Source organism: Propioniciclava flava (assembly GCF_004126535.1).
Lineage (GTDB): Bacteria > Actinomycetota > Actinomycetes > Propionibacteriales > Propionibacteriaceae > Propioniciclava > Propioniciclava flava.
In genome coordinates this window covers 1-57,671 of the sequence record NZ_PPCV01000007.1, presented here as the reverse complement: position 1 = coordinate 57,671, position 57,671 = coordinate 1, and the positions used below count along the sequence as shown (strand labels likewise).

Genomic DNA, 57,671 nt, shown 5'->3' with positions numbered 1-57,671 from the left:
CGAACGCCCCATGACCGAAGAGGAACGCTACGCGTTGAGTGGCCGTCGCAAGCCGTCCGCGTGGCTCAAAATCGGTCTGGGCGTCCTCATCCCGGTCTTGGCCCTCGTGGGCGGCGGGACGGCCTGGTACCAGTACACGCAAACCCAGCTCTTCATCGGCCCCGCCCAGGAGTACGTGGGCCTTTATCGGGGTGTCCCTGACCGGATCCTCGGCCAGAACCTCGCCACGCTCCTCCAGCGAGACCCCCAGACGCGCGTCGCCGATCTGCCGCCCTACTACGCCGAACGGGTCAAGTCGACCATTACGGTCGCGGACTCTGCCGCCGCCACCTCCACGATGGCGGAGCTACGCGAGAAGGCTGCCCGCTGCGTGGCACAACGCGAGGAGCGGGCACGGGCCACCCCGACCCCGACCCCGACCCCCACGACGGAACCCGGCGTCCCCGCTCCCGAGCCAGCAGCCTCGGGCTCTGCGACACCGGGGGTGAGCGTCACCGCCACCCCGTCGCCGAGCGCCACCTCGATCACCCCGCCCGAGGACTGCTGATGGCCGACACGGTGGTGTACCGACGACGGACTGTCGTCTCTGCGCTGATGATGGTGTTCGCGCTCGGTCTGGGCTGCGCGGGCTATCTCCTCGTCGGCCTGAACCAAAACGGGGCCCTTCCCGCTGATTGGGTGACGGCCCTGGCAGCCTGGGTGGTTCTGGGTGGAGTCGCGTGGGGTGTCGTGCGCTGGCGCCTGCCCTATGCCGATCCGCTCCTCCTCCCGCTGGTGTTCCTGCTCAACGGGCTGGGCCTGTCGATGATCTACCGCCTCGACCAAGCTGATCGGCTCGCCAGCGCCAACCTGCAGATGATGTGGCTGGGTGCCTCTGTCGTCGTGTTCTGCGGGGTCGTCGTGCTGTTGCGCGACCACCGCGTCCTGCAGCGCTACACCTACCTGTGGTTCCTGGCTGGCTTCCTTCTACTCCTCACCCCGCTCGTGCCGGGGCTGGGGAAGGAAAGCCACGGCGCCCGCATCTGGATCCGGTTGGGCAGTTTCAGCTTCCAGCCCGCCGAGATCGCCAAGATCGTCTTGTCGATTGCCTTCGCCTCCTACCTGGTGGAGAAGCGCGACGTCCTCGCAACGGCGGGGCGTCGCTTCCTCGGCATCGACTTCCCCCGTGCCCGCGACCTCGGGCCAATCGGCGTCGTGTGGGTCTTCAGCCTCATCATCTTGGTGTTCGAGAAGGATTTGGGCACCACGTTGCTCTTCTTCGGGCTGTTCGTGGCCATGCTGTACGTCGCCACCGAGCGACCCAGTTGGGCGATCCTCGGCGTCGTCATGGTGGGGGCCCTCGGCGTCGTCGGCTACTCGATGTTCGACCACGTCCAAACCCGGTTCTCCTCCTGGCTCAACCCGTTCACGGACTACGACAAGAACCTGCAGGTGATCAGCGCACAGTTCGGGTTCGCCTGGGGTGGCCTGTTCGGCACGGGTTGGGGCCTGGGGCGCCCCTACCTGACGCCCCTGTCCAAGAACGACTTCATCGGCGCGGCGCTGGGCGAGGAACTCGGACTCTTCGGGCTGTGCGCCGTCGTCATGCTGTTCGGCATCATCGTCGCGCGGGTCCTGCGCGCGGCCCTCGGCTCGAACGAACCGTTCGGCAAGCTGCTGGCCACCGGCCTGGCGTTCGCCTTCGCCCTCCAAGTGTTCGTCATCACCGGCGGCATCACCCGGCTGTTGCCGCTGACGGGTCTGACGACACCGTTCGTCTCCCAAGGCGGCAGTTCGCTGATCTCGAACTACATCATGCTGGCGCTCATGCTCGCCATCACCCACCAGGTCAGGCGTCCGCAAGCCGAAGCCCCCGCAGGCGAGTTCGCCTCGCTTTCCGCAGAGGCCACCCAGGCCATCCCCGCGATACGAGCTGCAGCCCCGGAGCCCCGCGCCGACACGCCACGCCCCGACCCCGCCGCGTTCGGCGCCACCCAGCCGGTGGGAATGGACGACCCCACCGTGCCCCATCCGATCGCCTCGCCCGACCCCCGCTCCCGGGAGGAGGACCTCACATGAACGGCCCCATCCGCAAAGTCTCCATCGTCGTCATGGTCATGTTCTTGGCCCTGATGCTCAACTCGACCTACGCCTACCTCTTCCGCAGTGACTCCCTCAACGCGAACCCGGCCAACCGCCGCGTCCGGGATTCCCAATTCGGAACAGACCGGGGCGACATCATGGTCGGCAACACCGCCATCGTCACCTCCAATCCCGTGGAGGACCAGTACAAGTTCCAGCGCACCTACACCCAGGGCGCGCTGTACGCACCCGTGACCGGCTACTACTCGTTCCTGTTCGGCGGGTCCGGGCTCGAAAAGTCCTACAGCGCTCAACTGTCGGGCACTTCGGACGCACAATTCCTGCAGAACCTGGTCAACGCCGCAACCGGCAAGCGTCCCAAGGGCGCGACGCTGGAAACCACTCTCGACGCTCGCGCCCAGCAGGCCGCCGCGAAGGCGCTCGGTGATCGTCCCGGCGCGGTCGTGGTGCTCGACTACACCACTGGCGCGGTCAAGGCGATGGTCTCCTCGCCCACGTTCGACCCCAACGCCTTGGCCAGTCATGACCTGTCCGCCACCCAGGACGCCTGGACGAAACTCAACGCCGCGGAAGGTACCCCGCTGACGAATCGGGCGGTCCGCGAAATCTATCCGCCAGGATCGACCTTCAAGCTCGTCGTGAGCGCCGCTGCCCTCGAGTCGGGGATGACGCCGGACACCGCGGTGCCCTCTCCCGCCAAGCTGACTCTCACCGGGTCCACCTATCAGATGTCGAACTCGGCGGGATGCTCCTCGGATCCCACCTCGCTGCGCGCGGCCTTGCAGAACTCCTGCAACACCGCCTTCGCCAGCGTCGGGGGCCAACTGGGTGCCGACAAGCTGCGCGATCAGGCACAGAAGTTCGGGTTCGGAACCAAGCTGCTTCCTGAACTCGACGGCGTGGCCAGCCGCTTCCCGGCCAATCCGGACGCCGCCCAGACGCAGCTCAGCTCCATCGGCGGCTACGACGTGGCCGCCAGCCCGATGCAGATGGCGATGGTCGCTGCCGGGATCGCGAACAACGGCGTCGTCATGGAGCCGTACCTGGTCAGCCGCGTGCGTGGCGCCGACCTCAACGTGATCAGCACCCGCAGCCCCCGGCCCCTGTCGACTGCCATGTCGAGTGCCAACGCGAAAGCGCTGCAGGACATGATGGTCAACGTGGTTCAAAACGGCACCGGTCGCCGCGCCCAGATCAGCGGCGTCCGTGTGGGCGGCAAGACGGGGACGGCGAACACCGACGGTGCGCGCGCACCTTACGCTTGGTTCGTGGCGTTTGCCGACGACCCGGCCATCGCTGTCGCAGCATTCGTGCAGGATGCCGGAGTTGATGGAAGCGAAATCTCGGGGGGTCGCTATGCTGCCCCGATCGCCCAAGCAGTGATCGAGTCGATGCGATGAGTGAGCAGCACGTACCGCGCCGGGCCAGATTGGAGCCGGACGCCACCAGGGAGGACAGCATGACCGACCAGCCGAGGATCCTCGGCGGGCGCTATGAGATCGGCCGCGTCATCGGCCGTGGGGGCATGGCTTTGGTGAGCCGAGCCCGTGACCTGCGCCTGGGCCGAGATGTCGCCGTCAAGGAGCTTCGGATCGACCTCGCCGGCGATCCGACCTTCCAGGAGCGATTCCGCCGAGAAGCGCAAGCCGCGGCCGGGCTGAACCATCCCAACATCGTGGCCGTCTACGACACGGGTGAAGAACTCGACCCGCAGACGCGGACTCACGTCCCCTACATCGTGATGGAACTCGTGGAGGGCCGTACCCTGCGCGACATCCTGCGCGAAGGCCGCCCGATCCTGCCGCAGCGCGCCTTGGAGTTCACCGCGGGCGTGCTGGATGCCCTGGCCTACAGCCACAAGGCGGGCATCATCCACCGCGACATCAAACCGGCGAACGTCATGCTGACGACGACCGGCACCGTCAAGGTTATGGATTTCGGCATCGCCCGCGCGGTGTCCGACACGTCCTCGACGATGACGCAGACCGCCGCCGTCATCGGCACCGCGCAATACCTGTCCCCGGAACAGGCACGCGGCGAGTCCGTCGATGCCCGCTCCGACATCTACTCCACGGGCTGCCTGCTCTACGAACTCCTGGTGGGGCGTCCCCCCTTCCAGGGCGATTCTCCCGTCTCGGTGGCCTACCAGCACGTCCGTGAGCGTCCCGTTCCGCCCAGCCAACTCGACCCCGAAGTGACCTCCGCGATGGACGCGGTGGTCTTGAAGGCGCTGGCGAAGAACCCCGACGATCGTTATGCGACCGCTGAGGACATGCGCGACGACGTCACCCGGATTTTGGAGGGTCGCCCGGTCATGGCGACGCCGCCGCTGGCCGGGGTCGGCGGCACGACGGTCAACCAACCCACCGAGGTCCTGGCGACGGTGAGTTCTCCACTGCCCCCGGCATCGGAGGTCGCACCCGAGGAGGATGCGGCTGCGATCGCCGAGGAGGAGAACCCGAAGAGCCGGGCTCGCCTGTGGTGGACGATCGCCATCGTGGCCCTAGTGGTCATCGGCGCCATTGCCACCTTCCTGCTGATGCAGCAGCGCGACGCGGGCCCCAAGCAGATTCAGGTTCCGCCGCTGACCAATCAGACGCAGGCCCAGGCCGAGTCGAGCCTCCAGGCCCTTGGTCTGATGCCGGTGGTGGAGAACTTCAACGGCTCCAACGATGCGACGGTCGGGCGGGTCACCCAAACCGATCCTGTCGCGGGCACCACGGTGAGCGAGGGCAGCAAGGTGACGTTGCGCGTCAACGTCGGCCCGAAGATGATCCAGATCCCCACCGGCCTCACCGGGTTGGCCTTTGACGACGCCAAACAACGCCTCGTGAGCGCCGGATTCAACGCAGCCTCCATCACCCCAGTGGAAGCCCAGGATGAGCCCAGCACCGCCAAGGCGGGCTCCGTGGTCAAGGTGAGCCCCGCCGAGGGCTCGCAGGCGGCCGCCACTGACATCATCACCGTGTCCGTCGCGACGGGCCGCGCCTCGGTCCCCTACGTCCGCGGCATGACCTACGACAAGGCGGTCGCCGAACTGAAGACGGCGGGCTTCACCAAGATCACGCGCGAAGATCAGGTGTCTTCTGATCCCGACCTCAGCCCCGGGCAAGTGATCACCACGCGTCCGGGTGCGGATACGCGACTCGACAAGACGGCCACCGTGACGATCATCGTCGCCAAGGCTGCCTCGTCCCCGTCCCCGTCTCCTACATCCAGTTCGCCCAGCGCGAGCCCGACCTCCTCTCCGACGTCCACCACCCCGTAGGTGAGCGTGAGCGCTGCTGGACGCCTCCCTGGGGGCGTTGCGCCGCTGCGGGACAATGGGGGCATGGCAAGGATCCTGGTCGTCGACAACTACGACTCGTTCGTGTGGAACATCGTCAGCTACCTGGCGCAGATCGGCGCCGAGGTCGACGTGTGGCGCAACGACGACCCGCGCTTCGAGGCCGACGACTTCGCCGATGCGTATGACGGGATCCTGCTCTCCCCCGGCCCCGGAACCCCCGAGGCCGCAGGGGTGTGCATCGACCTCGTCCGCGGGCGTGCTGGAACCATCCCGATCTTCGGGGTGTGCCTGGGCCTGCAATCGATCGCCGTGGCTTACGGCGGCGTGGTGGGGCGCGCCCCCGAACTGCTGCACGGTAAGACGTCGCTGGTCTTCCACGACGGCCGTGGCGTGTTCGACGGCCTCCCCTCGCCCTTCACGGCCACGCGCTACCACTCCTTGGCGCTGGATCCGCAGACCGTCCCCGACGTCGTGGAGGTGTCGGCCTGGACCGAATCCGGGGTCATCATGGCGATCCGGCATCGCGAGCTGCCCGTGGAAAGCGTCCAGTTCCATCCCGAATCGGTGCTCACCGAGGGCGGCTATCAGATGCTGGCGAACTGGCTGGCCGTGTGCGGGGACGCCGACGCCCCCGAGCGGGCCCGCGGCTTGGCGCCCCTGATGGCGGTCCCGGAGGCCTAACGCAGCGCGGTGGCCTTGGTGAAGGTGGCCGGTCCCGTGTAGGCGGGCATTTCCGTGCGCGCCTGACGGGTGACGTCGTAGCCGAGGCGGTAGGCGTCCACGTACTGCCGGTACACGCGCAGGTAGTCGCTGTCGCGCAGGCCTTGCTCAAGGCGCGCGTGATCGCCGATGGCGGAGATCACGTACGGCGGCGCGTAGGGCACCCCGTGGACGACGACAGTGTTGCCGACACACTTGATCCCGGTGCGGGCCCCGATGCGCTGTCCCTGCACCGTGACTGCTTCGGCGCCGGACGCCCACAGCGCGTTGATGACGGCCTGAATGTCTTGCTGGTGCACCACGAGAAGATCCTCGTCCACCCCAGCGGGCTGGACGGTCGCCGGCGCATCGGTCAAGGTGACGGTCACCGACGGCCCCGCCACCGGGGTGGAGGCCGCAAGCTCGGCGGCGGCCTGGAGTTCGGTGGCCGCTGGCCCTTGGGCAGCACCGGCCCGGGCCTGGGTCAGGTGGTCAACCTCGTCCTGCAGGGCCGCTGCCCGCTTGCGCAACGCGTCGGCCCGATCCGTCTCGGCCCGCACGAGACCGACGAGTTCGGTCGTCCGCGCGGGGCGCAAGTCGTTGCCCCGGGACGCCGTCGCGCCGATCGCCATCATGAGCCCGGCCAGCACGCAGACCGCGATGGTCGCGATCCGCTTCGGTGACGCGGACTTCAGCGCGGCGTCACGTGCCCGTTGCAGGACCTCGCGCGCGCTCATGGCCCCCACCCTATGCGGCCAACGCCGTTCCCCGCCGGGGACGCGTCCAGCCGACGCCCCGCGTCTGTGCCCGTGGGTGAGGGACCCGGACGGGCGTTGCTAGGCTTGGTCTGTTCACGCATTGTCGACGAGTGGAGTAGTTCGGTGGCCGAGGAGAAGAGCCCGGAAGATGCCGCAAGGTCCGGCAACCCTCAGGTAGCTGCCGAGGGCCGCGCCGCGAAAACGAAGAAGACCCGCTCCCGCGACGCCAAGAAGAAGAACTCGCTCGCGACGACGCGCAGCTGGGTGGTTCCGACCTTCTTGACGCTGCTGTTGCTGGGTGTCGCCTGGCTCGTCGTGTGGTACCTGACGACCTCGACCGGCAACCGCGTCCCGTTCATGACCGATCTGGGCAACTGGAACATGCTGATCGCCATGGTGCTGATGGGCGCCTCGTTCGGCGTGGCCACGCTCTGGAAGTAGGCCTCCCGTCCGCCGGGTCAGGGCGGACGCCCTGCTGACGCCGATGCGGCGCACCCCGTGACGGGTGCGCCGCATCGGCGTGTCGGACTGCGGTGTGCGCTCAGCCCTGGGGCTTGAGCAGCGGGAACAGGATCGTCTCGCGGATCCCCTTGTTCGTGAACAGCATGACGACACGGTCGATGCCCATGCCCATGCCGCCCATCGGCGGGGCGCCGAACTCCAAGGCGTTGAGGAAGTCCTCGTCCAACTGCATGGCCTCCGGATCCCCCTTGGCGGCCAGCAGGGACTGCTCGGTGAAGCGTTCACGCTGGATGACGGGATCGATCAGTTCGCTGAAGCCCGTGCCGCGTTCCATACCGCCCACGATGAGATCCCACGCTTCGATCAGGCCAGGCTTGTCGCGGTGCGGGCGCGCGAGCGGCTGAGCGATGGCCGGGTAGTCGCACACGAAGGTCGGTTGAAGCAGGTGCGGTTCCACGATCTCCCCGAACAGTTCGACCGCGAGCTTGTCGGCTCCCCACGCGGGGTCGATGTCGATGTCGCGTTCCTCGGCGATGGCCTGCAACCGCGCCAGGGGCGTGTCCAACGAGATCGTCTCGCCCACGGCCTCGCTCAGGCCGTCGTAGAGGGGCAGCCAGCGCCATTCACCGTCGAGGTCGATGACGCCCGCTTCGGTGTCGATCTGGCGAGAGCCGAGCGCGTCGGCAATGTCGAGGATGATCTGCTTGGTCGTCTCGGCGATGCCGTACTGGTCCGTCCACGCCTGGTAGGACTCCAGCATCGTGAACTCGGCCGAGTGCGAACTGTCGATGCCCTCGTTGCGGAAGATGCGCCCCATCTCGTAGACGCGATCCACCCCGCCGACCATGGCGCGCTTGAGGTAGAGCTCCAGCGCGATCCGCAGCGTCATGTCGATGTCGAACGCGTTGAGGTGCGTCCCGAACGGGCGCGCCGCCGCACCACCGTGGATCAACTGCAGCGTCGGCGTCTCGACCTCCAAGAAGCCCAGCCGGTGCAGGGTCTCCCGGATCGAGCGGGTGATCGTCCCCCGCGTCCGGACCATCGCGCGGGCCTCGTCACGGACGACGAGATCGGCGTACCGCTGCCGGACGCGGGCCTCCTCCGAGAGGTCCTTGTGCAAGGTGGGCAGCGGACGCAGCGACTTCGACGCCAGTGCCCAGTCTGTCGCCATGATGGACAACTCGCCCCGCTTGGAGGCGATGACCCGACCCGTCACGGAGACGTAGTCGCCCAGGTCGATGTCGGCCTTCCACCGATCCAGCGACTCCTGGCCGACCTCGGCGAGGCTGAGCATCACCTGGAGGCGGCCGCCATCCGCGTCGGGCGTGAACTGGTCGGCCAGGGTGGCAAAGCACAGCTTGCCGGTGTTGCGCAGGAACATGATCCGACCGCTGACCGAGACGACGACGTCGGTCTCCTCTCCGGCGCTCAGATGACCCCACTGCGCGCGCACGTCGGCGAGCGCGTGGGTGCGCGGCACGGAGACCGGATAGGCCTGCCCCCCTTCGGACAGGATGCGACTGCGCTTGTCCCGGCGCACCTGCATCTGCTCGGAGACGGAAGGCTGATCGGGACGCGGCGCGGCGCTGGTATCACTCACCGCTCCAGCCTATCGAGATTCGCTCCTCTCCCCCGCTGTGCCCGCTCACGCGTCCCGCGGGCCAGCACGCGCCGACGGCCCTAGGGCCTGGCCTGGACGCCTCGATGACTAGGGTGGTGCCGAACCGCCGAAAAAGAGCAGCATGCCGACACAGTCCGTCACCCTCGTCATCCTGGGAGCCTCGGGCGACCTCACCCATCGGCTCCTGCTCCCGGGCCTGGGGACACTCCCGCGCACCAAACCCGACTACGACATTCGCCTCATCGGCGCGTCGTCGGACGACCTCACCGAATCCGAGTGGCGCGACCGTGTCCGCAGCGCCCTCACCGAAGGCGGCTGCCGCACCGAGCGCGCGGACGCGATGGCGGCGGCGACCCGGTTCGTGTCCCTGAACGTGACCGACCCGGGCCAAATGCAGGCGTTCCTCGACGAACTGACCGAGCCCGGACGGCCCATCGTGTTGTACTTCGCCCTGCCGCCCGCCGTGACGGAGCAATCGGTTCACGTCCTCAGCACACTGCGCCTGCCCGACGACCTGCGCCTGGCACTGGAAAAGCTCTTCGGTACCAACCTGGCCACGGCCAAGGCGCTCAACGCGCTGCTGGCGTCCTTCATCCCCGAGGAGCGCATCTTCCGCGTCGACCACTACCTCGGTAAGGCGACCGTTTTGAACCTACTCGGCCTGCGTTTCGGCAACCGCGTGTTCGAACCCGTGTGGAATGCCGCCAACATCGAGCGCGTCGAGATCATCGCCGATGAGACCTTGGCGCTGGAAGGCCGGGCGGGCTACTACGACCATGCGGGTGCGCTGAAGGACATGATCCAAAGCCACCTCATGCTGGTGATGGCCATCTTCGCGATGGAGCAACCCGCCCGCATCGACGCGATCGAGTTGCGGGATCTGATCGTGCACACCCTGCGCTCGACGAGCCTGTGGAGCGATCCCCACGAGCCATCCTCACGCCGCGCCCGCTACACCGCTGGCGAGATCGACGGTCGGCAGGTCGTCGACTACACCGCCGAGCCCGGCGTGGATCCGGCCCGCAACACCGAGACGCTGGCGCAGGTCACCGTCGAGATCCGCAATGCGCGCTGGGCGGGCGTCCCGTTCCGGCTGCGGTCAGGCAAGGCTTTGGGGGACGGCTTCCGTGGCATCGTCGTCCAGTTCCGGCCTGTCGCCCACCAGCCCGAGGGGTTCCACAATGCGGCCGCCCCGAACGTCATGGTGATCGGTTTCACCCCCGAGACGCTCGCCTTGCGGGTCACCACGAACGCCGAAGGCAACCGGTAGGATCTGGACACGACGACGCTGTCGGCGGAACTGGGCGAGTCGCCCGTGCGGCCCTACGGCGAGATCCTCGACGAGATCTTGTCGGGCACCATGCTCTTGGGGGTGCGCGGCGACATGGCCGAGGAGAGTTGGCGCATCCTGGAGCCGGTGCTGGAGGCCTGGGCGGACGGATCGGTGCCCCTGGACACGTACACGGCGGGCTCGTGTGGCCCCACCTCGTGGAACCACACCGCGTCCTGACGCCCGGCGGTCGTCGCTGTCAGGACGCGAGCGCACCCTCATGCGTCAGCAGCCACACCTTGCGTTCCACACCACCCGCGTAGCCCGTCATGGCACCTGAGGCCCCCACCAGCCGGTGGCACGGCACGATGATGCTGATCGGGTTGCGTCCCGTCGCCGCACCCACGGCACGTGAGGCGCCGGGGGCACCCAACTCTTGGGCCACTTGACCGTAGGTGCGGGTCGTCCCGGGCGGGATCGCCGCCAGGCCCTCCCACACGCGATGCTGGAACGCTGTCCCGACGGCGGCCGTGGGCACGGTGAAGGCGCTCCGCGTCCCCGCGAAGTACTCCCGCAGTTGAGCGACGGCGTCCTCGGCGACCGTGTCGTCGCGCTTTCCGAGCGCAGCCGCCTCGGGAAAGTACCGCTGGCCCTCGTTGTAGAGCGCACACAACACGCCGTCGGCGTCCACGACGAGCGTGAGCGGGCCGAGCGGCGAGTCGATGATCCGATGCTTCATGAGTGCTCCTTCGGGACAGTGTTGATGGGGTGGTCGTCGACCGCCCACAGGTACTGGGTGGCGTAGGCCCGCCACGGCCGCCACGCTGACGCCACACCCGCCAGGTCGCTGAGGCCGAGTTCTTCGGCTGCGCGACGCACCCCAAGATCGGTGATCGGGAAGGCGTCCGGGTCACCGAGCGAGCGCATGGCGACCATCTCGACGGTCCACGGCCCGATGCCCCGCAGTGCCGCCAGCCGGACGCGCGCCTCCTCCCGGTCGGCGCCCGGGCTCAGATCCACTCGCCCCGACGCCAGCGCGTCCGCCAGCCCGGTGAGGGTGGCCTGCCGCGACGCGGGGAAGGCGAGCGTGCCCGCAGGCAGATCGACCAGCGACTCCGCCGTCGGGAACAGGTGCGTCAGGCCGCCGCCCATCGGGTCGGTGACGGGCTCGCCGTACTGCGCGACCAGACGCGCCGCGTGTGTGCGGGCGGCGGCTGTGGAGACCTGCTGCCCCAGCACGGCACGCAGGGCGAACTCGTCCCCTTCGACGGTGCGCGGCACCCGGCGCCCCGGCGCGTGGGCCACCAGGGGCGCCAGGATGGGGTCCGCGGCGAGGGCGGCGTCCACTGCCACCGGGTCGGCGTCCAGGTCCAGCAGGCGGCGGCAGCGTCCGATGGCGGGGGTCAGGTCGCGGGGGTCGCTGAGGTAGAGCCGCGCCGCCACGTGATCGGGCCGCGGCGCCAACGCGACGAAGCCGGGGCCGTGCGGGAGGCGCAGCGTCCGACGGTAGGCACCCTCCCGCCACTCTTCGACGCCGGGGACGGCCGTCGCGGCGAGGTGGCCAAACACGTTCGAGGGGTTGAAGGGACGCCGGAAAGCGAGCCGCAGGGCCAACTCCACGACCGCCGACGACGCTCCCTCATGCCGGGAGGCGCGACCGCGGATCGCCGAGGGGGTCAAGCCGTAGACCTGCCCGAGCGTCTCGTTGAACGTGCGTAGTGAGCCGAATCCCGCCGCGAACGCGACATCGACCAAGGCCATGTCGGTGGTCGTCAGCAAGACGCGGGCGGTGTGGGCTCGCTGGGCGCGCGCCAGGCTCAGCGGGGAGGCCCCGAGTTCTTCGCGGGTCAGCCGCTGCACCTGCCGGATCGAATACCCCAGCCGCGAGGCGAGCCCTTCGACACCCTCCCGATCCACCACGCCGTCCCCGATGAGGCGCATGATGCGCGCCGTCGCGTCCGCACGGACGTCCCACTCGGGCGAGCCGGGGACGGCATCGGGCCGGCATCGGCGGCAAGCCCGGAACCCGGCGGCCTGCGCCGCCGCCGCGCTGGGGTGGAAGCGCATGTTCTCGGGTCGCGGCGTCCGCGCGGGGCAGGACGGCCGACAGTAGATCCCGGTGGAGGTGACGGCCGTGAAGAAGGCGCCGTCGAACCGGGCGTCGCGGCTCGCCACGGCAGCCAGGCAGGTCTCTCGATCGGGCATCACCCCACCATCGTGCGTGACGCCGGGCAAGGTTTCTAGCGAGAATGCGACATCGCGGTGGGGATCCTAGCCCAGGACGATCAACAGGGCAGGCATGGCGACGACCGCCACGAGCAGCGTGACGGTCGTCATGAACGTGGAGACCCCCACGTCGAGCCCTGCTTCGTCGGTGAATCCCGGCGCCATCGCCGCCATCGGAGCCACCAGGATCGCGGTGATGACGACCTTGACGCTCGGCTCGAAGGGGATGACGAGCCACAGCAGTACGGCGGCGACAAGGTAGAACAAGTAGCGGGTCGAGAGATAGCGCACCGCCATGGCGTACGAGCGGCGATCGAGCACGATTTCCAGCCCGACCCCGATCATGAACATGGCAATGAAGGTGTTGGCGGCCCCCACGGTCGTGGCGAAGCCGATCACGGGTCGAGGCAGGTGCCACTTCAGGAGGCCGAGGACCAGCAACGTGACGTAGGTGATGAACACGGGCGAGTGCGCCAGCGTCCGCACGAACGCCAGCAGCGAGGCCCGCTTCTCGGTGGCCAGCCCGAGCCCCCAGGCGTACCCCACTCCCGCCGAGGCCAGCGCATTGCCCACGTCGAACATGGACGCGATCACCACGGCTTCTGGCCCGACGAAGGCACCCAGGTAGGGGATCACGAACAGGCCGATGTTGAACGAGGACACATTCAAGACGCCGAACGCCTGCGCGCGAGGGCCGCCCCCGCGATTCAGGGCCCAGGCGACCACCTGCCCGCCGATGATGATGACGAAGGCGAACAGCGACACCCACAGCAGGGAGGTCGTGATCTCAAAGGAGTCGAAGCTGACGATGAGCGCGCACGGCAGCGTGATGCGTAGCGCGATGGTCGCCAAGACCCTGAAATCTTCGCGTCGCAGCCAGCCGATGCGTTTGACGAGGTAGCCGAGGGCGATGATCGCGACCAGCGTCGCGGCCTTTCCAAGCAGATCCATGCACCCTCCTTAGGCAGGCTATCGGGCGTTAGCGTCCTGTCATCGGGTTTCCGTGGATTGCGCTTCCCCGGCTTCGCGGCGTGTCACGGCGTGACGGCGTCGGGCTGCGAGGAGGAAAGCAGGCCTGGGTTTGCTTGTGAGTGAGCACTCACTCACCTAGCATCGGACGACATGAGCCGAGCCAAACCGATGCCTGCGCACGAGCGTCGCCAGGCGCTCATCGAGGCGACCATCCCACTTCTGGCCGCGCACGGCGCCAACATCTCCACCCGCCAGGTGGCCGAGGCGGCAGGCGTCGCCGAGGGCACCATCTTCCGCGTTTTCCGCTCCAAAGGCGACCTCATCCACGCGGCAGCCGCCGCGTCCATCGACGACGGACGCCTCGAGGCGGCCCTGGCGGCCATCCCGCCCGACACCGACCTCCACGGCACCCTCGTGGCCATCGCCGCCGCACTGGAAGACCGCGTCGCGCGCCTGCGCGCCGTCGTTACCCTCTTCCAGCAGGCCCACCCCGAAGGTCACCAAGGCCCCCCGAACCGACCGCCGTTCCCCCCACCGGCACCCCCGGCACCTCCCCGCCCGGGTGAACCCGCCGAACCGGCGGAGTTCCCCCGCCCCGATCCCCAGGCCGCGCACTTGATGGTCGCCCAGGCGGTCACTAACGCCCTGGCCCCGCACGCCGACCACCTGACGGTGCCGACCGACGTCGCAGCCATCGCGATCATCGGGCTCACCTTCGGGACCCTCCACCTGACCGCAGGAAACCCTGCCCTGACCGCACCCGACACACTCGCTGACCTCCTTCTCCACGGAATCGCAAAGGACGCCTGATGCTCCTGTCCACCCTGAAGACCTACCTCAAGCCGTATTGGGGCAGCGTCGGATTGATCGTGCTGTTCCAGCTGATCTCCACCGGCGCCTCCTTGTACCTTCCCTCCCTCAATGCCCGGATCATCGACGAGGGCGTCGCCAAGGGCGACACCGCCACCATCTGGTCGCTGGGGGCGATCATGCTGGGCGTCTCGGCGATCCAGATCCTCTGCCAGATCACCGCCATCTACTTCGGCGCTCGCACGGCGATGGGCTTCGGACGCGACCTGCGTGCGGCCATCTTCGATCGCGTGCTGAGCTTCAGCGCCCGCGAGGTGAACCAGTTCGGCGCCCCGTCGCTGATCACCCGGACCACCAACGACGTCCAGCAGGTGCAGCAACTCGTCATGATGACGGCCTTCCTGATCGTTCAGGCCCCCATCATGATGGTCGGCGGCCTGGTGATGGCGCTGCGTGAAGATCTGGGCCTCTCCTGGCTGATCGGCGCCGCCGTGTTGGTCATGGGCAGCATCATCGGCGTCATCCTGCTCCAGGCACTGCCCCTGTTCCGCTCCATGCAGACCCGCATCGACACTCTCAACCGGGTGCTGCGCGAACAGATCAGCGGCCTGCGCGTCATCCGCGCCTTCGTCCGCGAGCCGTACGAGTCGCAACGCTTCGCGCGGGCGAACCGTGACCTGACCGACACCTCCCTTCGGGTCGGTCGTCGGATGCTGACGCTGTTCCCCGTCGTCCAACTCGTCATGTCGGCCTCCTCGGTGGGCGTCATGTGGTTCGGCGGCCTTCGCGTCGACGCGGGCGAGATGCAGATCGGCCAGCTCACCGCCTTCCTCACCTACCTCATCCAGATCCTGATGAGCGTGATGATGTCGACGATGATGCTGATGATCGCCCCCCGCGCCCAGGTGTGTGCCCAGCGCATCCAGGAGGTGCTGCGCACCCACTCCAGCGTCGTTCCGCCGAAGCAGGGCATCACCCAGACCCCGCACCCGGGACAGGTCGCCTTCGACGAGGTCTCCTTCAGCTACCCCGGTGCGGAAGCCCCCGTCCTGCAAGACATCAGCTTCTCGGTGCGGCCCGGCACGACCACGGCGATCATCGGTTCCACCGGCGCAGGCAAGACGACGCTGGTCAGCTTGATCCCTCGCCTGTTCGACGCCACCGCGGGCACCGTGAGCGTGGACGGCGTCGACGTGACCCAACTCGACCCGCAAGCGCTGTGGGGTTCCATCGGGCTGGTGCCACAAAAGCCCTACTTGTTCACCGGGACGGTGGCCTCCAACCTCCGCTACGGCAACCCGGATGCCACCGATGACGAGTTGTGGCACGCCCTCGAGGTCGCCCAGGCACGCGACTTCGTCGAGGACATGCCTGAACAACTCGACGCACCGATCGCGCAAGGCGGGACGAACGTCTCCGGCGGCCAGCGGCAGCGGCTCTCCATCGCCCGGGCCCTGGTCCGGCGCCCCACCGTCTACATCTTCGACGACAGCTTCTCCGCCCTCGACGTGACCACGGACGCCCGCCTGCGGGCCGCCCTGGCCGGCGAGACGCAGGACGCCGCCGTCGTCATCGTCGGTCAGCGCGTGGCCACCATCGCCGGCGCCGACCAGATCATCGTCCTCGACGACGGCCGGATCGAGGGGATCGGGACGCACGAGCATCTGCTCGCGACCTGCCCCACCTACGTCGAGATCGTCGAGTCCCAGTTCACCGCCGAGGAGGCAGCATGAGCGACACCACCGCCCAGACGACGCACCGCGTCGTCGACGCGCCCGAGCGACCCAAGGACGGTCCTCGTCAGCGCGGGCACGGGCCCATGGGGAACCAGGGCCCGGCCGAAAAGGCCATCAACTTTGGTCCGTCGCTGCGGCGGCTGCTGGGCAACCTTCGCCCAGAACGGACCCGGATCATCATCGTGGCGATCCTCACCGCGGCAGCCGTGGTCGCCAACGTCCTCAACCCGAAGATTCTCGGCGAGATGACGAACCTGCTGTTTGCGGGCCTGCTGGGCAAGAACCTGCCCGCGGGCGTCCCGCTGGCGACGATTCTGGAGCAGTTGCGCGCCCAAGGTCAGGGAACCTTCGCCGACATGCTGGCGGGCATGAACGTCACCCCGGGCGCGGGCGTCGACTGGGACGCGGTGGCACGCATCGGCCTCCTCGCCCTCGGCTTGGCCCTCGTCGCGGGCCTGCTGTCGTGGGGCGCCGGTTGGATGCTCAACGACGCGGTGCAGAACTCGGTCTATCGCCTGCGTCAGGAGGTTGAGGCCAAGCTGGGACGCCTCCCGCTCGCCTTCTTCGACCGGCAGCCGCGCGGTGAACTCCTCAGCCGGGTCACCAACGACATCGACAACATCGCCCAGTCCTTGCAGCAGACGCTCAGCCAGTTGCTGTCGAACCTGCTCACCCTGGTCGGGGTGTTGTTCATGATGTTCTGGGTCTCCCCCGTGCTGGCGGTCATCGCCATCATCGCGGTCCCGATCTCCTTGGCCGCCGCCGTTCTCATCGGCCGCAAGTCCCAGGGACGGTTTGCGGCCATGTGGAAGTCCACCGGCGACGTGAATGCCCAGGTGGAGGAGGCCTACACCGGCCACACGCTGGTTAAGGTGTTTGGCCGCTCGAAGGAGGTTGAGGCCCGCTTCGCCCGCGACAACGACCTCATGTACAGCGCCTCCTTCGGCGCGCAGTTCCTCTCGGGCCTCATGATGCCGGTGATGATGTTCATCGGAAACCTGAGCTATGTCGCAGTGGCCGTCGTCGGCGGCCTGCGTGTCGCCTCGGGTCAGATGACCTTGGGTGACGTCCAGGCGTTCATCCAGTACAGCCGCATGTTCACCCAGCCGATCACCCAGGTGGCGTCCATGTCGAACCTGCTCCAGTCGGGTGTCGCCTCCGCAGAGCGTGTGTTCCAGGTGCTGGATGCCGAAGAGCAGATCGCCGAGCAGGACAACCACCTGCCCGTCCCGACGCGCGGCAAGGTCGAGTTCTCGCACGTCGAGTTCTCCTACACCCCCGACAAACCGCTGATCGAGGATCTGGACCTGACCGTCGAGCCGGGTTCCACGGTGGCCATCGTCGGGCCTACCGGCGCGGGCAAGACGACTCTGGTCAACCTCCTGATGCGCTTCTACGAGCTCAACGGGGGCCACATCAGCCTCGACGGCGTCGACATCGCCACCGTCCCGCGCGCGGAACTGCGCTCGAAGGTCGGCATGGTGCTGCAGGACACGTGGCTGTTCGAGGGCACGATCCGCGACAACATCGCCTACGGCCGCCCCGATGCCACGGACGAGGAGATCCGGGCAGCGGCGACGGCGACCTACGTGGATCGGTTCGTCCACTCGCTGCCGGAGGGCTACGACACCCTGATCGACGATGAGGGTTCCAACATCTCGGTCGGCGAGCGGCAGCTCATCACGATCGCCCGGGCTTTCCTGGCCGATCCCGCGATCCTGATCCTGGACGAGGCGACCTCCTCGGTCGACACGCGCACCGAGTTGCTGCTGCAGCGCGCCATGAACGCGCTGCGGGAGAACCGGACATCGTTCGTCATTGCTCACCGCCTCTCCACCATCCGGGATGCCGACACCATCTTGGTGATGCGCGAGGGCAGCATCGTCGAGCAGGGCAACCATGAGGCTCTGATGGCCGCCGAGGGCGCCTATTACGACCTGTACCAGTCGCAGTTCAGCGGGCCCGAGGTGACCGACGACGCGGCCTAGTTTCCCGGTGACGGCCAGCCCGGGCGGCTGGCCGTCACCGCCCCCCCTCGTCGCCCGACGGGTCCGGGGTGTTGTTTTTCTCCCACATGTGGCGCTTCCGCCCGGTGCGCGGTGCGCACGTGGAGGCGTCTCGGCCCTTTCCCCGGCTAGGAGATCACCCCATGGCTGAGCTGCGTTCCCCTGAACAAATCGACGGAAGTCCCGACCAACTCAAGCGGGTGATGGGCCCAGGCTTGCTGTTGTTGTTCATCATTGGCGACATTCTCGGAACGGGCATTTATGCCCTGACCGGAACGGTCGCCAAGGAGGTGGGCGGGGCGGTGTGGCTCCCCTTCCTCCTGGCGTTCGTCGTCGCCGTCATGACGGCCTTCGCTTATCTGGAACTGGTGACGAAGTATCCGCATGCGGGCGGCGCTGCCGTCTACACCAATCGCGCCTTCAAGAACGGTTTCTTCACGTTCATGGTGGCCTTCACCGTCACCGCGTCCGGCATCACGTCCTCGGCCACGGCATCGCGCGCCTTCGCCGAGAACATCATGAAGGGCTTCGGGCTAGGCGACCAAGCCGGTCTCGTCACGCTCATCGCCGTCGGTTTCATCGCGCTGGTGATGGCGGTCAACCTGTGGGGCGTCGGCGAATCGGTCAAGGCCAACATTGTGCTGACCGTGATCGAATTGTCCGGCCTGTTGCTGGTCATCTTCGTCGGTTTCCTCGCCATGGTGAACGGCACGGCCGACTTCAGCCGCACGCTCGTGTTCGAGACTCCGCACGACAAGGGCATGTTCTTGGCGGTCTCGGCGGCGACCTCGGTGGCCTTCTTCGCCATGGTCGGTTTCGAGGACTCGGTCAATATGGCCGAGGAGACCAAGAACCCCTCCCAGATCTTCCCTAAGATCATGTTGACCGGGCTCGGCATCACGGGCGTCATCTATGTCCTGGTGTCGCTGACGGCGGTCGCTATTGTGCCGGTGGGCGAGTTGACCCAAACCGGAGCAACCCCGTTGTTGACCGTGGTTCAGATGGGCGCACCCGGCCTGCCCTTTGGAGCGATCTTCCCCTTCATCTCGATGTTCGCCGTCGCCAACACGGCCCTGATCAACATGCTGATGGCGTCGCGCCTGCTCTACGGCATGGCCAAGCAGGGCATCTTGCCACCGGTGTTCGGAGCCATTATGAAGAGCCGCCAAACCCCGTGGTTCTCGATCGTGTTCACCTCCGTGCTGGCCGCCGTGCTCATCACCTTCGTCGGGCAGGTCTCCCAACTGGGCGGGACGACCGCGCTGCTCCTGCTGGGCGTCTTCACGATCACGAACGTGGCGGTACTGGTCCTCCGCAAGGACACGGTGGAGCACGACCACTTCACGGCGCCAACCTGGATTCCGATCGTCGCCGGACTGTGCACCTTCTACCTGGTCGGCCCGTGGACGGGCCGTCCCCTGGAGCAGTTCCAGATCGCGCTGGTGCTCTTGGGGATCGGCGCCGTGCTGGGCGTGATCACCTACGTCATCAACAAGATGATCCGCCACCAGCCGGTCGAGATCAGCCACGTGGAATACCTGGGCGGCGACGGCCCGCGCAACTGAGACACCCCGCGCCATCCTCGGCGCTCCCCCGTGCCACTAAGGCCAGGAGGAGCGCCGAGGGCAGAGCATCGCCTAGACGCTGCGGCCGTACTCGGCCAGCACCGCGTCGACGTCCTCGGCGGTCAGGACGCCTCCGGGGAACATCGCAAACCGGCGCAGCGGTTGGCCCGCCACCACCGTGTACATCTGCTCGCTCAAGGCGAAGCGCTCACCGGTGCGCGCCACCGCCCGGGCTTGCAGCGCCTCCATCGCCTCGGTATCGGCGAACCACTCGGCGATCGTCGATTCGTCGTGCAATGCCGAGGGCAAGCGAGGCACATCGAGGCGCAACCCGCCCGACAGCGGGAGATCCCGACTGTGGGGACCCGCCTCGATCGCGTAGACGCCACTCTCGACGACGAACCGCTCGTGCGGGGTCGACCAGAACGCGAAGGCGTCGATGCCCAGCCCGACGATGACCGTGCGGGTCTCGCCAGGCTCCAGCCACACCTTGGTGTAGCCGCGGAGTTCCCGCACGGGGCGGCTCACCGACGCGGGCGCGTTGCGCACGTACACCTGGACGACCTCGGCACCCGCGCGCTCCCCCGTGTTGGTGAGCGTCACAGACACCGCGACGCGCAGATCTCGCGTCACCACCGATCCGGTATCGGTCAGGGTGAGGCTGTCGTAGCGGAACGTGGTGTAACCCAGCCCGAACCCGAACGGGAAGGCGACCTCGCGTTCGAGCGCGTCGAACCCGCGATAGCCGACGAGGACGCCCTCCCCGTACATCACCTGGCCGCTCTCGCCGGGGAACATCAGCGCGCTGGGGTAGTCCTCCAGACGCAAGCCGAGAGTCTCGGTGAGTCGACCGGACGGCTCTGCCTCGCCGGTGAGGACCTGAGCCAGCGCGAGCGCCCCCGCCTCGCCGCCCAGCCAGGCCTCCAGGAGCGCGCTGGTCTCCTCAACCCAGTCCGCGACCTCCACGGCGGCACCGTTGGACAGCACGACGACCACGGGCTTTCCCGCCTCCGACAGGCTCGCCACGAGGGCGCGCTGGTTCTCGGGGATCCGCATGTGGGTTCGGTCGAAGCCTTCGGCTTCCTCAGCATCGGGCAGCCCGAGGCAGGCCACGATCACCTCGGCATCCTCTGCGGCGAGCAGGGCCTCGTCGATCAGGTCATCGTCGAGTTCCCCACTCAACCGGAAGCCGGGCGCATAGGTGACGTCACAGCGAGCCGACAGCGTGTCCAGGAGGCGATCCAGTTCCCGAGGATTCACCTTCGAGCTACCGCTGCCCTGATAGCGCGGCGTCGCGGCGAACGCGCCGATCAACGCCACCTTCGCCTGGGGTGCCAGCGGCAGCACACCGTCATTGCGGAGCAGCACCATCGACTCCAGGGCCGCTTGCCGCGCCAGGTCGTGATGACCGATCTTGCCCGCGGGACGCACAGCGGACGCCGCCTTGTCGGTGAGCGCGAGGAGGCGCTCTGCGGCCACCTCCAGCACCTCACGGCTCAACTCACCCGCCTCAACGGCGGCCGCGACGGCCTCGGCCCGGCCCTGTGCCTGGGGCATCTCCAGATCGAGGCCCGCGATCAACGCGGCGATCCGGTCGTAAACGGCACCCCAGTCAGACACCACCACTCCCGAGTAGTCCCAGTCACCGCGCAGCACGTCGGTCAGCAGCCAGGAGTTCTGCGACGCCAGCGTCCCGTTGACGCGGTTGTAGGAGCACATCACCATCCACGGCGCCGCCGCGGTCACCGCCCGCTGGAACCCTGCCAGGTAGATCTCACGCAGCGTCCGTTCGGCGACGACTGCGTCCACGCGCATCCGGTCGGTCTCTTGATTGTTGACGGCAAAGTGCTTCAGGCAGCCGCCCACACCGTTGCTTTGCAAGCCGTAGACCAGCGCAGCAGACAGGGTCCCTGACAGCAGCGGATCCTCGCTGAAGTATTCGAAGTTGCGTCCGCACAGTGGCGAGCGCTTGATGTTGAGGCCGGGGCCCAGCACCACGTCGACACCCAACGCGATGGCTTCATGGGCCAAGGCTTCACCGACCCGCTTGAGTAGCGCCGGATTCCAGGACGAGCCGAGCCCCGCGGCCGTCGGGAAGCACGTGGCAGGCACGGCCTGCGTGAGGAGTTGCTCCGTGACCCGGAGCCCATGGGGGCCGTCCGCCAACCGGAGAGGAGGCACCCCCAACCGTGGGATACCGGTGGTGTGCCAGGATCCGCTCCCGCAGACCAGGGCAGCCAACTCCTCAGTGGTGGCCTCGGCCAGGACATGGTCGACGTCGAACGCCATCGTTCCTCCTTCGTGGGTAAACGTCATCCTCCCACGCGGAGGCGGGGGAATCAGCCGAGTTGCGTGCCCACCAGAGTGCCGATGCCGAACGTGACCGCCATCGCCAAGAACCCACCCAGGATGTTGCGCACAATGGCGGGAAGGACTGGGGCGCCGCCGACGCGCGCGGACACGAAGCCGGTCACGAACAAGGCGAGCAACACCGACGCGACGGTGGCGCCGACCCGGATATCGGCGGGCGCCAAGAGCATCGCGAGAAGGGGGATCAGGGCGCCGATCGAGAACGAGAACAGCGAGGAGATCGCCGCCGCCCACGGGGACACCAGATCGTGCTGGTCGATGCCCAGCTCCAGGTCGGCGTGCGCGCCCAGCGCGTCGTGGTCCATCAACTGCTGCGCCGCCGTCTTGGCGACGTCCTCACTGATGCCTTTACGTTGCAGGAGATCGGCAAGCTCGGCCAATTCCTCCTCCGGCATGGTGGCGAGTTCGTGCGATTCCTTAGCCAGGAGGGCCCGCTCGGAATCGCGTTGGGCAGACACCGAAACGTATTCCCCTGCGGCCATCGACAGCGCCCCCGCGACCAGCCCCGCGATTCCGGCGGTGGCCAAAGCGAGCAGGTTGGTCGTGGCCCCCGCCACGCCCATCACGAGGCCAGCGGTGGAGATAATACCGTCGTTGGCCCCCAACACGGCGGCGCGAAGCTTATTGAGCAGGGCCGCCTGAGAATCTCCGGCATCCTCAGGGTGCGGGGACGCGGCTACGGGCGCCTTCTCGGGCATCGTCGCGCCACGAGTCGCCGGGGTGGTCATGGACTCGATAATGCGTCGATTTCGCTGCCCGCGCAACGAAGGAAAGGCTTGCCTGCTAGGGGTTTCTCCGACCCGGTGTCGCCAATGGCGGCCCATGAATATGCCTGATTCGCTATTTCGTGGACGCGGCGAGCGCGCCGTCGAGCAGGGTGCGCAACACCTGGGTGCGCTCCTGCGGTTCGAGGGAGGCCAGCGCTTCCTCCACCGTCGCGACGTAGAGATCCAGGCGGCTACGCGCGGGTTCGTACAACCAGGCCCGGCCATCGAGGCGGCGCAGCACGACACCCTTCTTCGCCAGGCGATCCAAAACCGTCATGACCGTGGTGTAGGCGATCTCTCGATGCTGGGCGAGCTCGTCGTGGACGTCTCGCACAGGAGTCGGAGCCTTGCGCGCCCACAGCACGTCCATCACCGCGTGTTCGAGGTCCCCGAGGATCGGCATGTCGTAATGATATCCACACTCGCGTCTCGCTACGACACTAAGTAGTAGATTGGCGCGCCGTGAACGTTTTGGAGGGCTACGACAAGGGGTAGTACCCTCACGCGCATGAGTCCAGAAACGATCGCCCGATGGCAGTTTGGCATCACGACGGTCTACCACTACTTCTTCGTGCCGGTCACGATCTCGATGTCTCTGCTCGTGGCCATCATGCAGACCATGTGGGTCCGCACGGGTGCTGACAAGTACCTCCGCCTGACCAAGTTTTTCGGCAAGCTCTTCCTGATCAACTTCGCGATGGGTGTCGTCACCGGCATCGTCCAGGAGTTCCAGTTCGGGATGAACTGGTCGGAGTACTCCCGCTTCGTGGGTGACATCTTCGGCGCGCCGCTCGCGCTCGAGGCGCTGCTCGCGTTCTTCCTCGAGTCCACGTTCCTCGGCCTGTGGATCTTCGGCTGGGACCGCCTGCCCAAGAAGGTCCACCTCGCCTGCATCTGGCTGGCGTCGATCGGGACGGTGCTGTCCGCGATCTTCATCCTCGCGGCCAACAGCTTCATGCAGAACCCGGTGGGCGCCACCTACAACCCTCTCACCGACCGCGCCGAGATGACCGACTTCATGGCGCTGCTCACCAACCCGGTGTTCCTGGTGACCTTCCCCCACACCATCGCCGCGGCCTACATGACCGGCGGGGGCCTGGTGCTGGCCATCTCGTTCTGGCACCTGGCCAAGCTGAACAAGCCCAACCGCACCGAGAAGCAGGACGCCGACGTCGAGGCCTTCCGGTGGTCGGCCAAGCTCGCCGCCTGGTTCCTCATCGTGGCCGGCGCGCTGGTCGTCATCTCCGGCGACTTCCAGGGCAAGGTCATGTACCAGGTCCAGCCCATGAAGATGGCCGCGGCCGAGGCGCTCTACGAGACCGCGGGCGGCGACGGCGAGATGGCGCCCTTCTCGCTGCTGACCATCGGCAGCCTGGACGGTTCGCGTCCGATCTTCGAGATCACGGTGCCGGGCGTGCTGGGCTTCCTGGCCAAGAACGACCCGTACGCCGAGATCCAGGGCATCAACAACCTGCAGCAGGCCTACCGGGAGGGCGCGCTCGTCAATCCCAACAACCACCTGCAGCAGGCCTACGCCGAAAAGCTCGCGACGATCGGCATCAACGACTTCGTCCCGAACATCCCGGTCAGCTACTGGACGTTCCGCCTCATGATCACGCTGGGACTCATCTCCATGGCCGTCGGCATCGCCACGCTGCTGCGGCTGCGCAAGGGGCACCTGCCCAAGGAGAGCCGCTGGTGGACGCTGGCCATGCTCGCCGTGGTGCTGGCGCCGCTGTTCGGCAACTCCGCCGGCTGGATCTTCACCGAGATGGGCCGCCAGCCCTGGATCGTGGCCGGCGTGCTGCCCACGGCGTCCGCGGTGTCCCCGGGCGTCGGCACGGGCCAGGTGTTCGCCACCATGGTGCTGTTCACCCTCATCTACGGCGCCCTGGCGGTCGTCGAGGTCGGGCTGATGATCCGCTACGCCAAGCCCGGCCTGCCGGCCGAGGTCGCCCCCGTCGAGATCAAGGGTGAGGACGACGTCCTCTCCTTCGCGTACTGAGAGGCAGGACGACTGATATGCTGACGCTTCTCGCGGCGGAACCCACCACCCTGCAGGTGGTCTGGTACTGCCTCATCGCCGTTCTATGGATCGGTTACCTGGTCCTGGAGGGCTACGACTACGGCGTGGCCATGCTGCTCCCCTTCCTCGGCAAGAACGAGAAGGAGCGGCGGGTCATCGTCAACACCATCGGCCCCCTGTGGGACGGCAACGAGGTGTGGCTGCTGACGGCCGGCGGCGCGATGTTCGCGGCCTTCCCCGGCTGGTACGCCACCTTGTTCTCGGGGCTCTACATCCCGCTGTTCCTGATCCTGGTCGGGCTGATCATCCGCGGCGTCTCGTTCGAGTACCGCGCCAAGCACCCCGACGCCCGCTGGCGCAACGCCTTCGACTGGATGGCCTGCATCGGCTCGTTCGTGGTGTCGCTGGTGTTCGGCGTCGGGTTCGCCAACTTCATCATCGGGATGCCGGTGGCGCTGGCCGAGGGCAGCAACCACCTGCACGTCTTCACCGGCGGTTTCTGGAGCCTGTTCAGCCCGTTCGCCCTGCTGGGCGGCGTGGTGCTGGTGGTGCTGTTCCTGTTCCACGGCGCCAACTTCCTGACGCTGAAGTCCTCCGGTGTCGTCCACGATCGCGCCAAGGCCGTCTCGGTCAAGATCGGGCTGGCGGCCATCGTCGGGGGGGCGATCTACCTGGTCTGGGCCAACATCGCCTACGGCTTCGGCATCGTCGGCTGGCTGCTCACCGCGGTGGCGGCTGTCGCGCTGATCGTTTCGTGGTTCGCCATGAGCAAGAGCCGCGATGGGTGGGCGTTCGCTGCTACGACCGTCGCGATCCTCGCGGTCGCCGTGTGGATCTTCGCTCGGATGTGGCCGAACCTCGGCTTCGTCAACTCGGGCAGCGGCATTCCGCTGGACCGCGTGAGCGCTGCCTCCACCGATCTGACCTTGACGATCATGACCGGCGCCGCAGTGGTCTTCGTGCCGATCGTGCTCGCCTACCAGGCCTGGTCGGTGTGGGTGTTCCGCAAGCGCATCAGCACCAAGAACATCCCCGACGACGTGGTCGCCGCCGCGTAGCCTGTCTGGGTGTCAGTACACGAATCCCGAAGGGGCGGCGTCGGCAGCGGCGCCGCCCCTTCGGCACCCCCAGAGGTCGAAGGTGCCGCGCCGCGCCGGGGCCCGATCGATCCGCGCCTGGTGAAGCGAGCCGCGGCCACCCGCGGCTATCTCATCGCCGGAGTCCTCATCGGTTGTGTCGTCGCAGCCCTCACCGTCGCCCAGGCCCGCGTGCTGGCGGTGACCATCGCCGACGTCTTCGCCGCCGCACCTGGGGTGAACTATCTGGCGCCGACGCCAGGCAGCGGGCAGTGGCCCGACCTCCTGCCCGCGCTGCTGGCCCTGGGCGGGATCTTCGCCGCCAAGGCGGCATTGAGCTGGCTCAACAGCCTCATGGCCCACCGTGCTGCCGCCGCCGTGAAGTCGCAGTTGCGCCGCGATATCGTCGCCGCCCGGCTGGCCGACCCCCTCGCCGATCGCACCTCGACCGCGGGCCTGGTCAACCTGACCACGGTCGGCCTGGACGCCTTGGACGGGTTCTACTCCAAGTACCTGCCGCAACTGGCGTTGGCCTGCACGGTGCCGCTCATCACCGGGGTCGCGATCGCGACCGCCGACCTCACCTCCGCGATCATCGTCGCCGTGACGCTGCCGCTCATCCCACTCTTCATGGCGCTCGTCGGGTGGACGACCGAGGGGCGCACCCGCCAACGGTGGCGCACTCAGCAGCGCCTCGCCCATCATTTCGCAGACCTGGTCGCGGGGCTGCCGACCCTGCAGGTCTTCGGACGTGCACGCGCGCAGGAGACCGGCCTGACCCGCTCCGAGGACGCCAACCGCTCCGAGACCATGAGCACCCTGCGTGTGTCCTTCCTGTCCGCGTTCGTTCTCGAACTGCTCGCCACGTTGTCGGTGGCCGTCGTGGCGGTCACGGTGGGTTTCCGCGTCGTCGAGGGGGGCTTGGACCTCACCACGGCCCTGTTCGTCCTCATCCTTGCGCCGGAGGTGTTTCTGCCCGTCCGTCAGGTCGGCGTCCACTACCACGATGCCGCCGACGGCATGGCGGCCGCCGATCAGGCCTTCGCGATGATCGACGCCTCCCCGACGAAGCCCGATGCGCCACGCCCCGGCACCACCTCCGAGGCCGTGGTCGACCTCCGCGGGCTCAGTCACACCTACCCCGGCGCGGCGTCCCCTGCCGTGACGGGGGTGGACCTCACCATCACCCCGGGCGAGTTCGTAGCCCTGGTCGGGCCCTCGGGGGGTGGCAAGACGACCGTGGTCAACACGCTCATGGGCTTCCTCCAGCCCAGCGAGGGAGAGGTGCGGCTACCCGAGCGCGACACCATCGCATTTGTGGGCCAAGAGCCCGGCATGATCAGCGGCACGATCGCCGACAACGTCGCTCTGGGTGACCCGTCCGCCGACCCGGGCCGCATCGCGGACGCCTTGCGCCGCGCGGGTGCCCCCGACCTGGACGCCTCCCGCCTTGTCGGCGACGACGGCGAGGGGCTCTCGGCGGGTGAACGGCGGCGCGTGGCCACCGCCCGGGCATTGCTGCGCATCGACGCGGGCGCACGGTTCCTGCTGCTGGACGAACCCACGGCAGGCCTGGACGCCACGGCCGAGGCGACCCTGTTGCGCAGCCTGCGCGGCAGCGGCGTCACCGTCGTGGTGGTCTCCCATCGTCCCGCCGTCCTCGCCGAGGCGGACCGCGTCGTGCCCATCGGCGTCCATCACGAAGGGAGCCCTGCGTGAGCGTCTTGGTGCGCCGCCTGATCGGCTCGGTCCCCCGCGGATGGGGACGTTTCCTGCTGGCGCTCGCCTTGGCTGCGGCCGCCTCGTTGAGTTCGGTGGCTCTCATGGGGGTGTCCGGGTGGCTGCTTTCGCGGGCCGCCGAACACCCGCCCGTGATGTATCTCACTGCGGCGGCCGTCTTGGTGCGCGCCTTCGGTCTCAGCCGGGGCGTCGCCCGCTACACCGAGCGGCTCGTCGGGCACGATCTGGGGTTGAGGCTGCAGTCCGTCTTGCGCGTGGAGACCTACCGATCCCTGGCAAAGACGACCCTGCTGGGGCGGCGCCGTGGGGATCTCCTCACGCGGGTCGTGGCCGACGTCGACGCCGTCTTGGACGCCGTCGTTCGGGTCGCGATCCCGTTCGCGTCCGGGCTGTTCGTCCTGCTGGCCACCTCGGTGATCGTCGCGGTCTTCTCGTGGCCCGCTGCGCTGGCCTTGCTGATCAGCGCGCTGATCGCGGGGGTACTCGCCCCGTGGCTGGCGGCCCGGTTCTCCGCCCGCGCGGACGAGGCGGCCATCGCCGGGCGCGGGGACCTCGCCGACGCCGTCCACGAGGTGGGTCGCACCGCCCTGGACTTGGTGGCCTACGGGGCGCAGGATCGGGCCCTTGCCCGGGTGGCGAGCGCCGACGACGCCCTGCGTCGCTTCGAACAGCGAGCCGCCTGGACGCGGGGACTGGCCACGGCGATCCAGACGCTAGCCGCAGGGGCGTCCGTGATGGCGACGCTGGCCATCGGGACCGCCCAGGTTCGCGCGGGCGCGCTCGACCACACCATGCTCGCCGTCTTGACGCTGCTACCGCTGGCCCTCCACGAGGTGTTCTCCGACTTCACCAAGGCCGCCCAGACGCACACGCGCGCTCGCGTCGCCCTGGCCCGGGTATCCGAGATCCTCGCCGCCGCCCCCATCGGCCGCGGCGACCTGGACGCCTCCCCCACCGCCGAGACGCCGTCGGTGAGCGTCCGGGACCTGACGATCGGGTGGCCGGACGCCGCACCGTTGCGTTCCGGCTTGTCCTTCGAGGTGGGTGCCGGGGAGTCCCTGGCGATCGTGGGTCCCTCCGGTATCGGCAAGACGACGCTAGCCGCCACGCTGCTGGGGCTGATCCCGCCGGTGGCGGGCCGCGTGGAGACGCGCGGGCGCATCGGCTACCTAGCCCAGGACGCCCACATCTTCTCGACCTCGGTCGCGGAGAACGTCATGATCGGCGACAAGACCGCCGATGAGGCGCGCGTGCGCGATGCCTTGGCGCGCGTCCGGCTCGATGTCGATCCGCGCCGTGCGGTCGGCGAACTGGGAGCGTCCCTTTCGGGCGGTGAGGAGCGTCGCCTGGCGCTGTCGCGGCTTGTCGTGGGCGATTACCAGATCCTCGTGCTGGACGAGCCGACCGAGCATCTGGACGCGGAGACCGCTCACGCACTGCTCGACGACATCTGGGCCCACGCGTCCGGATCGCCGCTGCTGGTCATCACGCACGACCCGGGCGTCCGCGCCCGGTGCGATCGCGAGTTGGCGCTCGGCTGAGCTGCGAGCCATTTACGCAACAGATGAGACACCTAATAGGCAACCTCGCTTGCACCACCCTCCCGAATCATGTTTAGGTAAACCTAACTAAGGCAACCCTAAACCTGATTGTTGGGAGATCCATGAACCGCCTCGTCGGACGTCTGCTGGCCCCTGCCGCAGCCCTCACCCTCCTCCTCACCGGCTGTGCGAGCGCCCCTGCCGCCCCGGCAAACTCACCCTCTGCCTCACAGGGCACGGTGACGGTGAGCGACAACAAGGGCAACGTCACCGTCAAGACTCCCCCCACCGCCGTGGTCGCGCTCGACAACCGCACCTTCCAGACCCTCGCCGACTGGGACATCAAGCCCAAGGCTGCGGCACGCGCGCTCATGCCGTCGACGAACAAGTACGCCAAGGACGACTCCATCGTCGATCTGGGTAACCACATGGAACCCAAGATGGAACTCATCACCGCCGCCGAGCCCGACCTCATCATCACCGGCCAGCGCTTCTCCGCAAAGTACGACGACATCGCCTCCCGCGCCCCGGGCGCCGCCCAGGTCCTGCTGGATCCCCGCGAGGGCCAGCCGCTGGACGCCGAGCTGAAGCGGCAGACGACGACGCTGGGCACGATCTTCGGCAAGGAGACGGAGGCGACCGCGCTGAACGCCAAGCTCGACTCCTCCATCGCCGCCGCCAAGGCCGCCTACAACCCCAGCCAGAAGGTCGTCGCGGTCAACACCTCCGGCGGCAAGATCGGCTACATCGCCCCCACGGTCGGGCGCACCCTCGGGCCGGTCTTTGATCTCCTGGGCCTGACGCACGCCCTGGATGTGGCCGGGGCCAGCAACAACCACCAAGGCGACGACATCTCGGTGGAAACCATCGCGGCCGCCAACCCCGACTGGATCTTGGTCATGGACCGCGACGCCGCCATCAAGGCTTCCGACCCCACCTACGTCCCGGCCGCCAAGGTGCTGGAAGACTCCAAGGCCCTCGCCAATGTGCCTGCCGTCGCCAAGGGCCAGATCATCTACATGGCACCGGACACCTACCTCAACGAGGGCATCCAGACCTACACCACCTTCTTCGAGAACCTGGCCACCCGATTCGCCGCTGCGAAGTGATCCCCCCACGCCCTGAGGCGGATCGATCCTCGACCACCCCCACGCCCCGATGACGGGCCTCACCACCGCCGGACCTCGCGCCCCCCGCGCGAGGTCTCGGCTGTTCGATCCCCGCGTGCTGCTCGGCGTCCTCGTCGTCGCCGCGCTGCTCGTCGCGTCCCTGTTCGTGGGCGTCTACGACGTCCTCGGATCAGCCGACGGCTGGCAGATGTTCCTGATCACACGCGTCCCCCGGACCATCGCGCTGGTGCTCGCCGGGGCGGCCATGGCCATGTCGGGTCTGGTGATGCAGTTGCTCACGCAGAACCGGTTCGTCGAGCCGACCACGACCGGAACGACCGAATGGGCTGGCCTGGGGTTGCTCGCGACGATGATCGCCTTCCCGAACCCTCCCCTGCTGGTACGGATGGTCGGCGCGGTCCTCTTCGCGTTCCTCGGCACCATGGTGTTCTTCGCGTTCCTGCGCCGGGTCACCCTCCGCTCCTCGCTCATCGTCCCCCTCGTGGGGATCATGCTGGGCGCCGTCGTCGGCTCGATCTCGACCTTCGTCGCCCTCCAGACCAACACGCTGCAAAGCCTCGGGGTGTGGTTCGCGGGCAGCTTCGTCGGAGCTATCGAGGGCCAATACGAAGTCTTGTGGATCGTGGCTCTGGTCGTGATCGCCATCTTCCTCGTCGCCGACCGGCTCACCGTCGCCGGGCTCGGCGAGGACATCGCCACCAACGTCGGGCTGAACTATCACCGCATCGTCATGCTGGGGACCGGGCTCATCGCCATCGCGACCGGCGTCGTCACGGTGGTCGTGGGGAATCTGCCCTTCCTGGGCCTCATCGTGCCCAACATCGTCTCGATGCTCCGCGGCGACGACCTGCGCAGCAACCTGCCCTGGGTCGCCCTGCTCGGCATCGGCGTGGTCACCGCCTGCGACATTCTCGCCCGGACGATCATCATGCCCTTCGAGGTCCCCGTCTCCTTGATCCTGGGGATCGTGGGGGCCGCCGTCTTCATCGGGCTCCTTCTGCGCCAACGCCGCCGCGGATCGAGGTGAAGCCCATGCACACTGCAACGTTGAGTACCCCCACGACCACCGGGGCGGACGCCCGGGGAGGGGAGCGTCGCTCCGGCTCCTTCGCCACCGCCGCCGCCCGACGCCGCTACTGGGTGTGGGTGTCCTGCCTGATCGCCGGTTCCCTGCTGCTCGGGTTCGGGCTGATCGCCTGGGCCAACCCGATGCCGCTGGGGACTCGCGGTTTTTGGATCATCGCCCAGCACCGCTCGCTGGCCGTCTTCGTCATGGCGTTGGTCGCCCTGTGCCAGGCGATGGCGACGGTGGCGTTCCAGACGGTGACGAACAACCGCATCCTGACCCCGTCGATCATGGGCTTTGAGTCGCTGTACCGGGCCATCCAAACCACCTCGGTGTACCTCTTCGGCCTCGCAGGGCTGGTCTCCTTCACCGGGCTCACCGCCTTCGTGTTCCAGGTCGGCGTCATGATGGGGCTGGCCTGCGCTCTGTACGGCTGGCTGCTGTCGGGCCGCTACGCGAACCTGCAGGTGATGCTGCTGATCGGTGTGGTCATCGGCGGCGGGCTCGGCTCGGTGTCCTCCTTCATGCAACGGCTGTTGACCCCCAGCGAGTTCGACGTGCTGAGCGCGCGCATGTTCGGGTCGGTCTCCAACGCCAACCCCGTCTACTTCCCCGTCGCGATCCCCCTCATCGTCATCGCGGGTGGGGTGTTGTGGTTCACCTCCCGCTCGCTGAACACCCTCAGTCTGGGCCGCGAGGCCGCCATCAACCTCGGCGTCCCCCATCGGCGCATGACGATCATCGTGCTCATCGCGACCTCGGCGCTCATCGCCACCTCGACGGCCTTGGTGGGGCCCCTGACGTTCCTGGGGTTCCTTGTGGCGACCCTGGCCTACCAGGTGGCCGACACCTACGACCATCGCTATCTGTTCCCCGTCGCAGCCCTCATCGGGTTCGTCGTCTTGAGCGCGGCCTACTTCGTGATGAACTTCATCTTCTACGGATCTGGCGTGGTCTCGATCATCATCGAACTGGTGGGCGGCACCGTCTTCTTGATCGTCATTATGAAGAAAGGGCGCCTGTGATCCAGCTCAGCAAAGTCCTCAAGCGGTACAGCAGCGAGGTCTCCATCGGCCCGGTCGACCTGGAGATCCCCTCCGGCGGCATCACCGCGCTCGTCGGCCCGAACGGCGCCGGGAAGTCCACGATGCTGACGATGATCGGCCGGCTGCTGGGCATGGACGAGGGCAGCATCACCATCGCCGGATACGACGTGGCCTCCACCAAGTCGCGCGATCTCGCGACGATCGTCTCGATCCTGCGGCAAGAGAATCACTTCATCACCCGGCTGACCGTGCGCCAACTCGTCGGGTTCGGGCGCTTCCCCTACAGCCAAGGTCGCCTCAACCGCGACGACGAGGCGATCATCAGCCGCTACATCGACTTCCTCGACCTGCGCGAACTGGAAACCCGCTACCTCGATGAGCTCTCAGGCGGGCAACGCCAGCGCGCCTACGTGGCGATGGTCCTGTGCCAAGAAACCGACTACGTCCTCTTGGACGAGCCGCTGAACAACCTCGACATCGCCCACTCCGTGACGATGATGCGGCACCTGCGCGCCGCCGCCGCCGAGTTCGACCGCACGATCATCGTGGTGCTCCACGACATCAACTTCGCCGCCGCCTACGCCGACTACATCTGCGCCATGAAGGACGGGGCGATCGCCGAGTTCGGTCCCCCAAGCGCCATCATGCGCGACGGCGTCCTGAGCACCTTGTTCAACACCGACATCACCGTCATCCCCGGCCCGAACGGCCGCCCGGTCGCGATCTACTTCTGAGCGGGCTCGGGCCCCATTCGGGCGCGATGCCCGGCGTCAGAGGGTCATCCGGTAGGTCCGCACCTCAAACGGTGTGAGGGCGACCGTGAGCGCATCGGTCTGCTCCGCGACCGGCGTCCCCAGCCGATCCTCCATCAGGGACGCCTCCCAGACCGCCGCCGCCGGACGCGCGAGCCGCAGCGTCCCGCGGGCACGGCGTCCGTACGGCTCGTACACGCGGATGATGAGGTCACCGGAGCGGTCGGCGGCGAGCTTGATCGCCGAGATCACGATCCCGTCCGAGGCAGCCACCAACGGTGGCACCTCCCGCCCGAGGTGGGGACGCCGCGCTGTGTTGAGCGCATAGCCCTCCCGCGTCGCATCCTCGATGTCCGCGCCGATCACCAGCCCGTAGCGGTGACGCTGCTCGCCTTGATCGGTCTGCGGATCGGGGAACCGGGGCGCACGCAACAGCGACAGGCGCAGGTTTGTGGTGAACTGCGTGGCGGTGCCGTCGTGTCCGACCTGACGGCTGACGTCGAAGCCGTAGGTCGAGTCGGTGACCAATGCCGCTCCACCCCCGGCCTCCTCGGCCAGCACGAACCGGTGCATCGACGTCTCGAACTTCGCCGCCTCCCAGGACGTGTTGGTGTGGGTGACGCGGCGCACGGCCCCGAACTGGGTCTCGGCCAGCGTCGATTCGGCGAACAGGTCCAGCGGGAACGCCACTTTGAGGAACGTCTCGCTCTCATGCCAGTCGGTGACCTGGTCGATTTCCAGCGTGCGCGAGCCGGGCCGCAGGCGCAGCGTCTGCACGACCTGCGAGTCACCAAAGGCACGTTCGACGCGGACGCTGGCCACGCCGTCGGTCAGGTCGGCCCGCAGCGACCGGTGCCCGCGCAGGTCGGTGACGCGGTTGCGATAGAACCGGTCCACGTCCCATGCGTCCCACCTGTTGGGGAAGTCGGGGTGGATCTGCAGCAGGTTCGCGGCAGCCCCGGCGGGGATCAGCTCCCGTCCGCTGCTGTCGTCGACCGCCGAAACGATCAACCCGTCGGCGTCCACGCCGACGCGCACGAGCCCATTCGCCAGCGTCCACCCCTCAAGGGTGGCGGTGAGCGTCACCGCGTCGTCGGGCGCGACGGGGACGCCCGCGCTCAACCCTGCGACCCCATCCACGGGGTAGGGCGAGGCGTTGAACACCACCGCCTGGGGCTCCGGCGATCCCCCGTCGTCTCCCTGCGCCTCCGCATCCGGCGCTGCCAGGATTGCCTGCGCCTGCGCGATCAACGCCAAGGCCTCGGCTTCGATGCGGGCGTAGTGGGCGACGGCTTCACGGTGCACCCACGCGATGGAGGTGCCCGGCAGGATGTCGTGGAACTGCTGCAGGAGCGTCTGCCGCCACAAGGCGTCCAGGGCGTCATAGGGGTAGTCGACGCCCGCGCGTACCGCCGCGGTGGCCCACCACAACTCGGCTTCGACGAGGAGTTGCTCGCTGCGCCGGTTCCCGGCCTTGGTGCGATGCTGGCTGGTGAGCGTCCCCCGGTGCATCTCCAGATACAGTTCGCCCACCCACACGGGCGCCTGCGGCAGTTCGGTGCGAGCCCGCGCATAGAAGTCGTCGGGGTGTTCCCAACGCACGCGTGCAGAGCCCTCCAGGTTGGCCAGCCGGGACGCCCGACCCACCATCTCCCGCGTGGAACCGCCGCCGCCATCGCCCCAACCGGTGGGAGCGATCGACCCGGACGCCAGCCGGGCCTCCCGGAACTGGCGGGACGCCTTGGCTACCTCGGCGCCGCTCAGTTCGGAGTTGTAGGTGTCCATGGGCGGAAAGTGCGTGAAGACGCGCGATCCGTCGATCCCCTCCCAGTCGAAGGTGTGGTGGGGGAACACGTTGACCTGGTTCCACGAGATCTTTTGCGTGAAGAACCATGAGAACCCCGCCCTGCGGATCAGTTGCGGCAGCGCCGCCGAGTAGCCGAACGAGTCGGGTAGCCACACCCCGTTCGAGCGGCACCCGAACTCGGTTTCGAAGAAGCGTTGGCCGTAGAGGAACTGCCGGGCCATCGCCTCCCCCGACGGCATGGTGGTGTCCGACTCGACCCACATGCCGCCCAACGGAAGGAACCGTCCTGCGGCGACGGCGTCCTTCACCTTGGCGTACACCTCCGGGCGGTGCTCTTTGAGCCAGGCGTACTGCTGGGCGCTCGACATGCCGTACACGAAGTCGTCGGTGGACGCGATGAGTTCGGTCATGCTCGCGGTGGTGCGGGCGACTTTGCGGATCATCTCGCGGACGGGCCACAGCCACGCCGAGTCGATGTGGGCATGGCCGACGGCGGCAATCCGGTGCGCGCTGGCCTCGGCGGGGGCGGCCAGCACGTCCGCCAGAGCGGCACGAGCCTGCGCTGCGGTCACCGCGACATGGTGCAGATCCAGGGCGTCGAGGGCGTCGTCGAGCGCTTGGAGGATGCGTGCCCTGCGCGGCGCTGTTGCGGGAAGCTCGGCCTGGAGCTGGACCAGGACCTCGACGTCGAGGGCCAACTCGAACACGTCGGGTTCGAGCACGGCGATCTCGGCGCGGCGCACGGCGTAGAGCGGCGTCTCGGACGCGGTGGCCAGGTCGCCGTTGGGCGTGGGGAGGAAGGTGTCCTCGCAGAGCAGAACGGGGTTGGCGGCGGCCTCGACGTACAGGTCGACGATCTCCTCACCGCGCGCGGCCTCTGCGACGGCCACCCATTGGTTGCGCGGGTTGATCGACTTCACCGGCTCCCCGTCGGGGCGATACACGAGGCCTTCCGCTTGGAAGCCGGGGCTGGCCGTGGTGAATCCCAGGTCGATGACGGCCTCGATCCGCTTGCCTGCCCATGCAGCGGGCACGACCCCGTGCAGATGGAACCATGTGGTGCTCCAGGCGGGCCCCCACGGTGTCCCCAGGGTGTAGGGCTCATAGTCGGCTGCCAGGGCGTCCGCGGGGGACACCGGTTCGCCGGGCAGGTGATGCGCCGTCATGGTCAAAGGCAGGGCCGCCGAGTACAGAGCGGGCCAGATCCGTTCGGCGAGGACGCGGCGGGTGCGATCAACGGTGAGCGCGGTGTCAGCGTGCATGAGACTCATCCAACCCGATCAGCGGGCCTGGACCCAGGAAAACGGTCACGGGAGAACCTGTTGCCGCGGCAGCCCCTCGCACCGTCCAGACATGAGGTGGCCCCGCCGGGAATCCCAGCGGGGCCACTCGTGGTTCAGCGTGCGTCGTGTGGCGACGTCTCGCTCAGAAGACGCCGTTGGCGATCGCGCGGCTGCGCTCACCTTGGAGCTTGGCGTCCTTCGGGTAGGTCTTGTAGAAGACGAACCAGTAGACGGCGTTGAGCAGGTACGGCAGCGCAGCACCGATGAGGATCGTCAGCTGGAGATCGCCGATGGCCTGGGCGATGTTGCCCAAGACGATGCTGTAGACGACGTTGATGCCGCCCTGGATGAGCGAGAACAGCACCGCGAAGGCTGTGGCGGAGAGCTGCTTGGGCGTGACGGTGGAGATCATCGGGAGCACGCAGCCGGAGAAGCCGATCGAGAAGATCAGACCCATGAGGAAGACCATCACGTAGTACATGAGGCTCGGGTCGTTGGTGACGACCTGGCCGTTGCCCGGCGTGACGTCGGGGTCCCACCACTTGGAGAAGTACATGGTCAAGGCGATGATCGTGCCGAAGGCGACCGCGTAGATCTGGAACAAGATGATGCGTCCGCGTGCGCCGAACTTCTTGGCGAAGAGGTCGCCCAGCAGGCCGCCCACGAGAGCGGAGACGGTCATGCCGATCTGCATGACGGTGTACAGGTAGGACGCGTTCTTCACGCCATAGCCCAGGTCGCGGGCCCACACCTGGCTTTGGAACCCGAAGAGCACCAGCGAGGTGACCAGCAGCAGCATCGGCGCCATGAGGGCCAGCGTCGGGATCTTGAACAGCTTGGGAACGTCGCTCCACCGGAACATGCCAGCCTCGGCCTTGAGTTCCGCACGCTGCTCCTCGCTCACGCCCTTGGGCTCGTGGACGAAGATCAGGATGAGGACGCCGGAGACCAGCGACAAGATGCCCATCGTGAACATGGCGTAGCGCCAACCCTCGGGGTTGCCGCCGAACTGACCCAGCGCCGGGGTCAAGATGAAGCCGAGTGCGGCGGAGGTGGCGCGCACGAGGCCGAAGGCCCGCCCGCGTTCAGAGCGCCGGTACAGCGAGCCGAGCAGGCCATTAAGGATGGGCTCGGAGGCCACCGTGCCGATGAGGGCGATGGAGTAGAGCGTCAGCAGCATCGGCCAGCTGGTGGCGAAGCCGGTGGCGATGGTCCACAGGCCCCAGACGCCGGTCACCACGAACAAGATGACCTTGCGCCCGAACTTGTCGGCCAGGACGGCCCAGATGGGGCCGAAGATCATACGTGCGGCGTTGCCGAGCGCGTTCAGCAGACCAAGCTGCGAGTCGCCCAGCCCGAACGCCACCATGATCTGGGGGAAGAACGTCTTGGATACGCCGCCCTCGGAACTGTCGATGGACATCGAAGCACCCAGCGAGATCGCCGCTCCCACACGCCCCCGCGGAGGGACGAAGTTGGACTCGTCGGCACCTTCATCGCCGTCGAGCATCGAGACGCCCTGCGGCGTGTTCGCCAGCAGGTCGTCGGTTCCGGAGACACGACTTGCTCCCCAGAGCGGCTCCCCCTCGGGGATGCTGTTGTTGTCAGACACCGTTGTCGGCCCTTCCCTTCATCGCGCGAGCTGGCGTGCCGCCAACGGGCCGGTCTCCCCATCCTCGGAGAAGTGCTTCAGGCGCGAAACTCTCCCTCACCTTTGCGGAGAGAGTTGCTCGTAACAATGTGATTCGAACATGCCTCGCGCGCACTCGCCACCCTGAGCGGATCATTGCCCACAAGTTGCAGCAACACTTGGCAACCGTCCGCTCAGCGCGACCCCCCCGCGGCCGAAAAGTCACCACCGCGATCGGCACACGGCCGCGATCGCCGCGTCAGCGCGGACGTGACCGCAGGGGAGGTTATTTGCGATGATGGGAGTTGTGCCTGAACCCATCTCGCTCGCCTTGATGACCCCCGCCGATGTGGAGGACGCGGTCCGCGCCCACATCGCCATGCAGCATGTCGCGTACGCGCATCTCGCCGACGCCGGTCACGCGGCCGCGCTGTGGACGTCGACCTCCGAACGCCGCGACGCGCTCCTGACGGACCTCGCTGCCGCGACCGAGTCCGCGCATCTGCACGAGGAGCCCGAGGCGCGCCACATCGTCGCGCGGAGCGAGCGCGGCGCCATCGTGGGGTTGGCGTCCGCTTTTCGCGGCGTCGGCGACTGGGAGCACGATCTGTTCGGGGACGCTCACGTCCCTGCGGGTGTCGATTGGTGTCTCGACACTCTCTATGTCATGCCCGGCTTGCGCAACGAGGGGCTAGGCCAGCGGTTGCTGGACGCCGCCCTGCCCGACCATCGCGACGCCTACCTGTGGGTCATCCAGGGCAACGCGGGTGCGCGCCGCTTCTATGAGCGCAACGGCTTCGCCCTGGACGGGTTCGGCGGGCGCTCGGGGCCCGACTGGGGCGATCTCGATATGCAGCGGATGGTGCGTCACGCGTCGCACTGACCCCCGCGCGCACTTCGACAACACCCCTTACCACGCGAACATTTTCGCATCAATAGTGTTGCTTTATTAATTTCCCGGAAAACGCTTGCCCTTCCTGCCAAGAGCTACTACGCGCAGTAGTGTGAGTTCGATTAACGAACCGCGTCCACTGGAGGTCGAGCATGGACCAACCCACCACCCGCAACCTGACGCACCTGCCTGATCTGGGCACCAGCGCCGGTCGCGTCGGACCCGTGCGGCTACGCATGCCGATCTACGTTGACCTTCTGCCGCCGTGCAATAACGCCTGCCCTGCGGGGGAGAACATTCAGGAGTGGCTGCGCCTGGTCAAGGCCAAGGACGACCAGGGTGCTTGGCGTGAACTCACGCGCAACAACCCGTTCCCCGCCATTCATGGGCGTGTTTGCTACCACCCGTGCGAAACGGCCTGCAACCGTATCGAACTCGATGGCGCGGTATCGATCCACTCCGTCGAGCGATTCCTCGGCGACACGGCCATCGAGCAGGGCTGGCAGTTCACCAAGCCGGCCCATAGCTCCGGTCGGCGCGTGCTGGTCATCGGCTCGGGCCCCTCGGGACTCTCGGCCGCCTACCACCTGGCGATGCTGGGCCACGACGTCGAAATCCACGACGGCTCCGAACTGCCCGGCGGCATGATGCGCTACGGCATCCCCGAGTACCGTCTGCCGCGCGATGTGCTGGACGCCGAGATTGCCCGCATCCGCGAACTGGGCGTCACGTTCGTGCAGAACCACAAGGTGACCGACCTGCTCGATGAGCAGCGCGCCGGGCACTTCGACGCCGTGTTCGTCGCCATCGGCGCCCACCTGTCCAAGCGGGTCGACATTCCCACCATGGACGCCGGGCGCATCGTGGACGCGGTGAGCTTCCTGCGCGACGTCGCCTCCGGCGACCGTCCGCTGATCGGCCGCCGCGTCGCGGTGTACGGCGCAGGGAACACGGCCATGGACGCCGCTCGTACCGCCCGCCGCCTCGGCGCCGAGGAGTCGATCGTCGTCTACCGCCGGACCCAAGACCAGATGCCCGCCCACGCCGAGGAGCACGACGAGGCCGTGCGCGAGGGCGTCAAGATGAACTGGCTGCGGACCATCAACCAGTTCGATGAGGGCCACATGCAGGTCGAGATCATGGAACTCGACGAGAACGGCAAGGCTCGCGGCACCGGCAAGTTCGAGACGCTAGAGGCCGACACGGTCATCTTGGCGCTCGGTCAGGAAGCCGACTCCGGCTTCCTGCGCTCCATCCCGGGCATGAGCTTCGACGGCGACACCGTCAACGTCAATCCCACGACGCTCATGACCGATGTGCCCGGCATCTTCGCGGGCGGCGACGCCGTCCCGTCCGAGCGGACCGTCACCGTCGGCGTCGGCCACGGCAAGAAGGCCGCCACCATGATCGACCTGTGGCTGTCCAACATGCCCGCGGTCCCCAAGGAGAAGCACGACCTGGCCAGCTTCGACAAGCTGAACTTGTGGTACTGGGGCGACAACCGGCGCACCAGCCAACCTGAGTTGGCCGTCGCCGCCCGCAAGGCCTTCGATGAGGTCGTGGGTGGCCTGACCGAGGACGAGGCCCGCACCGAGGCGTGGCGCTGCCTGAGTTGCGGCAACTGCATCGAGTGCGACGGCTGCCTGGGTTCCTGCCCCGAAGATGCCGTCATCAAGCTCGGCAAGGGCAACCGTTACCGCTACGACTACGCCAAGTGCACCGGCTGCGGCACCTGCTACGAACAGTGCCCGGTGCATGCCATCGACATGATCGCGGAACGCTGAACGCGAGAAGGACGGAAGACGACACCATGACCCGAGCGATCATCGATGGCAACGAGGCCGCCGCCTCGGTGGCCTACCGGCTCAACGAGCTGTGCTCCATCTACCCCATCACCCCGAGTTCCACGATGGCCGAGTTGGCCGACGAGTGGGCCGGCAAGGGGCAAAAGAACGTATTCGGCATCCGCCCCACGGTCGTCCAGATGCAGTCTGAGGGCGGCGCCGCGGGCGCCCTCCACGGGGCGCTGCAGGGCGGTGCGATGAGCACGACGTTCACGGCCTCCCAGGGCCTGCTGCTCATGATCCCGAACATGTACAAGATCGCGGGTGAGCTGACCTCGACGGTGTTCCACGTCGCGGCCCGCTCGCTGGCCGCACAAGGCCTGTCGATCTTCGGCGATCACCAAGACGTGATGGCGGTCCGGCAGACGGGCTTCGCCCTGCTCAGTTCGGCCTCGGTGCAGGAGTGCCACGACCTGGCCGCGGTGTCCCAACTGGCGACGCTGCGCAGCCGCGTCCCGTTCATCCACTTCTTCGACGGCTTCCGCACCAGCCACGAGCTGAACACGCTGGAGATGCTCAGCGACGACGATCTGCGCGCGTACGTGCCCGAGTCGCTGATCATCGAGCACCGTGACCGCGCGCTGAGCCCCGAGCACCCCTACATCCGGGGTACCGCGCAGAACCCGGACACCTACTTCCAAAGCCGCGAAACGGTCAACCCGTACTACGACAAGGTCCCCGGCATCGTCCAGGGCGCCATGGACGAGTTCGCCGAACTCACCGGCCGCCAGTACCACCTGATGGAGTACTACGGCGATCCGGACGCCGAGGCGATCATCATCATCATGGGGTCGGGTGCCCAGTCGGCGATGCAGGCGGTCGACCACCTGCTCGCGGACGGCCGCAAGGTCGGCGTCCTTCAGGTGCGGCTGTACCGCCCGCTGCCGGTCGACGCCCTTCTGGACGCGATCCCCGCCTCGGTGACCTCAATTGCGGTCATGGACCGCACGAAGGAACCCGGTGCGGGCGGCGAACCGTTGTTCCTGGACGTCACCTCGGCGCTGGCCGAGGCCGTCTCCACGGGGCGACGCGCCACGTTGCCGCGCGTCATCGGCGGGCGCTACGGCCTGTCCAGCAAGGAGTTCACCCCCGGCATGGTGATCGGGGTCTTCGACGAACTGGCCAAGCCGTCGCCGCGTCCGCGGTTCACCGTGGGTATCAACGATGACGTCACGATGCTCAGCCTCGATTACGACGAACTGGACGTGGAGTCCCCCCAGACGCTGCGCGCGGTGTTCTTCGGCATCGGTTCAGATGGCACGGTCGGTGCGAACAAGAACACCATCAAGATCCTGGGCAGCCAAGACGGCACCTACGCGCAGGGCTACTTCGTGTACGACTCCAAGAAGTCCGGCAGCCGTACCGTCAGCCACCTGCGCTTTGGGCCGCAGCCGATCACGGCGCCCTATCTGGTCAACGCCGCCGGCTTCATCGGCGTCCACCACTGGTCGATCCTGGAGCGCGTCGACGTGCTCAAGATGGCTCGCCGCGGCACGGTCGTGCTGGTCAACAGCCACTACTCGGCAAACGAGGTGTTCGCGCACCTGCCCGAGCCGATGCAGCGTCGCCTCATCGAACTCGAGTGCGAGTTGTGGACGGTTGATGCCAACGCGGTGGCCCGCACCGCCGGCATGGGCAACCGCACCAACACGGTGTTGCAGACCTGCTTCTTCGCGATCAGCAAGGTGATGGAGCGCGACGCGGCGATCGAAGCCGTCAAGCAGTCGATCCGCAAGACGTACGGCCGCCGCGGCGCCGACGTGGTGGCCAAGAACGAGAACGCGGTGGACGCCGCGATCGCGCACCTGCACCGCGTGGAGGTGCCTGAGGCTCCCGTCTCCGACAAGCAGCGGATCGCCGCCGTGCCCGCCTCGGCACCGGCCTTCGTCCGCGACGTGACCGCCCAGATGCTCATCGACAACGGCGACACGCTGCCGGTGTCGGCGCTGCCCGTGGACGGCACCTACCCCAGCGGGACGACGCAGTACGAGAAGCGCAACATCTCCGACATCGTCGCGGTGTGGGACGAGAACGCCTGCATCCAGTGCGGTAACTGCGCGTTCGTCTGCCCGCACGCCGTCCTGCGCGCGAAGTACTACCCGGAGACAGCCCTGGAGGGGGCTCCCGAAGGGTTCCAGACCGCCGAACTGAACGCTGCGGGCCTGCCGGGGGCTCGCTACACCCTGCAGGTCTACGCCGAGGACTGCACCGGCTGCGGGCTGTGTGTGGAGGCTTGCCCGGTGAAGGTGCCCAGCGGTAACAACCGCAAGGCGATCAACCTGGCGCTGGTCGAGGATCGCGAGCCGACCCGCACCAACGTGGAGTTCTTCGAGTCGATTCCGGTCAACCGGCGTAGCCGCGTCGACTTCGCGACCGTGCGGGGCGTCCAATACCTGGAGCCGTTGTTCGAGTTCTCGGGGGCGTGCACCGGTTGCGGCGAGACGCCGTACCTGAAGTTGCTGAGCCAGTTGTTCGGGGGCCGCACCTCGATCGCGAACGCGACGGGCTGCAGTTCGATTTATGGCGGCAACCTGCCCACGACGCCCTGGTCACGCAACAAGTACGGCCGCGGGCCTGCCTGGTCGAACTCGCTGTTCGAGGACAACGCCGAATTCGGGCTGGGGCTGCGGCTGGCCGCCGACCTGCAAACCGAACTGGCGCGCACCCGCCTGGAGCAGTTGCGTCCCGAGATCGGCAACGACGATCTGGTCGACACGATCCTGACCACCGAGCAGCAATACGAGTCGGATCTGAGCGCCCAGCGCGCCCGCGTCGACGAGCTCAAGACGATCCTCGAAGGCATGGACGGTATCCGTGCCGCCGACCTGCGTTCGGTGTGCGATCACCTGCTGCGCCGGTCGGTGTGGATCGTCGGCGGTGACGGCTGGGCCTACGACATCGGTTCGGGCGGCCTGGATCACGTGCTCGCGTCCGGCCGCAACGTCAACGTGCTGGTGCTGGACACCGAGGTGTACTCCAACACCGGTGGCCAGGCGTCCAAGGCGACCCCGATGGGGGCCGTGGCGAAGTTCGCCTCCGCGGGCAAGGAGACCATCTCCAAGGACCTGGCGATGCAGGCGATCAGCTACGGCAACGTGTACGTGGCCCGCGTGGCGATGGGTGCCGATCCGGAGCAGACGCTGAAGGCGTTCCGTGAGGCGGAGGCCTACGACGGCCCCAGCCTGATCCTGGCCTACAGCCACTGCATCGCGCACGGCATCGACATGAAGAAGGGCCTCGACCAGCAGTACCTGGCGGTGAACTCCGGGCACTGGCCGCTGATGCGCTACAACCCCGTCTTGCGGATGGCGGGGAAGAACCCGTTCCTGCTCGACTCGCCGCGTCCACGGTTCCCGCTGCGGAAGTACCACGAGAACGAACTGCGGTTCCGGATGCTGAAGGCTGCCGACCCTGAGGCGGCTGAGCGGATGCTGGAGTTCGGCCAGGCGCAGGTGGCTCGCCGCTGGCGCGACTACGAAGAGATGTCGGTGCGCGGCGCGGACGAGTTCGCCACCGACGCGAAGGAGTGAGCAATGGATCTGACCACCACCTACCTCGGCCTGGAGCTGAAGCACCCGGTCGTGGCGTCGGCGGGCCCGCTGTCGCAGACGCTGGACGGCGTGAAGGGGCTGGCCGACGGCGGTGCGTCCGCGGTCGTGCTGTACTCGCTGTTCGAGGAGCAGTTGCGCGCCGAGGTCGCCCGCGATGAGGCGCTGATCGAATCCCACGAGAATGCCTCCCCGGAGGCGCTGGATTACTTCCCGGCGAACCCGATCACGATCAAGTCCGCTGCCTACAGCTATCTGTCGTTGCTGGAGCGGTCCGCCTCGGCGCTGGACGTCCCGGTGATCGCATCCCTCAACGGCGCGGATCTGGGCGGCTGGGTCGAGTTCGCGCGCGAACTGGCGGACGCGGGCGCGTCCGCGATCGAGTTGAACATCTATCTGGTCCCCGGGGACACCGCCACCAGCGGTGACGCCGTGGAGAAGCGCCACCTGGAGATCGTCTCCGCGGTCACCAGTGCCGTCTCCATTCCGGTGTCGGTGAAGATGTCGCCCTACTTCAGTTCGCCCGGAAACATGGCCCTGCGTTTGGTGGACGCGGGCGCGTCCGGCCTGGTGCTGTTCAACCGGTTCCTGCAGCCTGACGTCAACCCGGAAACGCTCGGCATGGACTCGGCCTTCGACCTGTCCACCACGCACGAGGGGCGGCTCCCCCGCACCTGGATCGCGGCGCTACGCAACCACACCAACGCGTCCCTTGCGGGCTCGACGGGTGTGGAGACCGCCGACGATGTGATCCGCTATCTGTTGGCGGGCGCTGACATCGTCATGACGACAGCGGCGCTGGTCCGGCATGGCCGCGACTACACCTCCGAACTCGTCAGCGGCCTCCAGTCGTGGATGCTGCGCAAGGAGTTCACCTCCCTGGAGCAGGTGCGCGGCATGATGGCGCTCCCCCTGGTTACCGACGCGGACGCTTTGGAGCGTGGCGGCTACGTGGGCGCCATCCAGGCAGCCAAGGAGCGCTACGGCGCTCTGTGACCCGCCTGGGGCACGCATAACGGCACCGTCATCACCTCGGTCCTCGGACGGGCTACCTCAGCGCAACAGGCGCGGGGCGGGAGTTCTTCAACTCCCGCCCCGCGCCTGTTGTGACTGCTAGCCGTGGATCACTGACCGCGTCGGCGACGCGCGTACATGATGGCTGCTCCGCCCGCACCCATCAGCACGAGCGAACCTGCCGCGAGGCCAGCCACGTTGTCCGCGCCGGTCATGGGAAGGCGTCCGCTCGGATTCTCCGGGTTCTCGGGGGAACCGCCCGGGTTCGTGCTGGGTGACGGATCCGACGGTTTCGTCGGGCTCGGCGGCAGCGTCGGCGTCGGGCCGGGGCTCGGCGGCTGGGTCGGCGTGGGCGTCGGCGTGGGCGTCGGGCTCGGAGGCACTGGCACCTTGATCGTCACGGCCAACGTTCCCAGGTTCGACGTCAGACCATTGACGTCTGTGACCGTGTACTTCTGAGACGTGACCGCACCGTGGTATCCCGGCTCCGGGGTGAACGTCGCGACCGGCTTCCCTTCCACCACAGTGATCGACCACGAGCCCTCGCCAGGAACCACCTTCGTGGTTTGCCCATTGTCGAATGCGGCCGACGTCACGGCACCCTTCCCGGGTGTCACGTCGGGGGTCAGCGTGGCCACCTGATCCGGTTCGATCGTCGTGGACGCATCGCCGGTCTGTGGGCCTCGCGCGGTGAGGTGCGCGTCACAGTTCACTGCGTCGTCGGGCTCCGCCTTCACGCTGGCGTTGCGCCCGCTATTGCTCAACTGCGGAGTGGCGGGTGCCCCGTTCACGGTGCACACCCACGTCACGTCATAGGCGCCGTCCGGGGTTCCGCCGCCGTGGTTCAGCGCGTAGGAGATCACCGTGCCTTCGCCAGCCACGATGGGCTGCTTGGGGATAACGCCGGTGTTCCGGGCGCTCCCGTCGGTCGTGGCCTGGCCGAGCGCGATGTCGCCCTGCTGGACGGTCATCGTGTAGGTGCCCGTCGCCTGGCCATTGGCGTTGTCGACCGTCACCGAACCGGACGCCTGGGTGAACATCACGGCGAAGGCCACAGCCTCTTGGGAGTTGAAGGCGACGCGCATGTCGATGGCGACTGTGCTCGGGGCTGTGGCCTTCATCACGGCCGCACCGGCCTTGGCGCTGCCGTCGTTGCCGCCCGAGCAGATGGCCTGGGTTGTCCCCACACCCGACAGTCCCCCGGCGCAGGCGGCGCTGTAGCCGTCCGGCTGGGCGGTGAAAAGCGGCTGGATCGGCTTATCCGACGTAAATGCCAGCGCCTCCGGCCCGGTGGCATCGGTGGATTCCGCGTCGGCCATAATCAGGGAGTATTCCGGGTAAGGAACACCATTCTTGGTCACGGTGATATTGCTCAACTCGACGTGATCGACCCAGCCGCTCCAATCGCTGGTCGACCCGTCAGGGTTCTCGATGCGATCCAGGGTGGTCCACAGCGCCGGCTTGCCCGCAGTCTGGGTGTAGTACGCGTTTCCGATGACGGCACCGGTGTAGGTGGGGAACGCATGCGCCACCAGGGTGCGGGGTCCGTGCTCGTTGGCGTAATTGAGGGTGCCGGCGTCATCGTTCGACAGCACAGGCTGGGCGCCGGGCACGTTCTTTTCGATCTTGACTGTGAAGCTGATGATGCTTCCGCCAGGCAGGTTCAGGGACATCGACTGACCGCCTGCCGACGACGCTTGGGCGAAGTCCAGGCTCGACATGTCGATCCAGCACAAGGCCTCAGCCTTGGGACCGGTTTGCCCGTAGTTGCAGCCCTGCGCCCCTGCAGCCTGAGCGCCGGGGAGGGGCCCCATGCCCATCATCCCCACCGTCAACGCGGCGAGGGCGGGCACCGCCATCCACCGACACGCTGTCGCATGACCGCGGCCGCCTTTACGCGCAGGCGGCAAACAATTCACCGTGCTGTCTTTCACCGTTCCTCCTCTCATGGCACATAGCTCCAAGGACGGAGGACACTCATTCGTCAGTCCATTGAGAGATTGCAGAATGCCCACCCGCGCCGCTGATAACGGCGTCGCAGTTGGGCGGTGCGGCATTGTCCACAACCGGCGCTCCTCGCGGGATGCTCCTCCCGCACGCGTTCTCACCTAGACTCGGCGGGGATGGAACTCTCCGACCCCTCACGCGCACGCCCCCGTACTGCCCCCGGATCCGCGTCACCGCGGCAGCCTGGGCAACGCCCGCTCCGGGTCGCGCTGTTCACCGACAACTACGGCCCAGCCCCCAGTGGCCTGCTGTATGCCGTGCAGTTCTTGGAGAAGCAACTCCTCGACGACGGCTATCAGGTGCAGGTCGTGGCACCGGCGACGCCGGGGCCGAACCCGTACAAGAATCACCCGCTGCGTTCGGAGTTGCGGCTCCCCTCGATCAAGCTCCCTGGCCTGCCGATGGCCGTCGCGGGCGGGCGCGGCTTCGAGCGGGCCCTGGACGCCTTCGAGGCCGATCCACCCGATCTCATCCATGTGCAGGGGCTTGGCCCCATCGGTCTCCTCGGAGTGTGGGCAGCTGATCGCGCAGAGTGCCCGTTGATGGTCACCTGGCACACCGACTTCGAGGCTTACGCCGACCATTACGCGATGCTCACCCCTTTCTTGGATGCCTTCTATCAGCTCCTGAAGGTGTCCACGAAGGGCATGAAGCGCCCCCAGATGCAGGACATGCGCCGCTGGCTGTCGGATGGACGGCTGGTGGCGTCCGGGTTGTTGCGGCGGCGTCCCACCAGCCTGTCGCGGCGCAACCTCCTCGACGCGGCCCGCGGCATGCTCGAGGCGGCAGAGTTGGTGACCACTCCGTCAGACAAGACGGCGGTCCGCGTGCGCGAACTCGCCCCGCGCAGCCACATTCGCGTGGTGCCCAATGGTGTCGACGCCCTCCCCTCCGGTCGCCCGCTCCCGGCTGCATCCGGGCCCCGCATTTTGTATGTGGGGCGGATCGCCCCCGAAAAGAACATCGCCTTGCTGGTGGACGCCTTCGCGTGGGTGCGTGAGGACATCCCGGACGCGGAACTCATGTTCGTCGGCGACTGGCGCGTGTCCTCATCGGTAGCGCAGAAACTCCGTGCGGCTCGTCGTCGTGGCGGCGTCACGCTCGTGGGGCAGATCCCGCGCCAGCAGTTGGGGCCCTACTACGCCTCCGCCGACGTGTTCGCCTTCCCGTCGACCTCCGACACCCAGGCCCTCGTCCTGCACGAAGCCGCGCATGCCGGGCTTCCTATCGTGAGCGTCGATGACGAGTTGCGGCTCGTGGTCGATCCCGACGTCAATGCGCTGATCGCTCGCCCCACCCCCGAGTCGCTGGCCCGGCAACTCGTCACCATGCTGCGGCGGCTGCAAGACCCGGAGTTCGCGCAGCGGGCTCGTGCGCGCAGCCGCGAGATGGCGTCCTGGTGGACGATCCAGCGTCAGTCCGAAGCCATGATGGATCTCTACCGGGATCTCGCCGCCGGTACTCCGATTCCAGAGTCGATGCACGCCGACCCATCGTGAGCGAACTTCAGGTGTGCCCGTGCGGCACCGGCACGGCCTATGCGGCTTGCTGCGGACGCTTCCACATGGGCACCCGCCGCCCACCGACGGCGCTGGCGTTGATGCGGTCACGGTATTCGGCTTTTGCGCTGGGGCTGCCCGACTATCTGATCGACACGTGGCATCCGGCGACGCGACCCGCCGATCTGGCGCGGGACGCGGACACTCACTGGCAGGCGCTGGAGATCCTCGCCACGACGGATGGCCGGGCGTGGCAGGAGGAGGGCACGGTCACCTTCGCGGCATCCTGGGACTCCCCCGCAGGCTCAGGGGTGTTGCGGGAGCGGAGCCGGTTCGTGTTCGAGGACGGTCGGTGGCTCTATGTGGACGGCGTCGGGGGCTGATCTTTGGGGGGCGGCTGCGGGGGTGGGTTTGCGGCTTCGCGGCGTTCACGGCGTCGATCCAGGAGGTGCCCCACCCAAGCGACGGGGATCCACCACACGGGGAACGCCACCAGCGACGCGACGGCGACGATGTGCCAGGGCGGGGCGTGGGCCTCCAGCCAAAGGAACCCGTTCAGCAAGGCGACGCTCCCCACGAGTATCGCGGCAAAGAGGCCGACCATCCCAAGGCACCCGTGGGTCCGCATGGCGGCAACGTAGCAAGTGCGGACGGTCCACCACTACCCCGCGTCCAGCACCGCAGGGGGGCCCTCAGCGAGGTAACGAGAGGCTGCGCATGCGGGCGACCTCGAGGGCCGCCTTCCTGATGAGTGTGGCCGCGGGCAGCGTGAGCAGGGCCGCCACGAGAGCAAGCCCGCCGTAGCCGAGCAGGAGAAGCAGCGGCCCCGACGCCAGTGCGGCGAGGGCACCGGCGTAGTTCATGAGCGCATCGGTGCCGCCTTGCAGCGGCACACGCAGTTCCCCCACATCGACGCTAGCCAGGAGGGCGGAGGCGGCGATGGTGCACGCGGACCAGCCCACGCCGAGCAGCACCAATGACGCTCCGACCAGGAGGATGTTGCCCCCGTTGACCATCGCATAAGCCGCGGCCACGGCCAGCATGGTCAGCCCCGGGATGGCGACCCAGACCGGTCCGGCTTGATCACACAGCCACCCGAAGAGCGGGCTGAGGGCGTACATCCCGAGAATGTGCAGCGCGATGACCCAGCCAACGTAGGGCAGGGGGTACCCGCGCTGAGCCAGGAACAGCGGTGCCATCGTCATGATCGCCACCATCATCGCGTGGGCACCGACCAGTAGGGCCACGGCGAACCGGGTTACAGGGTGGCGCATCGCCCAGCGCAGTGCAGCGAAGCTGCCGACCCGGGGGCCGCTGATTGCGCTGGGGGTCGGCGCCTGCGCCGGGGCGAGGGGCACTCGATACAGCGCGGTGATGATGAGCCCGGCGACGACGAACCCGATCGCGGCAAACAGGTACGGCCCTGAGAGCGGATACATCCTCAGCGACGTCGCGATGTCAGCCCCCAGTGGGCTGAGTTGCGGCCCGACGACGGATCCGAGGGTGGTCGCCCACACCACGACCGAGAGCATCAAGCCGCGCGAGGACGGGCGACCCACCTCGGATGCCGCATACCGGGATTGCAGGTTGGTGGCGCTCGCGAATCCGAACGCGGCCATGCCGACGAGGACCAGGAGCAGCCAACCCAGCGAGGCACCGATGATGATCAGGGCAGCCCCGGCTGCGGCGACCGCGTAGCCCAGGCCCAGTGAGGCGCGGCGTCCGCGACGCGCGGCGAGGTGGGCGAGCGGGACAGCCGCGGCAGCGGCACCGAGGACGGCCAGCCCCTGGCTGGCGCCTGCGAGTTCCACGCCTCCCATGTCGGACACGAGCAGCGCACCGACCGTGATGCCGGACGCGATACCGAGTCCGCCGAGCAGGTTGCTGAGCAGCAGGGCCGCCAGGGGCGCCGCGGGTGAGGCGGGGGCCTGAGGGCTGGGGGGCGCGGTCATCTCCATCATGGGTGGGGGCTCCTGTCGTGGTGGGGCGGCAGATGGTCCCCGCTGCGGTGATCCCGACCAAGGTGGGAATGCGGAGCACAGACGTCGCGCCGCGGGGGTGATGCCGTGATCGGCGCCAGCGAGAACCCCACGGTAGCGTCCAGACGCACGCCCACGCACCTGCCTGACAGCCCTCGGGACGCCGCCGCGCCGCAGCCCCCTTTGCGGGGAGCGGACGACGGCGACTGCGGCAGCATCGGGGGCGCGTCAGTTGGCGACGGGGCGGAAGCGGCGCAGCAGCAGCGAGTTCGACACGACGAACACGGAACTGAACGCCATGGCAGCCCCGGCGATCATCGGCGTCAGCATGCCCAGGGCGGCCAGCGGGATCGCGGCCACGTTGTAGGCGAACGCCCAGAACAGGTTGATGCGGATCGTCCGCAGTGTGGAGCGCGACAGGCGCAGGGCGTCCACGACCAGCATGAGATCGGGACGCATGACGACGATCCCGGCGGCCTCCTTGGCGGCGTCGGTGCCCGACCCCATGGCGATGCCCAGGTCTGCGGCGGCCAGGGCTGCGGCGTCGTTGACGCCGTCCCCGACCATGGCGACGCGTCCGTGCGTTTCTTGGAGCGCGCGGATCGCGGCGACCTTCCCGTCGGGGCGCACGTTCGCCATGACCTGGCTGATGCCCACGCTGTCGGCGACTGCCCGGGCGGCACGCTCGTTGTCGCCGGTCAACAAGACGGGAGTGAGACCGAGTTCGGCGAACCGGGCGATGGCGTCGCGTGAGGTGGGTTTGACGGTGTCGGCCAGAGAGACGACGCCGATCGGCGCGGCACCCCGGGACACGACCACCGCGGTTTGCCCGCGCGCCTGGGAGGCGTCCACCGCCTGGAGCAGATCGGTGGGCAAGTCGGCAACGGCATCGGGGCGCGAGACGCGGACGGCGACCCCGTCCACGACGGCTCGCACGCCCTCCCCGGGCACATTCTCGAAGGAGTCCACCGGGCGCGGCGCGTCCGGGTGGGCCGCGACGATCGCCTGCGCGAGCGGGTGCTCGGAGCTGGCCTCGGCGGCAGCAGCCCAGCCGAGGACGTCGGCCTCGGTGACGCCACCTCCAGCGGTCACGCCGACAACCTGCAGTTCGCCCGTGGTGACGGTTCCGGTCTTGTCCACGGCGATGACGCGGACGGACTTGGCACGCTCCAAGACGTCCGGCCCGGCGATGATGACGCCCAGGGAGGCACCTCGTCCGGTGCCGACCAGCAGCGCGGTGGGGGTGGCCAGTCCGAGCGCGCACGGGCAGGCGATGATGAGCACGGCCACGGCGGCGGTGGCCGCAAACAGGACCGGTTCGCCCGCCAGCTGCCAGCCCGCGAACGTGATCAAGGCGATGATCAGCACGATCGGGACAAAGACCCCCGCCACCTTGTCGGCGAGCGCCTGAACGGGCGCCTTGCGGGTCTGGGCCTCCTCGACCATGCGGGCCATGCGGGAGAGTTCGGTGTCCTCCCCCAGCGCGGTGGCCCGGACGACGAGGCGTCCGTTCGCGTTGAGGGTCGCGCCGATGACCTGGTCGCCCGGAAGCTTGTCCACCGGAAGCGATTCGCCGGTCACCATGGACTCGTCAACGGCTGACCCCCCGGAGACGACGACGCCGTCAGTGGCGATCTTCTCGCCTGGCCGAACCACAAACTCGTCGCCGAGCTTGAGGAAGTCGATCGGGACGCGCTCCTCGACGCCGCCGCGCAACCGGGTCGCCTCGGAGGCGCCCAGCGTCAGCAGCGCGCGCAACGCGGCGGAGCTTTGCGTCCGGGCCCGGGCTTCGAACCACCGGCCAGCCAGGAGGAACGTGACGATCCCGACGACTGCCTCGAAGTACACCGAGGCCCCGTCGGCCCGGCCGATGGTGAGCGTGAAGGGGTGCGTGTAGTGCAGGTCGCCCGCGTGCGTGAACAGCAGGGCCCACAGGGAGTACCAGTAGGCCGCGGAGGTGCCCAGCGAGATGAGGGTGTCCATCGTGGTCGCGCCGTGGCGCAGGTTCACCCAGGCGGAGCGGTGGAAGCGTCGCGCCGCCCAGAAGTAGACGGGGCTCGCTAGCACGAGGGAGACCCAGGTCCAGCCGGGGAACTGCAGCGCGGGGATCATCGCCAACGCGATGACGGGGACGGCGAGGGCGGCCGACAGCATCAGGTCGCGGCGCAGGGGCGCGACGCGATCGGGGGCGGGGGTGGCCGGATCGGGCCGCTTGGCGCCGTAGCCGGTCTTCTCCACGACGCCGATGAGATCGTCGAGGCTGAGAGTGGTCGGGGCGAGGATCTTGGCCTTCTCGGTGGCGTAGTTCACCGAGGCGGTGACGCCGTCGACCTTATTGAGTTTCTTCTCGATGCGGGCGGCGCAGGACGCGCACGTCATCCCGCTGATGTCGAGTTCGAGGGAGGCGCGGCGCTCCGGATCGGTGATGGCGTCCGCGGTGGCGGCCTGGGGGGCCATGGTGATGCTCCTTTGTGCGGAGGACCGGCGTGTGGTCGCACAAGGGGGTGCTCGTGCGAGGACTGGCTGGTCCTGGCGGTGGATGAGGGTCGGCTCACCCGCGACGACAGCACGGGGAGCCGGGTGACCCGGACGCCGGGGCGCACCTGACGTGGCGCTCAGCGGCGCGGCGGCGTCCGAGGTGAGGCTCAGGCGACGGTGTAGTCCCCGGCCTCGGCAACGGCCTCGACGATGCGGTCGAAGTCGACCGCATCGTCCGAGACAACCTTGAGGGCACCGGATTCGAGGTCGACGGTCACGTCGGTGACGCCGGGGATCGCGGAGACTTCCTCGGTGACGGCGGCGACGCAGTGGCCGCATGTCATGCCAGTGACGGTGTAGTCGGCGACGACCGCGCCCTGCGACGCCGGGGCGGCCTGGTCGGCCTTGGCGTCATGCCCGCCGCAGCCGCAGCCGCAACCGCCGCCGGTGGCGTTGGCGTCCTTGATGCTGAGATCAACCATCGTTACTCCTTGTCGTGATGTGTGATGCCCGCCGGTCAGCTGCGGACCAGTCGGGCGATGGCCTCGGAGGCCTCTTGGATCTTGTCTTCGGCGGCCTGACCGCCCTCACGCGCTGCGGCGACGACGCAGTGGGCCATGTGGTCCTCGAGCAGTTCGAGGGCCACCGACTGGAGCGCCTTCGTCATGGCCGACACCTGGGTGAGGATGTCGATGCAGTACTTCTCTTCCACGACCATGCGCTGCAGACCGCGAGCCTGGCCTTCGATGCGGCGCAGGCGGCGCAGGTAGTTGTCTTTGGCCGTGATGTAGCCGTGCTGGTGCGTGCTGTCGGGATCTTCTGGGTGACAGCAGTCCCCCGCGGCAGGAGCAGCGGGCGTGGCGTCGGCGAGCGTGCGTGCGTCGTCGGGTACCACCGGGACGTCGATGTTCTCGTTCATGTCATGCCTCCTGCTTGACCCAACTATACCCCTCGGGGGTTTATTCCGGCGGCGCGCCGGCGAGGTTGGCCTCCATTTTCCCTCGCGCGGGAAACCGCTCCAAACCTGCCCGCCAGAGCATCACGCAGGGGCCCGCCAGTCACCCACAGGGGCGACCCAAAGCTGTGGAAAAGTGCCCCCGATACTCCCCTAGGGCGGGGCAAGTCAACCTGCGGGTGACACGTGGCAACCGCGACCACACTTCTTCAGAAGAATCTTCGCGCCGCATCGTCTCCCCTAGCCGGAGACCTATCGGCTCGCATCCCTCCGAGGTTAGTCCCACCCCTACGGCGTGTCGTACACAGGGGCCACGGCGTGGGTCCACAGCTATCCACACGCCATCCACAGGGAAGGTGGATGAGTGCGGTTTTCCCAGTTTGGTTCCGCCCCATCGGGGGGCTACGTTCGGGTACTTCCCGTCGCCGAAACTATGCACTTGGGGGGCCGGAACGGGAACTGTCGGGATGGCGACCTATCGTCGTCCCAGTAGGCACCCACGGGGAGAGGACGCGACCGATGTCGATGGACCAGCAGGGATCATGGTCCGACAATGTGGTTCCGTTTGAGCGCTCCGGCGGGGGCGGCTCCGACCGCACGCCGCCCCAAGACATGCCCGCCGAGCAAAGCGTCCTGGGGGCGATGCTGCTGAGCAAGGACGCGATCGGCGAGGTCACCGAAATCCTCAAGGGGCGCGACTTCTACCGCCCCGCCCACGAGTACATCTACGACGCGATCATGGATCAGTACGGCCGCGGCGAGCCCGTGGATGCCATCACAGTGGCCGACAACCTGAGCAAGAAGGGCCAGATCAACCAGATCGGTGGCCACATTTACCTCCACGAACTGGTCTCCGCGGTGTCGGTGACCGCTAACGCGACCTATTACGCCGAGATCGTGCGGGACAAGGCGATCCTGCGCCGCCTCGTCGACGCGTCGATGAAGATCTCGCAGATGGGCTATCAGGCTGAGGGCGATGTGGTGAACATCGTGGACGCCGCCCAGCAGGCCATCTTCGAGGTCGCCGAGAATCGCGCCTCCGAGGACTATCAGCCGCTCTCAGAACTCGTGGAGATCACCCTCGACGAGATCGAGGCGCTCGATGAGCACGGCCAGATGTCGGGCGTCCCGACCGGGTTCATCGACCTCGATCACCTGACCAACGGCCTCCACCCCGGGCAGATGATTATCGTCGCCGCGCGTCCTGGCATGGGTAAGTCGACCCTCGGGTTGGATTTCGCGCGGGCGGCGTCCATCAAGCATGGCTTGTGCAGCGTGTTCTTCAGCTTGGAGATGACCAAGTCCGAAATCGTCATGCGCTTGCTGGCTGCCGAGTCCGGCGTCCCGATGAGCGCGATCCGCAAGGGCGAGATGAACGAGGAGTACTGGTCGCGGATCTCCTCCAAGACTGCCCAGGTGAGCCGCGCACCGCTCTACATTGACGATTCACCCAACCTGACGATGATGGAGATCCGCTCCAAGGCCCGGCGTCTCAAGCAGCGCATGGATCTCAAGCTCATCGTGATCGACTACATGCAGTTGATGACCTCGGGCAAGAAGGTCGAGTCGCGCCAGTTGGAGGTCTCAGAGTTCTCCCGACAGATCAAGCTGCTCGCCAAGGAACTCGAAGTGCCCGTGGTGGCACTCTCCCAGCTCAACCGTGGCCCCGAATCCCGCACCGACAAGAAGCCGATGCTGTCTGACCTGCGCGAGTCCGGCTCCCTGGAGCAGGACGCCGACGTCGTCATCCTGCTGCACCGCGAGGACGCCTACGACAAGCAGTCCCCGCGCGCAGGCGAGGCCGACTTCATCGTCGCCAAGCATCGCAACGGCGCCACCGACATCCTTCCCGTCGCCTTCCAGGGCGCACTGAGCCGCTTTGTCGACATGCAGCGCTGAAAGCCTTGATCCGCACATCGACGACGCCGCCCTGGCGGCGAATCTCCCGACCAACGCGAACAGACCGGACGGGGTTGCGGTCTGTTCGCGAACACGTGAGCTGAACGGCGCCACGCACGCACCCTTCCCCCAACACCTGATGACCTCTCAGCGGTGGACCTCAACTCGCCAGTGGCCGGCACCGCGAGGCAGCTATGGCGCACCAAGCACCGGTGCAGCCCTTCAGCGAACAACCACGGCGTGCAACTCGCCCACCGGCAATTGCCGTGAAGCAGTCACCGTCACCGGAATCGTCCCCTCAAACCCCAATGCCGACCAGTCCACCACCCAAGCACTCGACGCCGTGACCGCGTAGGTGCCCTTCGGCAGCGAGGGCCACCCGTAGACGTACCCACACGTCGGCGACGGCGTCGCCGGCTTCACCGAAGCCCGATACGCGCTCATCTGCGTGCATACCACCTTGCCACCATCACCCATATCGAACGTCGTCGCGCCACGCCGCGCATTGATCGTGATGGTGATCCCATTCCCCGTCACCGTCGACGACATCGACCCCGGATCATCCGTCCACAACCACAACGGGTACCCCACCACCGCCATGTTCCACTCATTCACGCTCGGATCCGGCCCCACCAACGGAGTCGGCACCGGCAACTCCATCCGCGACACCAACGATCTGACCGTTCGCTCCACCCGCTCCCGCGACGGAGCCGCCACCGGAGCGGCCTGGTCGCCGGGCTCCTCGTCAGGAACAATCCGACACTTCACCAACTCCTGAGCCCCCTCCCAACACTCAGGAATAACCGCGGGCGGCTTAGGCCGCCGCGGATACAGCCGCACGGTCCGACCATCCACCTCAGCCAACTCGTACTTGAGTTGCTCCGATGTCTGATCGGCCACGCCCGCAGGACTCCCACCACCAGAACCACGTCCGCCCCCCGAACGCTTCTGTTCTGCGATCTGCGCATCTACAACAGCATTTCCCATATCTTCTGCGTACGAACGCGCATAGCCTTTCGGCTCGGCAGCCACTCCACCCGATAGGACCACCGCGAGTAGCGCCACGACCGGAATGTAATGCCTCAACATGATTCGACGGTCCGCGACTCCGAATCGACAATCCTCAACAGACCGCCTGCATCGCGCGCCATATAGAACCGATGATCGATGGCTACCCCCGGCGTGGGCGCCCCGCTTGGGTTCGCAAACCGCACACCCCTCGCATCAGTACAAACCGTCAGGGCAACGATCGACCCCGACATACTCAGACCCGGCAACCGCCGCACCCACACAACGTCAGCCTGGCCGCTGAGCCGGTTCCGCCCCTGCGCTTGCTCAAGTGCACGGGCAACCATCTCTCGAAACCCACCCGCAGTAACCGCCTCAAGTTCAGCCGTCATCACCGGATTGGCGCTCAATTGAAGCCTCTCCCGCTCAGCCCTGAACCTGCGATAGACCACCTCAGCCTCAGCGTATAGCGCATCACGCCTTTGGGATTGCTCATACTCAATCGGGCCGCACGGTACCGCTTCACCACCCGCCTCTGGAATGCACGCGTACGTCGGTGACGGAGTGGGAGTCACCGCGGGAACTGGCGAACAACCTGCCGCCACGACCAGCAGAACAATGATGAGCGAACTGGGCCGCCTTGAGAGATTCATGGGGTCATACCTCCTGGGGATGGCCTCAGTGTGACATAAGTGGCTCTTCACACTTCCGGTGGGGGTGGCGGGGTGAGTCCGCCGCCGATGAGGAGCATGCGTAGCCGGTAGTTGTCTCGGTTGCGGAAGCCGCGGGCGATGCGGCGGTGGAGTTCGATGAGCCCG

Annotated in this window: 41 protein-coding genes and 1 pseudogene (1 of these 42 running past the window's edge); 26 read left to right on the top strand and 16 right to left on the bottom strand. The window is 67.6% G+C overall.

What is annotated here, in order from left to right; genetic code table 11:
- The 5 genes from C1706_RS10615 to C1706_RS10595 all read left to right on the top strand — a co-directional run.
- On the top strand, positions 1 to 547 hold the final stretch of the coding sequence (locus C1706_RS10615; protein ID WP_129459220.1) for a PP2C family protein-serine/threonine phosphatase. Its footprint begins 911 nt before the window's first position; 547 of the gene's 1,458 nt are visible here — the last part of the coding sequence; its start codon lies beyond the left edge, outside the window; the stop codon is at positions 545 to 547.
- Positions 547 to 2,058 (top strand): FtsW/RodA/SpoVE family cell cycle protein, encoded by a 1,512-nt coding sequence (locus tag C1706_RS10610; RefSeq protein WP_129459219.1) that lies wholly within the window; start codon positions 547 to 549, stop codon positions 2,056 to 2,058. The genes C1706_RS10615 and C1706_RS10610 overlap by 1 nt, the downstream gene beginning before the upstream one ends.
- Entirely contained in the window at positions 2,055 to 3,482 is a 1,428-nt protein-coding gene (locus C1706_RS10605; protein ID WP_129459218.1) for a peptidoglycan D,D-transpeptidase FtsI family protein, read from the top strand. The genes C1706_RS10610 and C1706_RS10605 overlap by 4 nt, the downstream gene beginning before the upstream one ends.
- 59 nt (positions 3,483 to 3,541) lie before the next feature.
- Positions 3,542 to 5,350, top strand: a complete 1,809-nt coding sequence (gene pknB / locus C1706_RS10600) for a Stk1 family PASTA domain-containing Ser/Thr kinase (protein ID WP_129459217.1) — start codon at positions 3,542 to 3,544, stop codon at positions 5,348 to 5,350.
- A gap of 63 nt (positions 5,351 to 5,413) precedes the next feature.
- Entirely contained in the window at positions 5,414 to 6,052 is a 639-nt protein-coding gene (locus tag C1706_RS10595) for an aminodeoxychorismate/anthranilate synthase component II (protein ID WP_129459216.1), read from the top strand.
- Here the strand turns inward: C1706_RS10595 and C1706_RS10590 are convergent.
- Positions 6,049 to 6,807, bottom strand: coding sequence for a DUF881 domain-containing protein (locus tag C1706_RS10590; protein WP_241653538.1), 759 nt, complete (start codon positions 6,805 to 6,807; stop codon positions 6,049 to 6,051). The genes C1706_RS10595 and C1706_RS10590 overlap by 4 nt on opposite strands.
- Before the next feature lie 72 nt (positions 6,808 to 6,879).
- On the opposite strand from C1706_RS10590, the gene C1706_RS14790 reads away from it, so the two are divergent.
- Positions 6,880 to 7,269, top strand: a complete 390-nt coding sequence (locus C1706_RS14790) for a cell division protein CrgA (protein WP_431830702.1) — start codon at positions 6,880 to 6,882, stop codon at positions 7,267 to 7,269.
- A gap of 100 nt (positions 7,270 to 7,369) precedes the next feature.
- Here the strand turns inward: C1706_RS14790 and lysS are convergent, their stop codons facing one another.
- The gene (gene lysS / locus C1706_RS10580; RefSeq protein ID WP_129459332.1) at positions 7,370 to 8,836 is read right to left on the bottom strand and encodes a lysine--tRNA ligase; all 1,467 of its coding nucleotides are present in this window, start codon (positions 8,834 to 8,836) and stop codon (positions 7,370 to 7,372) included.
- A 196-nt stretch (positions 8,837 to 9,032) separates the two neighbouring features.
- Between lysS and C1706_RS10575 the strand changes: the two are divergent.
- Positions 9,033 to 10,421: pseudogene (locus C1706_RS10575) on the top strand (glucose-6-phosphate dehydrogenase).
- Positions 10,422 to 10,440: 19 nt separating this feature from the next.
- Here C1706_RS10575 and C1706_RS10570 read toward each other — a convergent pair.
- The 3 genes from C1706_RS10570 to C1706_RS10560 all read right to left on the bottom strand — a co-directional run bounded on the left by C1706_RS10570 (position 10,441) and on the right by C1706_RS10560 (position 13,358).
- Positions 10,441 to 10,920, bottom strand: coding sequence for a methylated-DNA--[protein]-cysteine S-methyltransferase (locus tag C1706_RS10570; RefSeq protein WP_129459214.1), 480 nt, complete (start codon positions 10,918 to 10,920; stop codon positions 10,441 to 10,443).
- Positions 10,917 to 12,386, bottom strand: coding sequence for a DNA-3-methyladenine glycosylase 2 family protein (locus C1706_RS10565; RefSeq protein ID WP_180316860.1), 1,470 nt, complete (start codon positions 12,384 to 12,386; stop codon positions 10,917 to 10,919). Before C1706_RS10565 ends, C1706_RS10570 begins: the two co-directional genes overlap by 4 nt.
- A gap of 66 nt (positions 12,387 to 12,452) precedes the next feature.
- On the bottom strand, positions 12,453 to 13,358 hold the full coding sequence (locus C1706_RS10560; protein WP_129459212.1) for an AEC family transporter: 906 nt from the start codon (positions 13,356 to 13,358) through the stop codon (positions 12,453 to 12,455).
- A gap of 171 nt (positions 13,359 to 13,529) precedes the next feature.
- On the opposite strand from C1706_RS10560, the gene C1706_RS10555 reads away from it, so the two are divergent.
- The 4 genes from C1706_RS10555 to C1706_RS10540 all read left to right on the top strand — a co-directional run bounded on the left by C1706_RS10555 (position 13,530) and on the right by C1706_RS10540 (position 19,496).
- Entirely contained in the window at positions 13,530 to 14,189 is a 660-nt protein-coding gene (locus C1706_RS10555; protein WP_129459211.1) for a TetR/AcrR family transcriptional regulator, read from the top strand.
- On the top strand, positions 14,189 to 15,922 hold the full coding sequence (locus C1706_RS10550; RefSeq protein ID WP_129459210.1) for an ABC transporter ATP-binding protein: 1,734 nt from the start codon (positions 14,189 to 14,191) through the stop codon (positions 15,920 to 15,922). Before C1706_RS10555 ends, C1706_RS10550 begins: the two co-directional genes overlap by 1 nt.
- On the top strand, positions 15,919 to 17,913 hold the full coding sequence (locus C1706_RS10545) for an ABC transporter ATP-binding protein (protein ID WP_129459209.1): 1,995 nt from the start codon (positions 15,919 to 15,921) through the stop codon (positions 17,911 to 17,913). Before C1706_RS10550 ends, C1706_RS10545 begins: the two co-directional genes overlap by 4 nt.
- A gap of 161 nt (positions 17,914 to 18,074) precedes the next feature.
- Positions 18,075 to 19,496, top strand: a complete 1,422-nt coding sequence (locus C1706_RS10540; protein ID WP_206661089.1) for an APC family permease — start codon at positions 18,075 to 18,077, stop codon at positions 19,494 to 19,496.
- A 72-nt stretch (positions 19,497 to 19,568) separates the two neighbouring features.
- On the opposite strand, the gene C1706_RS10535 is transcribed toward C1706_RS10540, so the two are convergent.
- The 3 genes from C1706_RS10535 to C1706_RS10525 all read right to left on the bottom strand — a co-directional run bounded on the left by C1706_RS10535 (position 19,569) and on the right by C1706_RS10525 (position 23,036).
- The gene (locus C1706_RS10535; RefSeq protein WP_129459208.1) at positions 19,569 to 21,785 is read right to left on the bottom strand and encodes a glycoside hydrolase family 3 C-terminal domain-containing protein; all 2,217 of its coding nucleotides are present in this window, start codon (positions 21,783 to 21,785) and stop codon (positions 19,569 to 19,571) included.
- Between the two features lie 50 nt (positions 21,786 to 21,835).
- Positions 21,836 to 22,594 carry a VIT1/CCC1 transporter family protein gene (locus C1706_RS10530; protein ID WP_206661088.1) on the bottom strand — a complete coding sequence of 253 codons (759 nt, stop codon included), beginning with the start codon at positions 22,592 to 22,594 and terminating at the stop codon, positions 21,836 to 21,838.
- 112 nt (positions 22,595 to 22,706) lie between these two features.
- Positions 22,707 to 23,036, bottom strand: coding sequence for a BlaI/MecI/CopY family transcriptional regulator (locus C1706_RS10525; RefSeq protein WP_129459207.1), 330 nt, complete (start codon positions 23,034 to 23,036; stop codon positions 22,707 to 22,709).
- 105 nt (positions 23,037 to 23,141) lie between these two features.
- Between C1706_RS10525 and C1706_RS10520 the strand changes: the two genes are divergently transcribed.
- The 8 genes from C1706_RS10520 to C1706_RS10485 all read left to right on the top strand — a co-directional run bounded on the left by C1706_RS10520 (position 23,142) and on the right by C1706_RS10485 (position 32,992).
- Positions 23,142 to 24,638 (top strand): cytochrome ubiquinol oxidase subunit I, encoded by a 1,497-nt coding sequence (locus tag C1706_RS10520; protein ID WP_129459206.1) that lies wholly within the window; start codon positions 23,142 to 23,144, stop codon positions 24,636 to 24,638.
- Positions 24,639 to 24,655: 17 nt separating this feature from the next.
- Complete coding sequence (gene cydB / locus C1706_RS10515) at positions 24,656 to 25,717, top strand: cytochrome d ubiquinol oxidase subunit II (RefSeq protein ID WP_129459205.1); 1,062 nt, start codon at positions 24,656 to 24,658, stop codon at positions 25,715 to 25,717.
- Positions 25,718 to 25,870: 153 nt separating this feature from the next.
- Entirely contained in the window at positions 25,871 to 27,454 is a 1,584-nt protein-coding gene (gene cydD / locus C1706_RS10510; RefSeq protein ID WP_129459329.1) for a thiol reductant ABC exporter subunit CydD, read from the top strand.
- Positions 27,451 to 29,016, top strand: a complete 1,566-nt coding sequence (cydC, locus tag C1706_RS10505; protein ID WP_129459204.1) for a thiol reductant ABC exporter subunit CydC — start codon at positions 27,451 to 27,453, stop codon at positions 29,014 to 29,016. The genes cydD and cydC overlap by 4 nt, the downstream gene beginning before the upstream one ends.
- A 122-nt stretch (positions 29,017 to 29,138) precedes the next feature.
- Positions 29,139 to 30,125: a siderophore ABC transporter substrate-binding protein gene (locus tag C1706_RS10500; RefSeq protein WP_129459203.1), complete on the top strand. Its 987-nt coding sequence runs from the start codon at positions 29,139 to 29,141 to the stop codon at positions 30,123 to 30,125.
- A 115-nt stretch (positions 30,126 to 30,240) separates the two neighbouring features.
- Positions 30,241 to 31,173, top strand: a complete 933-nt coding sequence (locus C1706_RS10495) for an ABC transporter permease (RefSeq protein WP_241653537.1) — start codon at positions 30,241 to 30,243, stop codon at positions 31,171 to 31,173.
- A 5-nt stretch (positions 31,174 to 31,178) separates the two neighbouring features.
- A complete protein-coding gene (locus tag C1706_RS10490) occupies positions 31,179 to 32,237 on the top strand; it encodes an iron chelate uptake ABC transporter family permease subunit (RefSeq protein WP_129459201.1) in 1,059 nt (352 codons plus the stop codon).
- Positions 32,234 to 32,992, top strand: a complete 759-nt coding sequence (locus C1706_RS10485) for an iron ABC transporter ATP-binding protein (RefSeq protein ID WP_129459200.1) — start codon at positions 32,234 to 32,236, stop codon at positions 32,990 to 32,992. Before C1706_RS10490 ends, C1706_RS10485 begins: the two co-directional genes overlap by 4 nt.
- Before the next feature lie 36 nt (positions 32,993 to 33,028).
- On the opposite strand, the gene C1706_RS10480 is transcribed toward C1706_RS10485, so the two are convergent.
- Positions 33,029 to 36,079, bottom strand: a complete 3,051-nt coding sequence (locus C1706_RS10480; RefSeq protein ID WP_129459199.1) for an alpha-mannosidase — start codon at positions 36,077 to 36,079, stop codon at positions 33,029 to 33,031.
- A 163-nt stretch (positions 36,080 to 36,242) separates the two neighbouring features.
- Positions 36,243 to 37,712, bottom strand: a complete 1,470-nt coding sequence (locus C1706_RS10475; RefSeq protein ID WP_129459198.1) for an MFS transporter — start codon at positions 37,710 to 37,712, stop codon at positions 36,243 to 36,245.
- Positions 37,713 to 38,037: 325 nt separating this feature from the next.
- Here C1706_RS10475 and C1706_RS10470 point away from each other — a divergent pair, with 325 nt between their 5' ends.
- The 4 genes from C1706_RS10470 to C1706_RS10455 all read left to right on the top strand — a co-directional run bounded on the left by C1706_RS10470 (position 38,038) and on the right by C1706_RS10455 (position 45,010).
- Entirely contained in the window at positions 38,038 to 38,613 is a 576-nt protein-coding gene (locus tag C1706_RS10470) for a GNAT family N-acetyltransferase (RefSeq protein WP_180316859.1), read from the top strand.
- Between the two features lie 161 nt (positions 38,614 to 38,774).
- Complete coding sequence (locus C1706_RS10465; RefSeq protein ID WP_129459197.1) at positions 38,775 to 40,406, top strand: NAD(P)-binding protein; 1,632 nt, start codon at positions 38,775 to 38,777, stop codon at positions 40,404 to 40,406.
- 26 nt (positions 40,407 to 40,432) lie between these two features.
- Positions 40,433 to 43,996: a pyruvate:ferredoxin (flavodoxin) oxidoreductase gene (gene nifJ, locus C1706_RS10460; protein WP_129459196.1), complete on the top strand. Its 3,564-nt coding sequence runs from the start codon at positions 40,433 to 40,435 to the stop codon at positions 43,994 to 43,996.
- Between the two features lie 3 nt (positions 43,997 to 43,999).
- Entirely contained in the window at positions 44,000 to 45,010 is a 1,011-nt protein-coding gene (locus tag C1706_RS10455) for a dihydroorotate dehydrogenase-like protein (protein WP_129459195.1), read from the top strand.
- 128 nt (positions 45,011 to 45,138) lie between these two features.
- Here C1706_RS10455 and C1706_RS10450 read toward each other — a convergent pair whose 3' ends face one another.
- Positions 45,139 to 46,887, bottom strand: coding sequence for a CshA/CshB family fibrillar adhesin-related protein (locus tag C1706_RS10450; RefSeq protein WP_129459194.1), 1,749 nt, complete (start codon positions 46,885 to 46,887; stop codon positions 45,139 to 45,141).
- Positions 46,888 to 47,151: 264 nt separating this feature from the next.
- Between C1706_RS10450 and C1706_RS10445 the strand changes: the two genes are divergently transcribed.
- Positions 47,152 to 48,534: a glycosyltransferase gene (locus tag C1706_RS10445; protein ID WP_129459193.1), complete on the top strand. Its 1,383-nt coding sequence runs from the start codon at positions 47,152 to 47,154 to the stop codon at positions 48,532 to 48,534.
- Positions 48,531 to 48,917 carry a YchJ family protein gene (locus C1706_RS10440; protein WP_241653536.1) on the top strand — a complete coding sequence of 129 codons (387 nt, stop codon included), beginning with the start codon at positions 48,531 to 48,533 and terminating at the stop codon, positions 48,915 to 48,917. The genes C1706_RS10445 and C1706_RS10440 overlap by 4 nt, the downstream gene beginning before the upstream one ends.
- A gap of 309 nt (positions 48,918 to 49,226) precedes the next feature.
- Here C1706_RS10440 and C1706_RS10435 read toward each other — a convergent pair whose 3' ends face one another.
- The 4 genes from C1706_RS10435 to C1706_RS10420 all read right to left on the bottom strand — a co-directional run bounded on the left by C1706_RS10435 (position 49,227) and on the right by C1706_RS10420 (position 53,910).
- Positions 49,227 to 50,486: an MFS transporter gene (locus C1706_RS10435; protein WP_164987521.1), complete on the bottom strand. Its 1,260-nt coding sequence runs from the start codon at positions 50,484 to 50,486 to the stop codon at positions 49,227 to 49,229.
- A 255-nt stretch (positions 50,487 to 50,741) separates the two neighbouring features.
- On the bottom strand, positions 50,742 to 52,970 hold the full coding sequence (locus C1706_RS10430) for a heavy metal translocating P-type ATPase (RefSeq protein WP_129459191.1): 2,229 nt from the start codon (positions 52,968 to 52,970) through the stop codon (positions 50,742 to 50,744).
- A gap of 188 nt (positions 52,971 to 53,158) precedes the next feature.
- Positions 53,159 to 53,473, bottom strand: a complete 315-nt coding sequence (locus C1706_RS10425) for a heavy-metal-associated domain-containing protein (protein WP_129459190.1) — start codon at positions 53,471 to 53,473, stop codon at positions 53,159 to 53,161.
- Between the two features lie 35 nt (positions 53,474 to 53,508).
- Complete coding sequence (locus C1706_RS10420) at positions 53,509 to 53,910, bottom strand: metal-sensitive transcriptional regulator (RefSeq protein WP_129459189.1); 402 nt, start codon at positions 53,908 to 53,910, stop codon at positions 53,509 to 53,511.
- Positions 53,911 to 54,471: 561 nt separating this feature from the next.
- Between C1706_RS10420 and dnaB the strand changes: the two genes are divergently transcribed.
- Positions 54,472 to 55,845: a replicative DNA helicase gene (gene dnaB, locus C1706_RS10415; protein WP_206661099.1), complete on the top strand. Its 1,374-nt coding sequence runs from the start codon at positions 54,472 to 54,474 to the stop codon at positions 55,843 to 55,845.
- 222 nt (positions 55,846 to 56,067) lie between these two features.
- Here dnaB and C1706_RS10410 read toward each other — a convergent pair whose 3' ends face one another.
- A complete protein-coding gene (locus C1706_RS10410; protein WP_129459187.1) occupies positions 56,068 to 56,745 on the bottom strand; it encodes a hypothetical protein in 678 nt (225 codons plus the stop codon).
- Positions 56,746 to 57,671: the final 926 nt, after the last annotated feature.

Excerpts from the sequence above, each read along its gene's own strand:
- C1706_RS10590 (WP_241653538.1), bottom strand. The coding sequence starts at position 6,807 with ATGAGCGCGCGCGAGGTCCTGCAACGGGCACGTGACGCCGCGCTGAAG.
- C1706_RS10540 (WP_206661089.1), top strand. The coding sequence starts at position 18,075 with ATGGCTGAGCTGCGTTCCCCTGAACAAATCGACGGAAGTCCCGACCAA.
- lysS (WP_129459332.1), bottom strand. The coding sequence starts at position 8,836 with ATGCAGGTGCGCCGGGACAAGCGCAGTCGCATCCTGTCCGAAGGGGGG.
- C1706_RS10605 (WP_129459218.1), top strand. The coding sequence starts at position 2,055 with ATGAACGGCCCCATCCGCAAAGTCTCCATCGTCGTCATGGTCATGTTC.
- C1706_RS10555 (WP_129459211.1), top strand. The coding sequence starts at position 13,530 with ATGAGCCGAGCCAAACCGATGCCTGCGCACGAGCGTCGCCAGGCGCTC.
- C1706_RS10425 (WP_129459190.1), bottom strand. The coding sequence starts at position 53,473 with ATGGTTGATCTCAGCATCAAGGACGCCAACGCCACCGGCGGCGGTTGC.
- C1706_RS10545 (WP_129459209.1), top strand. The coding sequence starts at position 15,919 with ATGAGCGACACCACCGCCCAGACGACGCACCGCGTCGTCGACGCGCCC.
- C1706_RS10610 (WP_129459219.1), top strand. The coding sequence starts at position 547 with ATGGCCGACACGGTGGTGTACCGACGACGGACTGTCGTCTCTGCGCTG.
- C1706_RS10490 (WP_129459201.1), top strand. The coding sequence starts at position 31,179 with ATGCACACTGCAACGTTGAGTACCCCCACGACCACCGGGGCGGACGCC.
- C1706_RS10450 (WP_129459194.1), bottom strand. The coding sequence starts at position 46,887 with ATGGCGGTGCCCGCCCTCGCCGCGTTGACGGTGGGGATGATGGGCATG.
- C1706_RS10535 (WP_129459208.1), bottom strand. The coding sequence starts at position 21,785 with ATGGCGTTCGACGTCGACCATGTCCTGGCCGAGGCCACCACTGAGGAG.
- dnaB (WP_206661099.1), top strand. The coding sequence starts at position 54,472 with ATGGACCAGCAGGGATCATGGTCCGACAATGTGGTTCCGTTTGAGCGC.
- C1706_RS10550 (WP_129459210.1), top strand. The coding sequence starts at position 14,189 with ATGCTCCTGTCCACCCTGAAGACCTACCTCAAGCCGTATTGGGGCAGC.
- C1706_RS10455 (WP_129459195.1), top strand. The coding sequence starts at position 44,000 with ATGGATCTGACCACCACCTACCTCGGCCTGGAGCTGAAGCACCCGGTC.
- C1706_RS10465 (WP_129459197.1), top strand. The coding sequence starts at position 38,775 with ATGGACCAACCCACCACCCGCAACCTGACGCACCTGCCTGATCTGGGC.
- C1706_RS10445 (WP_129459193.1), top strand. The coding sequence starts at position 47,152 with ATGGAACTCTCCGACCCCTCACGCGCACGCCCCCGTACTGCCCCCGGA.
- cydB (WP_129459205.1), top strand. The coding sequence starts at position 24,656 with ATGCTGACGCTTCTCGCGGCGGAACCCACCACCCTGCAGGTGGTCTGG.
- C1706_RS10480 (WP_129459199.1), bottom strand. The coding sequence starts at position 36,079 with ATGCACGCTGACACCGCGCTCACCGTTGATCGCACCCGCCGCGTCCTC.
- C1706_RS10435 (WP_164987521.1), bottom strand. The coding sequence starts at position 50,486 with ATGACCGCGCCCCCCAGCCCTCAGGCCCCCGCCTCACCCGCGGCGCCC.
- C1706_RS10560 (WP_129459212.1), bottom strand. The coding sequence starts at position 13,358 with ATGGATCTGCTTGGAAAGGCCGCGACGCTGGTCGCGATCATCGCCCTC.
- pknB (WP_129459217.1), top strand. The coding sequence starts at position 3,542 with ATGACCGACCAGCCGAGGATCCTCGGCGGGCGCTATGAGATCGGCCGC.
- C1706_RS10500 (WP_129459203.1), top strand. The coding sequence starts at position 29,139 with ATGAACCGCCTCGTCGGACGTCTGCTGGCCCCTGCCGCAGCCCTCACC.
- C1706_RS10430 (WP_129459191.1), bottom strand. The coding sequence starts at position 52,970 with ATGGCCCCCCAGGCCGCCACCGCGGACGCCATCACCGATCCGGAGCGC.
- C1706_RS10530 (WP_206661088.1), bottom strand. The coding sequence starts at position 22,594 with ATGACCACCCCGGCGACTCGTGGCGCGACGATGCCCGAGAAGGCGCCC.
- C1706_RS10565 (WP_180316860.1), bottom strand. The coding sequence starts at position 12,386 with ATGCCCGATCGAGAGACCTGCCTGGCTGCCGTGGCGAGCCGCGACGCC.
- nifJ (WP_129459196.1), top strand. The coding sequence starts at position 40,433 with ATGACCCGAGCGATCATCGATGGCAACGAGGCCGCCGCCTCGGTGGCC.
- C1706_RS10570 (WP_129459214.1), bottom strand. The coding sequence starts at position 10,920 with ATGAAGCATCGGATCATCGACTCGCCGCTCGGCCCGCTCACGCTCGTC.
- C1706_RS10525 (WP_129459207.1), bottom strand. The coding sequence starts at position 23,036 with ATGCCGATCCTCGGGGACCTCGAACACGCGGTGATGGACGTGCTGTGG.
- C1706_RS10520 (WP_129459206.1), top strand. The coding sequence starts at position 23,142 with ATGAGTCCAGAAACGATCGCCCGATGGCAGTTTGGCATCACGACGGTC.
- C1706_RS10420 (WP_129459189.1), bottom strand. The coding sequence starts at position 53,910 with ATGAACGAGAACATCGACGTCCCGGTGGTACCCGACGACGCACGCACG.
- C1706_RS10595 (WP_129459216.1), top strand. The coding sequence starts at position 5,414 with ATGGCAAGGATCCTGGTCGTCGACAACTACGACTCGTTCGTGTGGAAC.